Here is a 57079-nt window from a genome sequence, read left to right on the forward strand (position 1 = left end):
TTATTAATCCCCAGATGCACAAACTTTACGGCACCGACGCCATGGGCGTAACGGCCGAAAACCTCGCTGATATGTACCAAATCAGTCGCGAAGACCAAGACTTATTTGCGTATAATTCGCAGAAAAAAGCCTTTGCGGCCCAGCAAAGTGGAATTTTGAATGAAGAAATTGTGGCGGTAGAATGGGCCGACAAAAAAGGAAATGTGACGGTTTTTGACAAAGATGAGTTCATCAAAGGAAACTCAACCCTTGAAAAATTAGCCCAACTGAAACCCGCATTCAAGAAAGAGGACGGAACCGTGACCGCAGGTAACTCCTCGGGACTCAACGACGGGGCGGCGGCCATGTTTATTGCTTCAGAAGAGGCAATAAAGCGTTTTGATTTAAGACCTAAGGCCCGTATTGTCAGCTCTGCGGTAGTGGGCGTTGAGCCGCGTATTATGGGCATCGGCCCGCTGCCTGCTTCGCAGAAAGCCCTTCAAAAAGCGGGTTTGACCCTTGCCGAAATGGACGTGATTGAGTTTAACGAAGCCTTTGCGGCCCAGTGTCTGGCCGTTACCCGGAATCTAGGACTCGCCGACGATGACCCAAGAATCAACCCTAACGGCGGAGCCATTGCTTTAGGCCACCCGCTGGGTATGTCGGGCACGCGAATCATCCATGCGGCGGTCAATCAATTGATAAGAACCCAAAAACGCTACGCGCTCGTGTCGATGTGCGTAGGCGTAGGCATGGGCTACGCCGTGATTGTAGAGCGAGTATAATGTTAACGTCGGCGAGGTTCAGATGTATCAGCATTCAACCTCGCCAACGTACTCGGCTCTTGATTTTAACGTCGGCGAGGTTCAGGTGTATTAGTATTCAACCTCGCCGACGTTCTCGACTCTTGATTTTAACGTCGGCGAGGTTCAGGTGTATTAGCATTCAACCTCGCCGACGTACTCGACTCTTGATTTTAACGTCGGCGAGGTTCAGGTGTATCAGCATTCAACCTCGCCGACGTACTCGGCTCATGATTTTAACGTCGGCGAGGTTCGGGTGTATTAGTATTCAACCTCGCCGACGTTATTAAACCTCCACAACGTCCAATTCTTCCGTCACAATTGGCGTATCGGTCGTCATGATTCTTTTGCGGTGTTGCGTTCCCCAATCTTTCATCTCCATCAGTACTTTCTTCAACGAATGGCCATAGGGAGCCATTTCGTACTCAACGGTTACTGGGACGGTATCATACACCGTCCGTTTTACCAATTGGTTGATTTCCAGTTCTCTCAATTCTTTGGATAACATCCGGGGAGTGATATGAGGAATCGAACGTTCTAGTTCCTTAAATCGCTTTTTCCCTTCCATCAAAGCGCCTAAAATCGGTAGCTTCCATTTACCGCTGAGGATGTCCAAACAATCCCGTATGGGTATTACAAAGGCCGAACATTCTGTTTTGTTAAGCATACTGTTTATTGGATTTATAGAGAGATGCTATACCAAAGTATATCGGTATACTTTGGTATAGTGGTTACTTTTATATAGCAAAGGTAACTACCTTTGGCCAATCAAAAAATAATTTTAGTCAAAAAACTTATTAACATGATTTTAGTAACAGCAGCGACTGGACATTTAGGAAAAGGAGTGATTGATTTTCTGCTCAAAGTCGTGCCAGCGCATCAAATTGCGGCTTTGGTGCGCGACCCCGCCAAAGCAGAAGAACTGACAGCCAAAGGAATAGCGATTCGTAAGGGGGATTATTTTGATGCTACATCGCTCGTAAAAGCATTCGAAGGTATTGATACATTATTGCTGATTTCGTCGGGCTCATTGGAAGATAGAGTAGGGCAGCATGTCAATGCCATCAATGCAGCTAAAGAGGCGGGGGTTAAACATTTAATTTACACCAGTGCTTTGAAAACCTCTTATCAAACCAAATTTATTCCGGGCGTCGACCACATCAAAACGGAAGAGTATCTGAAATCGTCGGGAATTCCGTACACGATTTTTAGAAATACCTTTTACGCCGAAGTAGTACCGATGTTGGTGGGGAATGCGCTCTAAACGGGTCAATGGTTTTATCCTGCGGCTGAAGCAAAAGCAAACTTTGTGCTGCGCGCCGATATTGCCGAAGCCTTGGCCAATGTGCTTGTGGCTCCCGAAAAGCACCTTAACCAAACCTACGAAATTACCTCTGCTAAGTCGTATTCGTTTACTGAACTGGCGGAGCAATTAAGCGACGTAACGGGAAAAACCATCACATATACTGCTATTTCGACCGAGTCTTTCAAGGCAGGATTGGTGCAGGCGGGTGTTCCGGAGGCGTTTATTCCGATGATAGTGAGTATCAGCGAAGCGCTGAAAGACGGAGAAATGGACGTGACCGATGCATCGTTGGAACGGCTTCTCGGACGTAAGCCAACCGCTTTGAGTTTGTTTTTTCAAGCTAATTATACTGCTTGATATGCCGTTTGGAGGATTATTTAATTTTTTTCTCATTCTCTCATAAAACCCTCATTCACAATGAAAATCGCCCTCTGGATTATTCAGGTATTACTTGCCCTGATGTTTGCCTTTGCTGGATTTACCAAAATGACGACCCCCATTAGCAAGCTGGCCCCCCAAATGCCTTGGGTGAATGATTTTTCAGAAAGCATGGTGCGGTTTGTGGGAGCGGTAGAGCTTTTAGGAGCGATTGGTTTAGTGCTCCCTGCGCTTTTAAGAATAAAACCACTCCTGACGCCATTGGCGGCGCTAGGCTTGGCCGTTACGATGCTTTTTGCGGCGATTTATCACCTAACTAAAGCCGAATATCAGGGCATTGGCATCAACGCAGTTTTGGGTGGCTTGGCGTTGTTTGTCGCGTGGGGACGGTATAAAAAAGAACCTATTTGGGCGAAATAATGCCCTTTGATTGGCTTATATTGGGTGTTGATTGAGCTTTTTAAGTACATGCCAAACCGAGAAGTGTTACTCGGCCTGGCGCTTTTTTGATGTATTAAAGTGTTTTTTCGATAGAGTATCAGGAACATAATTGCGAATGTCGGTGTTTTTTTTTCATGGATATACTCTACCGTTACCTTCGGCCTCACTGGAAACTTATTTTTGTAGCCCTCTCGCTGGCAGCAGTCAATCAAATTTTTTCACTGCTCGATCCCTACATTTACCGCTTGGTCATTGACCGTTACGCCACTAATTTTAAGCGCTTTACCGAAAATGAATACATTTTGGGTACGCTAAAATTTGTTGGGTTGGCCATTGGCGCGGCAATGGTGTCGCGTATTGCCAAGAACTTTCAGGATTATTTTATCAGCGTCATCACCCAGCGCGTCGGTACTAAAATATACACCGATGGTATCAAACACTCGTTGGCGTTGCCGTATCAGGTTTTTGAGGACCAACGCAGCGGACAGACCCTCGGCGTGCTTCAAAAAGTGAAAACCGACACCGAGCGCATGATTACGTCGGTGGTCAACGTGGTGTTTCAATCCTTGATTGGGATTACGTTTGTGATTATTTATGCTTGGACTATTTATTGGCCAATAGCTCCCGTTTACTTCCTAACCATCCCCGTGATTGCGTGGTTGAGTTCGGTGTTGAGCAAAAGAATCAAAAAAATTCAGACCAAAATCGTGGCCGAAACCACCGCATTGGCGGGCAGTACCACCGAGTCGCTGCGCAACATTGAATTGGTCAAAAGCCTCGGATTGACCGATCAGGAAATCAAACGCCTGAACGGAAATACCGAGAAGATTCTTGGATTAGAACTACGTAAAGTGAAGTTTGTCAGAACCTTAGGTTTTGTGCAAGGGACCACCATCAACTTCCTGCGGAGTTGTATAGTGGCGCTCATGCTGTGGCTTATTTTTAAGGAAGTGCTGACCATCGGCCAATATTTCTCGTTGTTGCTTTACTCCTTTTTTATCTTTGGCCCGTTGCAGGAGCTTGGTAATGTCATACAGTTATACCGCGAGGCAGAGGTTTCGCTCAACAACTTTCGGGATATTATGAGCAAACCCAAGGAAGCCAAACCCGCTAACCCCGTGGCGTTGACTCGGATTGAAAATGTCGTTTTCAAGAATGTTGTTTTCAAACACCTGACCGCCGCGCGCGCAGCTTTATTAAACGTCAATTTTGAGGTGAAAAAGGGGGAAACCATTGCTTTTGCTGGGCCGTCGGGGAGTGGAAAAACGACCCTGATTAAGTTGTTAGTGGGTTTGTATGACCCCGAAGAAGGAAGTATTGCGTACAACGGCATTGATAGCCGTCAGATAGACAAGGATGAACTGCGGGAGCAAATTGGTTTTGTGGCGCAAGACGCCCAGTTGTTTTCGGGAACCATTCGCGAAAATCTCCTCTTTGTAAAACCCACCGCCACCGACGAAGAATGCCTCGACGTACTCAAAAAAGCGGCAGCTTACTCATTGATTAACCGGGCCGACAATGGCTTGGATACGGTCATTGGCGAAGGAGGAATGAAAGTGTCGGGTGGAGAGAAACAACGTTTATCCATTGCCCGTGCGCTGCTGCGAACCCCAAATCTGCTGATATTCGACGAAGCCACTTCGGCGCTTGACTCATTGACGGAAGAAGAAATAACGCAGACCATTCGCGAGATTTCCAACAACGAGCAACACATTACGGTGCTGATTGCGCACCGACTGAGCACCATTATGCACGCCGACCGGATTGTGGTATTGGAGAAGGGTAAAATAGTTGAGTCAGGAAACCACGAGGATTTACTGACTCAAAAGGGCTTGTATTACGCCATGTGGCGGCAGCAGGTTGGTGAAAGTGAAACCGTTACCAACGCGTAAAATTATTTCTTGCCAGTAATGGTTACGAGCAACTTGCTGTCAGGGTCAACAAAAGAAAGACTTAATACGCTGTTGCTATAGGTGCCAATTTTGGTGGTTCCGCTGTAGGCTTCGATTTCGCCAGTGGCAGCTTTCTTCAGGGTAGCTTCGCCGAGGCTGGTTTTATCTTCGGTTACTTTGCCCGCTTTATCGGTATCGATAAAAGTGATGGAAGCGGTTGCTTTGTCATCGGCTACCTTGGCGATTTCAATTTTGCCAGAGGATTTAACCCCAGTACTTGGATCGGTATAAGGGTAATCGATGCCCAAAGGGCCCAACGACACTTTGGTAAGTGTATAGGTTCCAGCTACTTGGTCACCCATTGCTGGTTCGGGTTCTTCTTTTTTGCTGCATGATATAATCACAAAAGCCATCAAAATGACTAGCAGAGCGGATGAAAAACGAGGGTGTTTCATAAGTAAAGGGGAAAATTAAGTTGGAAAATAAGTTTGGCGGATATGTACCAATCCGCTACAAATGTAATTAAATGAAAAATACTAAGTTGGTAACTTTACACAAAATGAATGTCCTGTTTTATTAAACGGTTGAGGATTTGATTTTTTGACAGCCTCTTTGTAGTATTGTAGGGCCGCATCACCAAATCAAATTATTCCTAAACAATGTTTAACCGACGCCAATTTCTAGGTTCGCTCGGCACTGCTGCTGGTGCCTTGACCCTTCCACCTTTTTTAGCCCCTGCCGAAGCCCAAAACTTTGAAACGCTCAACCGCCAGGTAGCGCATCTTTCACCGTTGGAAGCTGCCCAAAATGAAGACTTTTGGGCTTTTGTAAAGACCGAATATACCGTTTCCCCCAATTTGTTGAATCTCAACAACGGGGGCGTGTGCCCGCAGCCGCGCTCAGTGCAGGATGCCCACATTCGTTTTTATCAATACTGCAACGAAGCCCCCAGCTACTACATGTGGCGGATTTTGGACCAAGGCCGTGAGTCGCTGCGGAGCAAATTGGCAGATTTGGCGGGTTGCTCTGCCGAGGAGGTAGCCATCAACCGCAACGCCACCGAAGGACTGAATACGGTCATTTTTGGCTTGGATTTAAAGCCCGGCGACGAGGTGGTATTGACCAAACAAGATTATCCCAACATGATAAATGCCTGGAAACAGCGCGAAAAACGGGATGGTATCAAGCTGGTTTGGATAAATCTCGACCTGCCGCAGGAAAACGATGCGTATTTTGTGGACAAATACGTCAGCGCGTTTACGTCACGTACCAAAGTGGTACACGTTACGCACATGATCAACTGGATTGGCCAGACCGTTCCCGTTCGTAAAATTGCCGATGAAGCCCACAAACGCGGCATTGAAGTCATTGCCGATGGCGCCCATACGTTTGCCTTATTGGATTTTAAAATTCCTGATTTAGGCTGCGATTACTACGCCACCAGTCTCCACAAATGGCTGGGTGCGCCGTTTGGCAGTGGGTTGATGTACGTCAAAAAAGACAAAATTTCAAAAGTATGGGCGCTATTGTCCAACAACGAACCCGATGGACCCGATATTCGCAAATTTGAAAGTTTAGGAACGCGCTCGTTTGCCTCCGAAATGGCCATTGGAACGGCGGTTGACTTTCAATTATCACTCGGCGCGGCCCGTAAACAGGCCCGGGCGCACTATCTTCAGCGGTACTGGACAGATAAAGCCCGTCAAATACCGGGGGTGAAAATCCATACTTCGCCCAATCCCAATTATGCCTGTGCCATTGCGCTGGTTTCGGTTGAGGGCTTAAAAACCTCCGAAGTGGATAGCCAGTTGTACAATAAATTCAAAATTCACACTACGGGTATCGAATGGGAAAACATCAAAGGGGTACGCGTCACTCCTCACGTATATCATACTCCGAAAGACCTTGACCGTTTGGTGAATGGATTGGACGAGATTGCTTCCGCGTCCAGAAGGAAGAGCTAATTAATTTGTCAAACAAATAGTGCTTCTATTGCGTGGGTAAGTCTCAAAAAAAATGGGGCTTACCCTTTTTTTTGAGATAAATTTTTGATGGATTGAATTGTCCTCTTTCTATTTACCGATTGGCTAAAATTTGTATATTAGGGATATTTTTCAGTTGCTTAAATTTGATTAATTTTTTCAGGCTTTTTCAATTGATTTACAACGATTAAACGTCCCTTTTCTACGTTTGAATACATACTTCCTACGCTTCCCTTTGTTTCATTTTTTCGTTGGGCTTTCAGGGGGAATCTTTGTGATAATGCTGACCCAATCCAATTAAAATTCATTTCGTTCCTCTTTTAATAACCTAACACTAAAAAACATGAATCCATTTTACATCATTTTGTCGGTTGCCGCACTTCTGCTGATTGGGGGCATTGCCATCTACAACGGCCTTGTCAGTGGACGGGCCTTGGTCGATGAGGCCTGGAGTGGAATATCAGTGCAGTTGAAGCGCCGTTTTGACCTGATTCCTAACTTGGTGACCACCGTAAAAGGCTACGCCAAACACGAAAGTGAAACCCTTGAAAAAGTAATTCAGTTGCGAAATGCGGCCGTTTATGCCTCCCCGCTCGACGTAAGCGCTCAGGCACAGGCCAGCGCGGCCCTGTCGCAAGGGCTGCGGTCGGTATTTGCTCTTGCCGAAAACTATCCCGATTTGAAAGCAAACCAAAATTTTGCCGATTTACAGGCCGCCGTAGAAAAAATAGAGGATGATTTACAAAACAGCCGACGCTATTACAATGCCACCGTGCGCGATTACAACACAAAATGCGATTCATTTCCGTCTAATCTGGTGGCGGGACTTTTTCATTTTACCAAAAAAACGTTCTTTGAGCTAACGAATCCTGAAGAGTCGCAAAATGTAAAAATCTCCTTTTAATCAGCGTTGTTCAATCATGTTATCCTTTAAAAAAAGATATTTTTTCTTTCTGGTTTTGTGGAGCGTTTGCTTTCAGGTGTGCGGGCAGGGTTTTGTGATTAAACACTTCGACATTGATTTGACCGTTCGGGCAAACGGCGCGCTTAACATCAAAGAAACCATCGACGTATTTTTTACCGAAGCCAAACACGGTATCTATAAAGACATTCCGACGCGTTACAACATTGAATTTCAGACGGGCCTTGAAAGTGCAACTTACAAATTGCTGCACAACAACATGCTTGTCATGCCAATTCGCAATATTCGGGTACAGCCAGCTACATATTTGCTTGAACCAGAAGAGAATTATTTAAGGATAAAAATCGGCGATGAAAATAAAAAAGTAGAAGGTTCGCAGCGTTATATAATTGAATATGAGGTTGATAATATTGCAGCCTATTATAGTGAACACGTAGAAATTAACTGGAATTTGATTGGGGATCAGTGGAATGCACGCATTGAAAAAGCAACCTATACCGTGCATTTGCCTCAGCCCCAATCTACGTATAATCCCGTTTTGTTTGCCACTTTTACGGGCGCTTCGGGGAGTACCTCCAACGCGTCCCAATCACAATGGGTTGATAACCAAACGCTCAAGGGGGCGATAACACAACCCCTCGAATTGAATCAAGCATGGACCCTGAACTTGAGGTTCCCGAAAGACAACATTCGCTACGAAGCGGGTGACGTGTCCTTTCTCGCCAAAAAATTCTTTCTCAAACATTACGATACCCATTATACGATTCAGAAGGATGGTTCGACCGAAGTAAGCATCAAAGCCGACCTGAAATTTGTCAACACCGTCAATAGTTTGTGGATTCCGATTGATAATTTTGTTGCGGAAAGAGCCTTTGGTATGTCGGGGCGGTGGCTACACAACCATACGTACTATACGATTGAAAATGTGCGGTGGCAAGGGGCCGTTCAGGACAAAGAGGAGCCTTTCAAAATACATTTTAACGACGTGAAAGCGGGGGATGAGCGGAAGGTTGAATTGCGCTACACCCTCAAAGGCAACGTGGCCGATGATGCCCAAAATGGGGGGTATTCTCGGGTCTTTTTCAGGCACAAAAATTACTTTTTGAACGAACCTATTCTTGCTTCCAAAACGCTGATTACGTTGCCCGTTTCAGCGGCAGAAGCCAAGTGGCTGGCCAACGAGTCGTCGGATTTCAATTCGGAGTGGCTCACTTCCCGTACCGATGGCCAAAACATTATTATTGAATCTATAAAGCCTATTTCGTCCGATGATTATTTTTATCAGCCTGCCGTGAGTGTTCCTTCTGGGGCATTGGCGTTTTCATCAGACGTGGCTTGGAAGCGTGGTTGGACCAATAATCAATGGATTTTTTATTCTCTCCTTCCGCTCATTTTTGTGTTTTGGTTTTGGTACAATAAAGGCCGCGACAAGCCCATTACGATAGTACCGCAGTACTATCCACCCCCAAACATGACCCCTGCCGAAGCGGGTGTTTTGATTGATGATAAATTGCACGACCACGATATTATTTCCTTGATTCCCTACTGGGCGTCGCAGGGGTTGATTAAAATTGAAGAAATAGAAACGGTTGTGCTGCTTGGCTTCTTGAAAAATACAGACTACAAATTGACCCGTCTAAACTTCCTGCCTGAGACGGCCACTTCCTTCGAAAAGCGCTTGTTTGACGGACTTTTCAGCGGACAAAATTCGGTCTTGCTCTCTTCGTTGCGGCTTACTTTTTACAAAACAATGGAGAAAGTCACCGAATTGCTCAAGTATAAAATTGAGGCAAATCGCCACTACGAAGGCAGCGGAATTGACGCGGGCAAAGCCATGAAAATTGGTGGCTATGTGTTGTTTGGGCTTTGTGTGTTGTTTACTTTTTCGTTCGAAGGAATACCAGAAATTGGGTTTGTATCTGTAGAAACGGGCGCTGGAGCGCTGGTTCTTGGGCTGGTGATGGTGGTGCTCAGCCGAAAAATGCCCAAAAAATCGCTTTTGGGGGTGGAGATGTACCGTCAATTGGCGGGGTATCGAATGTTTATGCAAACCGTAGAACTGCCTCGCCTTCAGCAACTCATCCGCGAAGACCCGCATTATTTTGATAAGACCTTACCCTACGCGATGGTGTTTAATTTGACCGACAATTGGTCCCAAAAATTTGAGGCGCTCAATGTTCCCCCGCCCAGTTGGTATTCCTCCAACGTCAATGGATTTACGACCTCACAGTTTGCCCGTCGTTTTCAGGATGCTTCCCAAACCATGAGCAATACCCTCACGAGCGCTCCTTCCAAGAGTGGTAGTAGCGGGGGTGGTGGCAGTAGCGGTGGCGGTTTTGGCGGCGGTGGCGGCGGCAGTTGGTAAGGTGGTATATGGCCAAATGAGCGTTGCGCGGCATTTTAACTGACTTTTTTTATTTTCTTTTCTCTGTAACAAATCCCGCTTTCTGCGACTTATTGTAAAAAAATGAGTGCATGAACGAAGCAGAATTTCTGGAGGTGTTGCGTGCTAACCAAGGTATTTTGGTGAAAGTGTGCACCATGTACTGTTCGGATTTCGAAGCGCAGCGGGACCTGTATCAGGAAATTGTTCTTCAATTGTGGCGGTCTTTCCCTAATTTTAGGAAGCAGGCCAAACTCAGCACTTGGATGTATCAGGTGGCGCTCAATACCGCCATCACGGATTACCGACGCAGTCGCAAACATGGGCAGCGCGTTGAGCTTTCAGAACAGTTTACGCAAATTCCAGAGACTTCTTCTACGGTGGAGAGGCAAGAAAAATTGCAGTGGCTTTACCGAGCCGTAGAGACGCTTTCGGACGCCGAAAAAGCCATAGTAATGCTTTATTTGGATGAAAAAAGTTATGACGAGATTGCGGAAATTGTGGGGATTACGCCCGGAAATGTGCGGGTAAAAATGCACCGAATTCAGGAAAAATTACGCAAACTCAAAACCGACTGAACTATGGAATGGGAAGAGTTGAAAAATACATGGAAAGAGGTTACGGATGCTGAAAACCAGCGCTTTGAGGTCTCAGAAAAAGCGCTGGCACAACTCATCAATCAGCGTTCACGCAGCCTGACGGATAAGATGCTGAGAAGTTTTTACGGAGAGATTCTGATGGTGGCGCTGTGCTTTCTGTTGGTAGCGTTTGTGCCCTTTCCTTGGTATTTTAGGGTAGCAAGCTTACTGATAATGACATTGTTTTTGCTTCCTTTTTTCAAGCCTTTTTTGAAGTTTTATCGTTTTCTGAAAAATTTTCACCAACGACCGATTGAGGATTTGCACCGTACCCTTCAGGGGCAGATAACAATGTTGCGGGATTACCTTCGTTGGTACCGACGAATCAATTTGATGCTGACCCCCGTGGCGGCTTTTGGTGTTATTTGGGGAGTCATGTATGTATTTGTGGAAGAAAAAATTATCCCTGAACGCTCAAATTTTGTTTTATTAGTCACCTTTGTGGTGTCGGTAGCCTACGCTTTGACCTCCATTCCGTTCGTGAATTGGTACGTTAAACGCTTGTATGGGCAATATTTAGAACGGCTTGAGGTTTGTTTGAGAGAGTTGGAAGAAAAAAATAACCAAGATTTGTAACATTCAGATTGTACTTGCGACTTATCTCCCAAACTAACAACTCAAACAGCATGGAATGGACAAGAAAAAATGCTAAAACCTTTGAACTCACCGATAATGGTCAGGTTTTGGGAAAGCTTCATCATGAACCTAAAGTCACTACTTGGGAAGCAGCGGGTAAATTTTATCACTTTAAACTCAAAAACAGTTGGAAACAACAGTACCAGTTGATTGGGCTTGGGCCTGACGGCAAAATTTTGGGGGATATGCGTCCTAAAAATTGGTACGGTTCCTCTTCCATTATTTCATTGGAGGGGGCTCAGTATCACCTTACCTTTACCAATAATCCCTTAGCCGCCGTTCAGTTGTTGGATGAAAAAAAACAACTCTTGGTGCAGGCTCGTTTGGTGACGGTCGAAGGGCGCGTTCAAACGGAATTTAGCATGGATGAGGCGTTTAAATCTACTCCCTACGCTTTTTGGCTGGCGGGTATCGTCTGGCACTATTTTTATCCGATAGCCCAAAGCGAGGGTGGCGACATTGACGCGGGCACATTTATTTTATTGGCAACTGCTTAACAAACCCATACATTAACAACCATGAAAACAATTCAATTTCTCGTATTTTGTTTTTTCGTACAGTGGGGTTACGCCCAAGAGAAATCCCTTTTGTGGGAGGTGTCTGGCAATGGCCTGACCAAGCCGTCGTACGTTTACGGAACCATCCACATGATTTGTCCCAATGATTATTTTATGACCGATTCGACCAAGTCGGCCTTTCAAAAGGCGGAGCAAGTCTACCTCGAACTCGATATGGATGACCCAACCCTGATGTCGAAGATGATGCAGCTGATGATGCTCACCAACGGAAAGAAAATGAAAGACTATCTCAAGCCCGAGGAGTATACGCTACTAAGCGACTATTTTAAAGCTAAAATGGGGGCAAACCTTGACCAAATGGGTGGGATGAAGCCATTTGCGCTTATGTCGATGCTGTACACAACCCTGCTGAGTTGCCAGCCCCAATCCTACGAATTGGTGTTTACCCAGATGGCTTCCAGTGCCAAAAAAGAGGTGCTGGGACTTGAAACTGTTGAACTTCAGATGGGCGTTTTTGACCAAATTCCCTATGAAAAACAGGCGGGATTGTTGGCGGATATGGTTCGAAAAAAAGATGAATCCACAAAAGAATTTGGCGATATGGTGACGCTCTACAAAAAGCAGGATTTGGAAGGGCTGCTAAAATTGATGGACAACAGCGAATGGGATTTTAATGGTTACGAAGACATTTTATTGGCCAACCGAAATACGGCTTGGGTACCCATCATGGAAAAGGCCATGAAGTCAAAATCCACTTTTTTTGCGGTAGGTGCAGGACATTTGGGAGGAGCAAAAGGCGTATTGCAACTGCTTAAAAAACAGGGGTATACCGTAAAAGCCGTGCTGTAATTTTAGGTTTAATAATGGCGGAAACGTCTTTTTTTAACCTAAGCAGATATACCTCCAGCGGTGAAAATGCGTTTTATTTGTCGTTAAGTAGCACTGCGTAGCTAGGCGGTTTCGCACCTATTTATTATTAATATCTCGCAAATAAACGAAAGAAGAATGAACACAATCAAATCAATGGTGCTTGTTGCGTTGGGGTTAATGGCTGTGGTGGTAAGGGCGCAAACTCCCGATGAAGTTGTGAATGGTTATTTAAATCAAACGGGTGGCAAAGACAAACTATCGACCATTAAATCCCTTCGAATGGAAGGGAAAATCAAAATGCAGTCGGTGGAAATTCCCGTAACAATACTTCAGGAAAAAGGTGGAAAACTAAAAATGGTGACGGTTGTCAACGGAGTCGAGTTTGTTCAGATGGCGTATGATGGAAAAACCGCGTGGTCGACCAATGCCGTAACCAAACTTCCCGAAATCATGTCAGAGGAGGATGCTTATAATGTCCAGCAAGAAACGGATGCCGATTTTCCCAATCCTTTTTTAGATTATAAGTCAAAAGGCTATACTGCAGAGGTGCAAGGGCGAGAAAAAGTGGGTAACGTAGATTGTATCAAGCTCAAACTAACCAAAAAGGCGCTCAAACGAAATAAGAAAGTAGAAGAAAACAGCATGATTTATTACTTTGACGCCCAAAATTTCAACCTTTTAATGTCGCGAGGTTTGATTAATAATGGGCCTGTAAGGGGCATTCCGCAGGAAATCATGTACAATAACTTCCAAAAAGTAGATGGAATAATGTTTCCTTTTGAAATGCGTTATCGAATAAGTGGACAAGAAGGGCAGACGATTATCATCGAGAAAATAGCCATCAATCCTGTGTTGGATAACAAAGTGTTTGTTTTTCCAGAAGGGAAATAAATAGGGAGATGGCTATATTTTTTGTAGCCATGCCGCCAAATCCATCATCCATGCCACACCTACGTGTACGATGATACCACCCCAAATACTGCGTGATTCCAGCGCAATCACGCCCAGGATATAACCGCCAAAAATGGAACCGATGGTTTCGCCGAGGGGCTTGCCAAAATGCAGCGAAGCATAACATACTACCATCGGAATGATGGCACCTCTGCCTAATAAATGGGCCATTCCGATAACCATAAATCCCCTGAACATCAGCTCGGTAGATACAAAGTCAAACGCATACAACAGCTCATAAAGCAAGGTCGTAACCCAGCGCGACACGCCGAAATATTCGTCGGCGTTAGAGTCAAAATAAGTGGGATAGGAGCGTAAAAAATCAGGTTGAAAAGAGGCCCACGCAATCAGTGGAAGCATCAACGAAACCAGTATAAAGTAAGGCTTTAACTTAGTCCATTTGGGTTGAAGTCCGTAAAAATGATGGCGCTGATTATCGACAAAATAATAAAATAGAGCCAATGGTAGAAAAACGGTCAACGCCGAAGATACATTGGTGAAGCAATGAAACAAATAGCTGTATACCGCGCCATCAAAGAGCGTACGACTCAGGGAATTGTACCCGTAAAAACCGCCGTCAAGCCCCAAAACGGCCAAAATGAATACGCTATAGAGCCAGAATCGGGGGTTTTTGACGCGCCACCATTCTTTGGTAAAACCCAAGTAAATAAATAAACCGCCGTAGTAGGCAAAACAGTAGAGCAGAAAATACCAGACAATACGCAGTGGATTGCCCCGGTAGCTATCAATGATGCCGCGTTCGAGATTGACCGAGTAATTGAACGTTATAAACAATACTAAAAACAGGGCAAGGGTTCCGTAAAGATTCCAACGGAAGTCTTGCCGCAGGTGTTTGCGAAGCGCGTCCCAAATTGGTTTCATCTTAGCTCTTTCTGCCCGCTTCTACGGCATTGCGTACGCTTCCGTGGTCTTCTAGCAGCGCCTGCGCTTCTTCCGAAGTAAGGTGAGGTAGCTCTTCTCTAACCATCCGGATGGCCCGTTGCACCAACTTATAGTTGGTCATTTGCATATCGACCATTTTATTTCCTTTCACGCGCCCCAGCTGAATCATCACCGAGGTTGAAATCATGTTCAACGCTAATTTTTGGGCGGTTCCCGATTTCATGCGTGTACTTCCCGTGACAAACTCTGGGCCTACGACAATTTCGACGGGATACTCTGCGGCGGCGGCTACCGCCGAACCTGAATTGCAGACAATGCACCCCGTCAGAATACCAGATTCGCGGGCTTTCTGCAATCCTCCAATCACGTAAGGGGTTCGACCTGAGGCCGCAATGCCTACCAGTGAGTCCAATTTATCAATTTCATAAGCTTTAAGGTCAATCCATGCCTGTTCGGGGTCATCCTCTGCGTTTTCAACCGCCCGCCGAATGGCCTGGTCGCCTCCGGCCATCAGCCCGATGACCAAATCAAAAGGAACACCATAAGTAGGCGGACATTCAGATGCATCTACTACCCCTAATCTACCGCTTGTGCCTGCCCCAATGTAGAAGAGACGCCCTCCCTGTTTCATCCGAATCACAATTTGTTCGACCAAAGCCTCAATCTGCGGAATGGCCATTTCGACGGCGTAGGGGACGGTTTTGTCTTCGTTATTGATGTTGATGAGCAGTTCCCGAACACTCATTTGGTCAAGATTTTCGTATCGGGAAGTAGATTCAGTCGTAGAAGTTGATAGCATAGTCTTTTTAGGTAATGCGTAGGATGAAATAAAGGCAACAACACACTTATTCTAATTCGGCCAAAACGGTAATTCCGCCCTTCGTTTTATCTTCTAAATTGACAAGTATTTTGGCGTTTAAGGGTAAGTAAAGGTCTACCCGTGAGCCAAATTTGATAAAGCCCATTTCGGAGCCTTGGGTTACTTGTTGCCCTTCTTTTACGTACCAGACTATTCGTTTGGCCAATGCGCCGGCAATTTGCCTGAAAAGTACTTCTACGCCGTTGGGAGCTTTGATAACGGTGGTGGTGCGCTCGTTTTCGGTACTGGATTTTGGATGCCAAGCCACTAAGTATTTGCCAGGATGGTACTTAAAATAACTGACAACCCCCGCGATGGGATTCCAGTTGATGTGTACATTGATGGGTGACATAAAAATCGACACCTGACGGCGTGGCCCTTTGAAATATTCGGTTTCAATTACCTCTTCAATGACGACCACTTTTCCATCACACGGCGCAATGACGTGTTTTGAGTTGATAGAAAAAACGCGGGCTGGTTTTCGAAAAAACTGAAGGATGATAAAGAAAAAGATAAGGGAAGCGACCAGCCAAGCCGTGGTCAACCAATCCAACTCTCCCCAGAAATAGCGAACCAATCCGTTGGTTATCAATACAAAAAGAGCCGCTAATCCGATGCTGGCTGTGCCTTCTTTATGAATAGTCATGTTTAAGTATAGGTAAAATAAAAAATGCGAGGGATAGGTTTAAGCCTTTCACCTCGCAAAAATAACAATCTTCTCTCTACTCGCTACTCACAGCGCATTACTTTATTAGTAACCACCACGGAATTTGTAAGTGCTGGCCACTTTGTCGATGGCCACAATGTAAGCCGCCAAGCGCATATTTACTTTGTATTTTTGAGAGGTAGCGTATACATTTTCAAAGGCATCCTTCATGATACGGTCTGAGCGGCGGTTGATGCGTTCCAAATTCCATTTGTAGCCGATGCGGTTTTGAACCCATTCAAAGTACGAAACCGTTACCCCGCCCGCGTTGGCCAGAATGTCGGGCACAACCATGATTCCCTTGCTGTTGATGATGGCGTCGGCGCTGGCTGAAGTGGGGCCGTTGGCACCTTCCACAATCATTTTTGCCTGAATATCGGCGGCATTCTCGTGGGTAATCACATCTTCTTTGGCGGCTGGAACGAGCACGTCCACGGGGAGAGAAAGTAACTCTTCGTTGGTGATTTTTTCGGCTCCGGTGTACCCTTCCAACATTCCTCCGTTGGCATTTCGGTAAGCCATAGCGGCTTCAATGTCGATTCCGTTGGAATTATAATACCCTCCCGAAATATCACTGATGGCCTGCACACTTACGCCGCGTTCGTGGAGGAGAGCTGCTGCGTACATACCCACGTTGCCGAATCCCTGAATGGCGGCAGTAGCACGGTACGGATTGATACGCATTTTTTCCATGGCCGAAAGTGCCGAAACGGTTACGCCTCGTCCGGTAGCTTCGGTTCGGCCGAGCGAGCCGCCCAATACCAGCGGTTTGCCCGTTACAACTCCCTGTACGGTCATGCCTTTGGCCTTGGAGTATTCGTCCATCAACCAAGCCATTTCGCGCGGGCCAGTGCCCATGTCGGGAGCGGGAATGTCTTCGTCAGGACCGAATACGTTGAGCATAGCGGTGGTATAAGCGCGCATCAGCCGCTCAATCTCTCCCGCCGACATTTCGCGTGGGTTGCAGGCAATTCCGCCTTTTGCTCCCCCGTAAGGAATGTCAACCACGGCGCATTTCCACGTCATCCAAGCGGCTAAAGCCCTGATTTCGTCAATATTTACCCCCATGTCGAATCGAATTCCGCCTTTGGAAGGCCCCAGAATGGTAGAGTGAATAACGCGATACCCTTCAAAAACCTTGATTTGGCCGTTGTCCATCGTCACGGGTAGGCCCACGACCACTTGTTTTCGAGGCATTTTAAGGATATGGTACATTTCGTCGCTGATACCCAATAATTCGGCTGCTTTGTCAAAGCGCGACATCATAGACTCCAGTGGATTCTCCTTATCTTTTATCGGAGCTGGCTCAATGTAAGTCATCATTGTTTGTAAATTCTGATTGTTTGGAATATTCATTTGTTGATAAAAAAACACTCCCTGTTGGCTGCGCTAAGAGGGGGAGTTTTCAGTTGCAAACTTAACAGGATTAAAACGAAAAAGGTAGAAATATAGTTTTGTCTTGGTATTGTGCAATTTATAAGAGAAGAAGGTTGTATTAACTATCTAACTGTGTGGCGAATAGTGTAGGGGGAAGGCCACTATTTTCCAAATAATCCATGGTATTTAGCAGGATTTGTAGAATCAAAAAAAAATACCTTTTTATTAAACGGTAACATTAAATGGTTTGTAGGAAAAGAATAAAACGTATTTTTGCGCCTTAATCAACTTCCGCCGTTAAGTTTTTACCCCAAACCGGAATTTTATATGACTGTACAGGAAGACAAAAAACGTTACTCTGAAGAAGAGCTGAAAGAGTTCGAAGGTATCATCAACCAAAAACTAGAAGCAGCGCGCAATGAATTGGCGTACATCAAAGACACATTGAGCCGTAAAAATGACAGCGGAACCGACAACACGGGTGCCGCGACCAAATTGATGGAAGATGTGGATACGAGCGAACGCGAACAAATGAGCCAATCGGCGGCGCGCCTGCAAAAATTCATTACTCAACTTGAAAATGCCCTTGTGCGTATCAAAAATGGCACTTACGGTATTTGCATTGACACAGGTAAGTTGATTCCAAAAGAGCGTTTGCGGGCGGTACCACATACCCAGCAGACGATTGAAGCAAAACTGCGTCGTAAGTAGGTATACATCTACTAAAAGGCGGCAAAATCCAATTTCTTGTTTCTAAAAAGCAAGAACGTGGTTTTGTCGCCTTTTTATTTTCGATTTATGGCCTTTTAGGACTCTTTTTTACCCTCCTGCTTGCTGGCTCGGTTGGCGTTTTTAATTTGGGCTTCTAGCACATCCCACATCTCGGGCGTGACTTCGTGGAGAAAATTAAATTGGCCGCCGTTGAGCACTTCGCCGCCGTCGAGCGTAATCACCTCACCCGTCATGTAGGCCGAAAAGTCAGACATCAGATAAGCGGCCAAATTAGCCAATTCCTGATGCTCTCCCGTGCGATGCAACGGAATACGGTTTTCAAAGGCAAACTTTTCAGCCAATTCTTTCGGAAACAAACGGTCCCAAGCGCCTTTGGTCGGAAACGGCCCCGGGGCAATGGCGTTGAGACGAATACCGTACTTGCCCCACTCATAGGCCAGCGATTTGGTCATGGCAAGGGCACCTGCTTTGGCCATGGCCGAAGGAACTACCCAGCCCGAACCCGTCCAAGCGTAGGTAGTGGAGATGTTGAGGATTGTGCCTTTGATTTGATTATCAATCCAATACTTACCGATGGCGAGGGTAAAATAATACGTGCCGCGCAGTACAATATCAACGACCGTGTCGATGGCTTTGTATGAAAGGCGCTCGGTAGGACTGATAAAATTTCCGGCGGAGTTATTGACCAAACCATGCACCGCGCCAAAACGCGCAATGGCCGCTTCAATGACGGCTTCTATTTGTTCGGGTTTGCGTACGTCACACTCGGCAGGTAGCACTTGTCCGCCCGTGGCTTCGGTTAGCTCTTGGGCGGTTGCTTCCAAAACGGCCAAACGGCGGCTACATATTACGACGTTGGCCCCCAATTCGAGAAAATATTTGGCCATGGATTTACCAAGGCCTGTGCCGCCGCCCGTTACGATGATGGTTTTGCCCGCAAGCGACCCGTCGCGCAGCATGGGTTGAGAAAAATTCATTGGTTCAGGAGTTTTGAATGACGATTTAATAAAATTTGAAGTGCTGATTTCTTAATTTCCTACCTCATACTTCCTACTTCTGATTTCTTATCTTCTGGGGCCTTTCACCGAAACGCGGCATCGCGTTTTTGCATTTTGGCTTGAAAGGCTTCCGTGAGGTCGTCAGAGAGGAGCATGGCGGCATTCCAAGTGGCCATGTACTCCAATCCATCGGCCACGGAGTGGTCGCGGCTGTGGTTCAGGATGGCTTTGGTGCCCCTAATGGAAAGCGGAGATTTGGCGGCAATGACCTGAGCAATGTTCATGACTTCGGCCAACATGCTGTCGGCATCCACAAAACTACGATTGGTCAGGCCGATTCGCTCGGCTTCTTTGCCCGATACGTTTCGTCCTGTGTAGGCCATTTCGCGCGCAATACCCGGCGGGATAATTTTAGGCAATCGCTGCAAAGTTCCCAAATCGGCTACCATGCCCATGTCGATTTCTTTGATGGTAAAAAAAGCGTCATGGGTGCAGTAGCGCATGTCGCACGCACTGACAATGTCTACTCCGCCGCCGATGCACCCACCGTGGATGGCCGCCAAAACGGGCTTGCTGCATTGCTCAATGGCATTGATGGGGGCTTGTAAATCAAGCACTTGTCGGCGAAGTTTCTCGCGCTTCCGCCCTTCGCATTTTTGCGCTGATTGGGCCACTTGCATCAATAATTCCAAATCAATACCCGCGCAAAAATGTCGGCCGTTGCCCCTTAAAATGATTGCTCTGACGTCCTCATTTTCGTCTAGTTCCTCAAAAATAGCCTTCATTTCTTGCCAGGCTTTTTGGTTGAGGGCATTGGCGCGTTCGGGGCGGTTAAAAACCACTTGTGCAACGTAATTTTCGATGGCCAGGGAAAATGTTTCAAAAGACATGAATCGTTTTTTTTATTACGTTCTGAAAATAAATTTGCTGATGGTTGTGTAATTTATTCTGCTTGCATACTAATTGCAAACCTACACAACTAATTTTTGTTTCAAAAAGAAATGGTGTAAAATTGTGTTTAACCAATGAAAATAGAAATTTTTTTGAGAAAACGGGCCGATGGAAAACGGATAAACGAAAAAAGGAGTTACGAATAACAAAGGTGCTGACCTGACGCACGGTACTTGCTGGACTTAACATATTAATGCCCAAAAATCTATGAATTTCGAAACACTTGCCATTCAGAGTACCCAATTTCATGACGCCAACGCGAGCGCGGTCGTGCCCCCCATTTATCTTTCTACGACCTTTGAGCGGGAGCCTGACAGCAGTATTCCGCACGGGCATATTTACACCCGGGCCAGCAATCCCAACCGGAATGCCTTGGAAAAGGCCTATGCCGCGCTGGAAGGTGGACAGGTAGGAATGGCGTTTGCGTCGGGACAGGCCGCGACGACCACCTTGTTTCAATGCTTGCTTCCGGGCGACCACGTCATCATTCCCGACGATGCGTATTATGGCACGCCCGCGTTGTTGCAGGATGTACTGAGTTTGTGGGGGCTTCAATTTTTGAAGGTCGATATGAGCGACTTAGCGGCGGTAGAAGGGGCATTTCAGCCCAATACGAAGTTGGTTTGGATGGAGACGCCCTCCAATCCTTTATTAAAAATTACGGATATAAAGGCAGTAGCTGAACTGGCACGGGCCAAAGGGGCCTATTCTGCCTGCGACAATACGTGGGCGACTTCGGTGTTGCAACGCCCGCTTGATTTGGGGTGTGATGTGTCGATGCATTCGGCTACGAAGTATTTTGGTGGTCATAGCGATTTGTTGAGTGGGGCTTTGATTTTTAAGGACAATGGTGCGTTGGCCGAAAAAGCCCGGATGATTCAGGCCTTGGGTGGGGCGGTACCGTCGCCTTTTGATTGTTGGCTGATTGTCCGGGGCATTAAAACCTTGGCACTTCGGGTGCGGCAGCAATCAGAAAATGCTGCTAAACTGGCTCATTATTTGAGCAACCATCCCAAATTAGAAGCCGTTCATTATCCTTTTTTGGAAAGCCACGCTGGATACGATGTAGCCAAGCGTCAGATGGCATCGGGTGGGGGGATGTTGTCGATTCAGGTAAAAGGCGGCGCAGAAGAAGCCTTGGCCGTTAAGAGCAAAGTAAAGGTATTTATCCGGGCCACGAGCTTGGGAGGCGTAGAAAGTTTGATTGAACACCGGGCCACGGCCGAGGGTGTTCATTCGGTTAGTCCGAAGAATTTGCTGCGTATTTCGGTCGGATTAGAGCATGTTGATGATTTAATTGCGGATTTAGCCCAGGCGCTTGGGTAAATATAAGTATTTGAGAATCAAAATATTGCTGTGTTTACGGTCTTTAAGCGAAGTTTTTTTACATTATTTTGTTAATTTTTTTGGTAAAAAGACTTGACAAACCACGAAAAACAGCTACCTTTGCAGTCCCAAAACAATGGTTCTGGGAAGTTTTAGAGAGATGGCAGAGTGGTCGAATGCGGCGGTCTTGAAAACCGTTGACTGTTACAGGTCCGGGGGTTCGAATCCCTCTCTCTCTGCAAGGTATAACGATAAACCCCATGTAAATCAAGTATTTACATGGGGTTTTCTCTTTTCTAATGAAACATTAGTGAAACACTATATCAATACTTTACATATCAGTATGTTGTTAGTTAGTCTCACGGGATCTGTTTGCAGGTCAATACAAACCTTCTGAACCCTACCATTCTCTGTAAAGACCTTTTTCACCTTTGCTACTTCGCAATTGTGGCATGGTTGCTCAATGACACCATATCCGCCCCATGACCGATTTAAAACCAAAATATTGTCATTAAGACAAATATCGTCTTTTGACCAGTTCCATGATAATTTTTGACTACTGTAAACCATAGCTTTTATTGATTTTTGAATTTTACAACCTATATTTTTTGGCTACTTTGACTTTCTCGCCATTTATACATTCTGTTAAATGGATATACTGTGCCAGTGTATGGCTCATCAAAAAAACGATTACTGTCTTGTCTGTACTGAACCAACCTTTCGTTTTGTAACCATTCATCGTAGCCAATAACTACTTGACCTGATTTTGGCTGAGTTGCTGAATCTCTCGGGAATTTTATTTCTTTATACATAATTAAAAAGCCTTACAGTAAGCTATAACAAATGCCCACTAAAAAGGGCTTTTGTTATAGCTTAGAAACAACTTTGACCCAACTAACAGGGATAACCATCGTGTAAATTATCTTGCTTATCTGTATAAAAAGAGCCCGATACGCTGTGTATTGAACTATCGCAAGTAATTTCCTCCCAATTTGAAACACCTAAATCTTCCATCGTCCTTTCTGTTCTTTTTAGAAATTCATTGGCTAATTCTTCTGTTTCAAACCCTTCGTGGTTTGGGCATCTATAAACACGCCCCAACACTTCACCTGACTGATGTAAGGCAAGGTAACCCCAAGCGCCTTCGTCTTGTAAATCGCTTGTGCATATTGGACATTCCATTTTGTTTAGTTTTTAAATTAAAATCTTGGTTACTATTTGAATACACATGACAAAACACTATTCTAATTGATTCTCTAATTCTTCCAACTCTTCAACTAGTTCATTGCCCCAATTTCGCAAACCTTCATTAGAATTTCTGAGTTCTTCCAGTTTGTCATCAAACATCCAAATGTCATGGTCAATTTGACTAACATGGTACATAATATCAGATTTGATGTCTTCGTTTTCTGAATGCTCAATTTGTCTAGCGAGACTTTCAATGTTTTTAATTGATGATTGGATTGACTTAACTCTTTTCAATAATTCGTCTATATCGGGGCAGGTATGCCGCACTGGCGCTTTTCTGGATGCCATGAGATTTTAAAGGTTTAATGAGTGCTATTTAAAACCCAACCGACTTAACCGGCTCTGTACTCTTTTTCACAAAAGCGTCATACCAAAAAGTGTAAACTACTCCTCGGGGGTAGTGCTCCATTGTGATCGTTTCTTCAGTGTAAGAAGTAGACCATTTAAGGCCAAACATTGCCACAATCAATTCTCTGGCCTGATTTTCAGTTTTGGCATTCACTTGAACGATGCCGCGATAATTCCATTCATCACCATTGGGTAATTCATGAGTGTGGGCCTGACCCAGCGTAAAAAAGTATTTTTTCATCTCAATAAATGGTTTGTGGGGCGGTCGCCCGCCCCGTGAAGGATTAATTAAGAAGGGATAAGTCAAGTTTAACGGAAGGGATTTTGGCGGGTTGGGCAGCAAGCTTGATGGCTTGATTCATCGTATCACCGTCATAGCCCCACAAAAGTCCCGTCATGCGGTGTTCGGGTGTTTTGTAGCTTTTGCAATTGTTGAAAAAGCCCGTAACACCGTTGTAAGCCCACCAAGCCGACATTTCACCCGCTTCCGATTGTCCCACACCGTTGTAACAATAATCAACGACACTGGCAATGATGTTTGATTTGCGGGTGCTGAGCACTTCTTTTTGTGCTTCACGGTTTTTGAGTCGGATAATTTCTTCTTGTTCCAAAAACAAATTGGCCAAATAGCTGCTGAATTGATTTTGGCTCATTCTGATTTGAGCAAGGTGGTTATAACCTTCATTGGCACATTGTTGATTGGCTTCAATCACACCGAGCACTTTCAATGCTTGATTGGTATTGGCTTTGACGTTGGTAGTGTGTTTGATGGATATTTTGTTCTGGCAGTTTTTCAAAGCAAGCTGCAATGTATTGTTGCACACAACACGAACAGTGGTAAAAAAGGCTTGTACAGCCATTAAACCGTCATGGCCATTGCATAACACAATGTATTGATAACTTTCATCATGGCCGTTGACGATGATGGGCTTTTTGACTTTCGCACAAACAAATACCTTTGCACCACCTGACAATGCCCCGGCTGTTTCAATTTCCAAATCACCTTTTTCCACTACTTCATCCAAAAAGCCCAATGCATCATGGTTTTGAAGGATGGTGTAATTTTTGCCGACATAATCACCGAGGATGCGGTCATTATCAGTGCGGTAAGTGAAAAATGATTTGTCTGAAACAATTTCAACGCCCGAAGGGGTGCGGTGAATGTTTGGCGCTTTTTCGACGGTAAAATCAAGTCCGCCATAAGTCAAAGCATCATTGACAGTTAAAGCATTTTGAAAGATGGTGCCAAGGCCATGCCAAGCCTTTTGGCGATACGACACAAAGTCGCCGTTTTGTTCAATTAAAGAAGCCATTTTCTTAACGATTAATTTATTGTATTGATTTATTATTAATACAAAATTAATAATATTATTAATATTTACAAATAATTATTAATTATTTCTTTTTAATTAAAAACAAAACCGCTTTTTTTATCAACTCAAACAACTGTAAATCATGCAAATACGCATCAATGAAGGCTTGTTAAGCCTCCCAACCCTCAAAATGAGTGATTTACTCCCTGCCCAAGGAGAACTAAAAACACTTTCCCCCACAAATTATGAACGCCTCAAAGAATCAATCCTGCAAAAAGGCTTTTGTTTCCCCATGTTCGTCTGGCCTTTTGAAGGTCAAAACCACATTTTGGACGGTCATCAACGTCAAATTGTTTTTGAAAAAGAGGGATGGGCTGAAACGCCCGTACCGTGTGTTTTGGTTCAGGCCGATTCGTGGGACGATGCCAAACAAAAGCTGTTATTGTGTACATCCCAATACGGCACCATTACCCCTGAAGGATTGCGTGATTTCGTGGATGGTATGGATTGGGATTGGGTTGACAATTTTATCAATTTTGATGCAATACCCATTTTGGATTTTAGCGACCTTAAAGACCCTGATAATTATGATCTGAAAGAGCCAGAATACCAAAAAGAGCAAAAACAAAAAGCCGCCAACACCTGTAAATGCCCCAACTGTGGACATGAATTCGTTACTGAAAAATAACTCCTTTGGTCTTATCAAAGACCCAAAGAAAATTTACAAGCCTGCCTCAGACCTGTTTTTTGTCCCCTTCGTCTCAAAACGGTTGTTTGCGCCCAATACTATCCCTCATTTTTACATGTGGGACACTCACTTTACCCCACTTAATTCTAAAGAAGGGTACTTGAACCTGCTTAAACGCGTCAACGAGGCGGGCGTAAAATACATTTGCCAGACTGATTTTTCAGTCTGGCACTTTCAAACTGCCCAACAAAAAGACTGGGCCGTGAAGAAAAACACTGAATGTTATTTGTTGGACCTTCAACATAATGTCCAACCTTTCTTTAATTTCAACGTCGTCATTGAAGAATATTACGATTTCTACCTTCAACACTACCCTAAAAACCTCGGGGCCATTCTCATCGACTTCAATCATTCTCCCCAATCTGAGGGCATCACCCTGGCCGAGTACGTCAAACGCGAAACGCGCTCAATGAAATTTCTCGTTGACAACTTCGATTTTGAACTGTGTTTCGTGTTTTCTGGCAAAAAACAAATCCCTACGCCTTGGAATCCATTCTTTAACCTCATCAAACAAAAGGCACGGATTGTGTCCATGCCTACCGAAATGGCGGTGCTTCACGCCATGAAAAAGAAGTATTATAAATGATGTAGGGTCTACTACAGAAAAAGGGGGAACAATCCCGTAAATATCCCATTCAGAAGGCTTCAGATACCGTTTGATAACTATTTTATGGAATTGACGTAGAAAAAATGAATGTTTGTCTTTAACCATCATAAAAAACGCCCATGATAAGTTTGGCGACACGATGGGCGTATGATTAACCTCAAAAAAGACAAACATAATGATTACTTTACACAGGATTATCATTCACGAACTTAAAAAAGAACAGGGCAAAACCGAAGCAACACTAGATTTGTCGGATGATTTGACACCACAGACAGCCGATTCTTATCAAATGCTAGTGGAACTTGAAAAACGTTACTCAACGCTCTCCCAAACCTATGCTGTTTTTGAGCAAAATCCTATAACTAATTTTCCAGTGTATTGTAGAGAATATGTGTCAATATGTGACAATAATAGTTTTATAGAATACTCAAAAAAGTCAGCAAAAATATTAGAAGGAATAGTAAAAAAAATATACAATGCAAAAGGTGGATACTTGATTTTTGTTGAATATGAAAATCGAGATAGACATTTAGCTATATTTTTAGTGCGGAATAAAAAGGGACGTGCATTATCTAAGGATAATAAATCTGGAACTTTTATTCTTAATGATTCAATCTATGTTGATGTTGACAACCTTTCAATGGCAGGTAGAATAAATACTTCTTTATTTAATTCTGATTCTTTGACACCTAATACAAGGTATATTACATTTATAAATAAAAGAAATGAAGATTCTGATTTTTTTTTAAATTGGTTTTGTGCAACAGATAAACATAGTAATAAAGAAGATACTAGAATATTTAGAGAAATAATTGGAAATATTGATTTGCCTAGTTCTGAAAATGGCCAAAGAGATATGGATAGAGATACTTTTATAAAAGGAGTTTTAAATATAATACATAGTACTCCAAATAAAATAGTTGATTTGAGAAGTATTGGAGAAGTATTTTATGGTGATAGAGAGCGCTTAATAGAATATGCAAACTCCCAAGAAAAGATAATTAATCATGAGTTTAAGCCAGATACCCAAGAGTTGAAACGGCTAGTAGTGCTAAGGGCAAATGCTGATAAGATAAAACTTGATTTTCCTTTAGATTACTTAAGGAAAAATCTTGTTACTTTGAACGAAGAAGAAGGGCAAATTGTTATAAAATCAACAGCGCTCCTGAATAAAATTATTTCAGAAAAAAGGTCATTTGAAAGTAAAATTGATGAATAATGTAATCAATAAAATTGCACTTTTGTCAGAAATGGCACACGCATCTTTAGATCTTCCAACTATAGATGTGGGTGTAATGGTTGTAAATATTGAAAAAAATAAATTCAGTTATTTTGTAGATAAATTAACTGAATTCGATTGTAAATTTATAAAATTAGGTTCTAATAAAATTGAAATTGATTTAGATTTTTTAATAGATGAAAATGGCGTATTTGTCGATTTGAATGATTTCTATCAGAATGTAAATTTGTCCCCAGATATTTTAAGAAAAAATTTTTATATACTTATATATCTAGATAGTTTTTTTGGATATAATCAAGGCGTAGGTACCTCATATTTGGGTGAAATAGAGGTTTTTGACAATTATCTTCAAACAAACACACTTGCGTACATCAACCTTCGTAATAGACTTAAAAAAGAGGATTTTGCAGATTATGAAAATTTTGCCTCTGAAGAGATTATTTTCTATACGGGTACTAAAGGTGTTTTAAAACTAAGAATACCTTCTATTCCTATTTTTCTTGATACTTCCATAGATTATAGTAAATACGTAAATGAAATTATTGACAAAATGAATAGTAAAGATTTTACGATTCATTTTAAAAACGTACTTTTTTCATTAGAAAAAAAAAGTGCCAATTCTCAGATTGAAGTCTTTTATCTTAATATTTCTTCATTGCTTCAAGAAGCAAATAATAACTATGAACTACAGTTAAAGAACTTTTCTTTTGAAAAATTTAAAAACGATTTATTGAAAGAAAAAGAAAAATACTTTGCATCACTAAGGGAGATATTAGGTAAGATACTGACTCAAATATTAGGAGTCCCGATTTCAATAGCGGCTTCGACGTTTGCCAGTTATAAAATTGACAATATATACATTCTATATCTTGTTTTACTTTCGTTTTTGATTTATATTATTTTTGCAATATATTTTCAGACAATTTATTATAGCGATGTACTAGAAGTTGAGAAAGCATTTAATAAAGATTTTGCCAAAATTGCTTCTGATTCAGGATTGCCTGAATTAGAAGTAAATAGTAGTAGAGATAGTATAAAAAGGCGAATTAAGGTAATAAAGAATTCAATTATAATATTTATTGCTTCTGTTGTTACTCTTGGACTTCTTTTTGTCTTCTATATGATGTTTCAGATAAAGCAAGGAGACTTTAGCCCTAAAAATGACAAAGTACCACGGCATTTTACTTCCCTATTGAAGAAATAATTCCTAAATTCATCCCATTAGTACCTTCCCGCTCAAACACCCCTAAAAGCGCCTAAAAAGTAACTTCGGAGGAAAGGATGAAAACTGTCAACCTTACGGTTAAACCCACTTAAAGCCCTCCATAATTTCGTGTTTGATGGCCGACTTAAAGGCAGTTTGAGTGGTTTTGACGACTCAATCTTCGGTCATGTGCTGTGTAGCATATTCAAAATTTGGCCATATAGTATCCCTTTCAGAAGGCTTCAGATACCGCTTGATAACTTTTTTGTGAATTTGACGTAGGAAATATGAATGTTTGTCTTTGTTGGGCATAAAACACAAAAGGTGCATCAAAGCTAACTAAATGACGGTTATCCTTCATCTTTGGAGGTATATACGTACAAAAGTTGCGTATATGCAGATGCAGGGTTTTTTTATAAAAATTAAATCTCTGTCAATCAACGCTTTAATGTTGAAAATAAATTGCTTGCTTGTCATTAAAATAGCTAGATGAGTTACAAAATCTAAGTTTTGGCTCTCATAAAACCTAAAAAGGCTTGTATTATTTGGGGGTTACGAACACTCTGCCATTTTTATGAGAAAGCCCTGTAGGTTGATTAAAACGAAACATTACACTTATAAATCTAGACTTGATTTTATTAAATTGAATAGATTCCACACACGTTATGATTCCTCCACACAAATCCACTACCTCGCCATTGCATTTATTAGGTTATGGTTTTCTATTCTATATTACAGCAGAGTCTTTGCTTCTATTTATTGATTATTTGGGCAATGATGACTCTTCCACTCTAGGGGTTCAAAATCAAGAATTATTATTTTATCTTAAAACTGGCATTATTATTTTCTTTCTTTTAATACTTTTTAAGAAGAACCCCAAACGTAACACCCAGAATCTTGTACTAAGTTTAGTTTCAATCACAATAATGCTGTTTATTGTAGAAATAGTTTGTCGGCTTGTTTTAACAATTAAACACTCAAAAGAAGTTGTAGAAGTGACCAACGTAAATTCTGGTCAGGAAAACTGCGTTCAATCTGGCCCTGATTATACCAATGTTTACAATACAAACCCCAATTTAGGAATCATCCCCAAACCTTCTAATGTATTCAATTGGATAAAAAAATGTGGGGCCGATCATTATATTTTCAATGTACGCTTTGCAACTGATAAATATTCACGTCGTATAACCCCAGACAGTCCTAAAGGAGCAAGTAAGTATGCTCTGTTTTTCGGTTGCTCTTTCACTTTCGGAGATGGACTAAACGATAATCAAACACTACCTTATTTTTTTCAGTCACTTAATCAGCAATATAAATCTTACAATTATGCTTTTAATTCATATACAACCACACATATGCTAGCCCATTTAAATCGAACTTCTTTCTCTCAAGAAATACAAGAGAAAGAAGGAGTCGCATTCTATATTTTTTATACTGGACATTTAGAGAGAAATATTCCTTCACTGAGTTGGGGCCGTTCTTGGGATGGAAATTACCTTGTTTACGATAAGAATAGTTTAGAAAAAACAGGCATAATTAAACAAAAAGAGCCAATCAAATACTGGCTTTTCAATAAGGCAAATAACCTAGCCTTTTTGAAACTTTTTCAAATCAATTACCCCTTAAGAATAACAAAGGAAAATTTAGCAAAAACGGCAGACATCATTGAAGATGCCTACCGAGTCTATACCGAAAAATTTGCGAATAAAAACTTTATTGTACTGGTTTACCCTGGTTCTCAATTACCGACTTTGGTAAAACAACGTCTTCATAATCTGCAAATAAGAATCCTTAATTATGAAGATTTATTTACCCTCAAACAATCAGAATTTTGGATTAAGGGAGATGGACACCCCAATGAAAAAGCAAATCGTAGAGTTGCTCAAGAAATTATCGCAGATTTAAAAGTAAGTTCCAACCTTTATTGACGGGGCTTTCTCATAAAAATGGCAGAGTGTTCGTAACCCCCAAATAATACAAGCCTTTTTAGGTTTTATGAGAGCCAAAACTTAGATTTTGTAACTCATCTAGCTATTTTAATGACAAACAAGCAATTTAGGTTCAATATTAAATTGTTGATTTACAGTGATTTAATTTTTATGAGAAAACCATGCATGACAGAACTAACCCCCGGGAAGTTTAAAGCCAATTGGCTCATCTGGTGGACTTTTCTCCCATTTCTCAACCATTAATAAAAATTGAAGAAAGAATTCAAATATTCTTTCATTGGTCAATTCGATGGGCTTTAAATAACCAATCTCAACATATTGCTCTTTATTTTCCACCAAACCGTCTATTTTGGGCTTAGAGACAATAACCCTTACTTCACCATTGTGAATTAAACCAAAAGCCAGATAGCCCAAATCTTTTATTAGCAACCTACTGCCATTTTCATTATCTATTGTGATGTCACTACTCTCACTACCCAAAGAATAAATTACCGTTTCAATATTTCTACCAGTTTTAGAAATCGAGTAATCCACTTTAAAAGGCAGTTCATTGTTTAGCATATCAACCATAGTTTCCAAACTCGGTTTTGCAACATATTCCCAATCTTGCCGATTGTTAACTATCTCTTTTCTAGCCTTTAAAATTTGAAAACCTGCCTGTTTTATCCTACTAAAATTCATCTTATTGATTATTTCGTTTGGTGAAAAATACAAAAAAACACTGTACATACATGCACAGTGTTTAAAAAATCAAATAACCAATTGTACTGAAATAACCTACCTTATGATGTATGGCGGTGTTTTGCCCTGCATTGTACCTTTAAAGGTTGAATTTTGAGAGCCCGTTGTTACTGCTTGTAAGCCATAATACGAATAACTAGCGTGCCCGGGCGGCAATCGAAAAGTAACAATGGCATTGCCGTTATAAATTGTAAAACTGTCTAGTTTTGCCATTTTCGTGGGCGAATCCCCACCGACAAAATAAAGCTTCCCTGCGGGCGCTCCCGAATTCTTTATAATCTCACCCGTTACATGGAAAGCGTCCGTTCCTCCTACAAACTGCCCATAAATCAATACCGTTGTGGCATTTGAGGCCACCGCCGAATCCACCAAAGCGGCTGTCTTCAATGTAATCGGCCCTCGATTGGTGCTGTTGGGCGTTACCACTTGACCAAAACCCACTGTTGCGATTAGCAACCCAAACCCTAAAGCAATAATCTGTTTCATTTGTTAATTGTTAAAAAGTGAAAAATTAAATAAAAAGGAAATGCTATTAAAGAGCCCAATACAAGGAGAATCGCCAAAACCTCCATATAGGCCAAAAGTGTTTGCCACCATTTGCGAACAACAACAGGTACTTGCTGTCCTGCTTCACGACGACAATGGAAGGGGTCGATACGGTGAAGCAGATAGGCGAGTAATCTGCCCAAAATGCGAAGTTCGCCCTGTATCTGCCCGTACCCTGTTACCTCGCTGAGCGTTTCGCCTTTTCTCCCGTACCGCCTCTTCGCCATTGATGTAATCAGTAGCAGATTCCAAGCTGGCCCGAATAGCACATTGGCCGCTACGTCGATATAATAGGCTGTTAATGCCATGCGCTCGCCCGATCCCTTCATATCTAATACAAGACTTAGGAGCATCAATAGCGGAGACAGCGATAGAGTAAGGGCGGTGGCGACAATAAACAGGATAAAGCCTTCCATTTCAGATACTTATGTTTGCGGCTTGAATAAATAAATTGTCTACTTCTTCGGATGAAAGCTGAAATACCTGCTGAAAAGCTCCCACGGTAGCTGATTCTCGTTTCACGGTGGTTCCCGAATACCAAGCCTCCTTTGCTACCGTTCTGTCTGGCTCGGGCAGGGAATTAAGAAAATCTTCAATTCCCTGCGACATATCTGCAAGAGTGGTCACCGCCCGCAGTCGCCAAGCGGCTACTTCTTCGGGTACGGCGGTATTTGTATACGAGCGCAATTCTTGCGAATACTCCCAGTACGTGCGACCGTTTTCGTCGGTCTTTTCTTCTACTTCCGTGTTCACGAAGTAGGTCCCATTGCCTAAATCCTGCTCGGATTCGGGATAATGATATGATTGTGCTTTCATAATTGCTTAGATTAAGGAATGTAACATAGACGAGCGCCAATCGTGTTGTCCGCGTACGACGCCTGAAAATATAATTGGCAGGCTGCTGGCCCCATCGCTCCGCCTAGCGTTGCCGCCCCTCCAACAATCGGTACGCGAATACTTACGCCACTACCCGGTATGGTTGTATAGAAATAATCGGCAAAAAAAGTCGTCGAAGAACTTCCAGCCCCACCCACAACAGAACCAAAAATATCTCCAGAGTTGCCATGCACGATTTCGCGGATATAGTTTTCTGCCCGCGCCAATAATCCGCGTAAAGTGTGATTCGTTAGCGTGTCGCCAAAATCGGCAGGATTGGACGCAACATATAATTGTGATTGGTCGCCAGATGCTACCGACTGCACATTCACATTCACTCCGTCCAACCATTTCCAGAGATGCCCAAACGGGTTTTCTATACCACGATAGCGCGGCACAGATACCGTAAGCGTGCCGTACTCGGCGGGCATAACATAGTTAACTGTACCCGTAAAATTGCCAATTGAATTGGTTTGCCCACATGGAATAAAGGGGTTAGAACTATTCCATGTTGTCCATGTTGCGCCGCTCAGGGTCGTAACTCCGTCCCCCAAGCCGCCCTGACGGTAGCCTTCGGCGGTAAGCGTTGCATTGTAGGCAAGCTGCGTGTTGAAGTTGGCGTACTCAATCGCACGAAGCCAAAAAAGCGATATGTACGCATCCATTGTCGTAATATTCCACTTCGTGCCAGCGGCCCGGTTACGCGCATAGGTTCGGAAGTTGGTACGCGTGATATTTGTGGCAGGTCTACCAAGCAATGTCCGCGTTTCTGCATCCCATGCTGAAGTGTTATTGCCACCTCGGTAGTCCGTTGTGGTGTTCACAACACTAGCAAGTTTCAATACACTGCGCTGTACAGCTCCTTCATACGCGCCTATGTATCTGGATGGCACAAGTGTGAAGCCAGGCAGAGCAAATTCGGAAATCATTGCCCTGCGTTTCGTCCCTTCGGTCTCAAACCTTGCGTAGTGTGCAGGTATTTCCACCATCACCATACCGTCGGCTCCATCTAAAACAGCGGCGGTTCCGTTCGCCTTTTTTGTCCAATCATTGGGATTAAGGTAGTAGTTCACTACCCCCGCATCAGAAAGCAAACATCCGCGCATTTTGGACTGAATTGGCAGACCTCGAACTGCGCCCAGTGATGCAACGTGCAGGTTTAGGTTGCCGATACGGGTACAAGCAGACGAAGAAACAGCAGTATCCCATTCAATTCCATACCATTGATTTGCCAACCCCACGCTTGCGGCCGAGGATGCAATTACAGCGCTTGCGGCTGCGGCATCAGCAAAAGGCGATGCACCTGCGGCACCTGCGGCATTGGCAGCAACGGTCAGGTCTGCGGTTATGGGTCCTAATGCTTCGGCCCTTAAAACTTCAAATGTTTCTGCCATATTATAAGAAAGTTATGTTTAAGCTCGGATAAATTGACGGGCCTTCTTCGACCTCTACGTTGCTGCCCACTGCAAGGGTTATAGTAGTGTCGGTGTATTCAATAAGTGTAAGGAAGTTTCGTTCAATTGTGTAGTCAACAAGTAAATTTGCCACCTCTCTAGCATCTTGCGCTGTGATTGCCTTGCTGTAATTGTCCGCAAATTTTGTATTAATCTGTTGGCGCACAATCGCCTCGTTGAGTGTTGGCATAGCTATAAGAAGGTTATATTAAGACTTGGATAGACGCTGGGGCCTTCTTCAATCTGCACACTTCCACCGATACCCATTGTGATAGTTGCATCTGTAAAGGACACAAGCGTAAGGATATTTCCAGCGGCGGCAACAGCAATGTCTTTGGCGGCATTAGCGGCGACGACATCCAACCCCGTCGCTTCTCGGTCAGCTGCTGTCGCTTCACGGTCTAATCCCGTAGCAACTCTGTCTTCTCCCGTTGCAACGCGGTCTTCTCCAGTAGCAATACGGTCTAGCCCCGTAGCAACTCGGTCTTCTCCTGTCGCAATTCTATCCAACCCCGTAGCTATACAGTCGGCAGCGGTTGCGATTCGGTCTAATCCCGTAGCGACTACATCCTCTCCTGTTGCAACGCGGTCTTCTCCTGTCGCAATACGGTCGGCAGCGGTTGCTTCGGCATCATTAGCGGCACTTTGTGCGAACCCTTCGGCGGCGTCGCGTGCGGCCTCAGCTTCAATAGCCGCAGTTAGGCGAATAAAATTACCCGCAAATTCGCTGACAGTTGGTGTTTCCTCTACGAAGAACAGGTTAATTATGTGACGGTAGTTACTGCCAAAAACTGGGCTTGAGCCTGATATTTTAGCAGTCGCTGGAATGACTCTATATTCATATTCAAGAGACTTTTGAGCTCCTAAGAGGGTAGTATGTACTTCTGCTTCCCACGTACCCTCTCCCGCTTTTCCGAGTGTCATTGTATTGGAAAACTCGAAATAGTAATTGTTGTCATCAATACGGATGATAGTATTGTCTTCGGTAGAAAACTTCGCAAGTAGCGCCATAGAGTTCTTTGCACGGAACTCTATGGATAGCAAATTCAATTCGTCCCCATTTGGAATTGTTATTACAATTCCGGCCCTGAAGCTAGTTGCCTCTTTGAATTGTATCATTGTTGTGCTTTTACAAATGGAATATATTGGGTCTTTCCGTTGACTCTTATGGCTCGCAACACTTGCCTTCGATTAGCTCTAATTGTGGGGTCAACGTAGCTTACATGAACCCAAGCGGGATTTTGCTTGTCTCCGTATTCCCAAATAAGCTGGTCGAACTTTAGATTTTCCAAAATCCAGTAGAACAGTTGAGCGTTCGTAATTGATGTTCCGTCAGCATCAAGGTCAATCGCTTCCCCTTTGACGTGTTGAGAATTAGCAGAACCACCAATGATTCTATTGAGTACATTGGAGCGAAAAAACGATGCAAATGGAATGGAAAAGCCAAAATGGTCTGAAACAACGGTATGAATCATTTCCCCGACAAGTTTCATTGCGCGCATTTCGCGAGTACCAGGCTTATTGACGATACCGCGACGAATCGCAGTATCGCTCCATACCGCCTTTGCATAGGTGATGTACTTACTTATCGCCTCCATTTCTTGATGAATCCTTTTTCTTTGACCTGAACCTATCCAAAACTGTATCTCCTACAGCATCGCCAACATCATCAGCTTTCTCCTCAATACTGCGGAAAAACTTAGTTGTGCCGCGAAGAATAATTACACCGAGAGAACCAAGTAGGAAGTACACCGCGTGAATGTCGAGCCAAGGCCGAGTAGGGGAGAGCCATTCAAAAACCGAAGTTGATAGAGACAGCGAAAAGGCGAAGCCGATACCAGTGTTAACCCAAAAGCTACTGGTTGAAACTGTTTTTGACAAATTGGCACCAGATGCGCTACCCGAAGCCGCCGCCATCATTTTGACCAGAAACACCGTACAAACAGACCCTACAAAACCCAAGACTACGTTGAAGGTCGGAATTCCTTCAAAAATCTTTAAAATGCCATACAGGCCGTAAATTGTTAATTGCATTGCAATACTCATTTTAATGGGGTTGGTTGATTTTAAAAAGACACTTTCCGTTTTCATAGTAGGGTAATGATTACAGGTTGTACCGGATAAAGCCCACCGCCAAACCAAAAGCTGTACCGCCGACACCATATAAAACAGGCCTCCAAAAAAGCTGACGTTTGATTTTTTTAATCCGCTTGACCACCTTTTTGTAATCCCATTCCTCCAAGCCAACAACTTCCAAAATGGCGGCACGCTCAATGTTTGACCCCTTTCGTTCGTCGGTCAGTACTTTTTTAGTTTTTTCGTACTGACTTTTCAAATCAGGGTAGTCATTCAGGATTTTTAGGGCGCTGTCTATCTCCGCCTGCGTTCCCTCGATTGTGGCGAAGGTTGAATCCATTTTTGGCATTGACTGACTGAAGCACACTGTCACGTTTATTGTCAGAAAAAGGAATAGCAGTGTTGTTGTTCGCTTCACGAACCACTTGTAAGGAATCAATGTCGGCTTCATTGGCTTTAATGTCGTTTTGAATTTTTTCGTATTCATTCAGTTTGCAGCTTCTTAGAGCCAATGAAATTGATAGCGCGGCCCCAATCAAAATGCAGCACCCCACGATGTAGTGTATCTTTTTCATAGCACTTCAAAATATAATTCATTGCCTTTCACTGATCGTGTAATCTGCATTCCATCCACAATGACGGTGAATGAGCAAGGCTCAAAAGCCTCAGCGGTAGTGTCTTGATAGAGCAAAACACGCTTTCCAGTGTTAGGATTTCGCCAAACCTGCGCCCAAGGCTGTTGGTATTTGTAAGCCCGCGCAAACTCTCCAGTATCGTTTTTGTGAACAGGAACCGATTCAACCCCCGACCGCTTGAAGCTGACGAAGTTAAAGGCTTCCCGCACCTGTGAGCCGTCACAAACGTTTTGCAGGTGATTGGCAAATACTTCGTGAGCTTGAACCATTGCCGACACGCTGAGCGCGTCTTTACCAATATAATCCCCGCCCGTGGTCGGACAGGGTGGATTGTCGGGGCCTTTGTAGGTGGATACGTAGTGGCCACCCGCTTTTTCAGAGTAGCAAGAAAGACGCTCATTGATTTTTGACCACCGAAGCAAGTTGCCCGGGTTGTAACTCGTACCAAAAATCCAATACTGAGTGTAGACAACACGAGGATTGCACAGGTAGGTTATGATTGCATCACGAACCAAATTATGGGCGAATTGCACCCGGTTATCTTGAACGTTTATGTAACCTTGACCGAATTTGAACCGCGTCATGGGCGTTCTTTTGGCATCCGAAGGCTGGTCTTCATACGGCCAAATAAACGCCAGTAGTTTGTTTGATTTTGGCGTAATGAGCGTTTGAACGTTAACCACATCCAAGAACCGCAAATACCACATAGAAGGTGATACCCAACGGGACGCTGGCTGATTTATATCCGAGGAAATTGTTATTGAATTGTAACCAAACCCTACTTGAGTGATTGGCTCAGCCGCAAGGTTTACGTTTGTGATTTCAGACGGGTTTTCATGCAGCGCAATGTAAGTGTCGAGAGAATTACCCCAACTATCATTGCTGTAACCATCCAGTTCAAAGGATTTTCCGCGAAAACTAAACTGATTCCCCTTGCCAATCCATGAATAGAAATACTTTCCATGACGGTCAAAAATGCGCTTGGATAGCTTTTGCATGGTAGTTCGAAAACTTCCCGCGTCATAATCCCACCGCCAACCGTCTTTTTCAGGGTCGGAAGGTTCAAAATCCACCGCAAAGTATTTTTTACCGTTCGACATTGCCGCCAACATATCGGCCGCTTTGTCAATTTCGCTGTCATTAAGTTGAGTGATACCCTTGCCTAGTTGGTCGGTGAGCCGCTTTACGTCGCCAGCGTAAATGAGTTGATAGGCCTTTTCTCCAAGCGCCCATGAAATGTTTCTAAGCTGCTCTTCAGATTCGTTTTCGGGGCGAGACTCACAACCGTAAAGTTTTCCATTCAGCACAAATTTTGGTGTTCTCGACAATGAAAGACCGTCCGAAACGCCTACGCCTTTGGCCCAAAGAGGCTGAGTGTATTTCAAATTTGGCCGCGTTCCATCCTCCACGTAAAAAGTACACTCGTAGCTTTTAGCGTATTTCACATCCTGCCTGCCAGAATACTGCGTAGAAGTAAGCCATCCACTGGTGTTGATGTTGTCTACGTCGGCGATAAATTTGACAATATGAATCCATTGCCCCGCAGGAATAGGCTGATTAGATAGCTGTTTTGCCGATAAGCGATTGACAGACCCATTGATTGCGTAACGAGCTGCATAAGGCGCCCTTCCATTGTCTTTTAGGTATATTTTTTCGTCAACGCCACGCTCAACCTTCAAGTCGATTTCTGATAACTTCGCACCTGTATCGTCGTAATTGAAATACACAATTTCGGGCGTGGTAGTTGTGTTTTCGTCAGGGTTGGAGTGTTCTTTTGGCGGCTCAATGACCCCGTTGCCAACAACGTAAAACTTCTTTTCTGCCTTCCCATTACAGCCAGTAGAAGTAATTTTCAAATTGTATTCACCTGGCACTACGCCCGTCAAGTCAATTTCAAATACGGATGAATTAGGAGGGAAGGTAGCCGCTTTGTTTGCGACATTCCAAGTCAAGGGACTGACATTGCAAGCATCGAACCTTACTTCGTAATTAGAGCCCTGCTTTTTGGTGACGGATAAAATCTCAAAATCAGGCTTCCCGCATCCGCAATCTGGCAAATTGGGCTTTGGAGTTTCTGGTTCAGACTGTTTGCCAACGGTGATGGTGTATTTACCATTGGGTAAAATGACTTTTTGGCCATTACCTTCAATAACAACTTGCCCAAAAGATATTGTTGAAATGAGCCACAAGGCCCAAAGTAGATGTTTCATACAAAAGGTTTGAAAAGTAGGGGTGAGAATTCACCCCTACCGTGGATTATACTCCCGCAGCGATCGTCAATTCAAATCCGAAGATTCCTGTAACATCTTTCAAAATGTTACCAGATACAGATGTAAAGAAGCCAGTTGGCCGTTTGTAAATGCCATACAACAAAGAAGGAGTGATGTCCAACACGGGATAACGCTTATTGTCAGTCGTTTCCTCAGCGGTGAAATCAAAATCCATTTCAAAGGTGTCATTGCCATTGCCCGCAATGCTTGAGTCCAAAGCCGATTGCTCGATACGAACAGCCATGTTACCGTAGTAAGTATCAGCATACTCACCATTTTTCACAAAGCCATCAGGACCATGCTCAGGCAAAGCACAAAGGCCCATTGCGCCAGAATCAAAGGCAATGATTTTGTTGGCACCGTAAATAGTGTCAATTTCAGGGTCATAATACCAAAGCACCGGAAGCAATGCGTAAGCTTTCGCCAAATCCACACCCGCTGCGTTGATGGCCATGATACCCTGTTTTGCCATGTATTTGGAGAGACGGCTTCCACCAATCACAATCAAACGACCCTTCAATTGGTTGGTCAACATCGTTTGTTGAAAGGCTTCCAAAAGGTTTTCCGTTGCCTTACCATCAGAAGTGAAGGCCTCAACCGGTACACAAGGAGCGGCGGCGGTTGGCGTATTTGCATCAGGATAAGCGGCATTTTTGCCAATACCTGCAATGGCCGAAGTCAAAGTCGTCGAGTTGACGGGCTTTAACACCGTCTCGTCAATCGTACGGTAAATTTCCAAACCAAGTTTGGCCATCATATCACCATACTTTGCGCCACCTGCACCACCATACACCTCCACCTTGTTACTTACAATGTCCTGCATGTATTTCAATGCATCTGGCTCCGATGGCACATCCTTCACCGAGTAATTCAAGGTGTATTCACGACGCAAATTGAAGTCAACAGTGATGTTTGAACTGCCCTGAATGGCGGTACCAGTCGTTTTAGAACGGGTGTTACGGCCAGTGGCCGCATAAGCAGGCATGTAGTTGGTTACCACACTCCAATAAGGCAAACCAGAACCAGTATCAAACTTTTTCGTCGTACGGTTACCCGTTTTTGACTCCATCGCCTTTACGGGGTTGATTTCGTCAATCACGGGTTTAACCGATGGGTCCCGTAACGCCTTCAACGTGCCGTGCAAACCAAATTTGTACGTATTATTTACAATGTGCATGATGGCTACGTATACCAACCGACCTGCACTAAAATTAATGTCCTTCGCCATTTTCTTTGTGTCGTTAGATTCTCTTTCGCAATTCCTTTCCCTTCGTGTCTAATGACACCGTACTTTTTTCGCGGGATTAAAGCCCCGCCGCTCTTTGACGGTTTTTCTCCAGCGTCGAATCTTTTGAAGTGTTAGGACCTTTCCGTTCAACTTCTAAATCATCTTTGCCACCACCGTCCGATTTTGCGCCCCAATCCTCAAATTCTTTGTAAAAAATATCAGGCAGGTGTTCAATCGTCATTTTTTCGGTGCTTCCTTCCAGAAGGACGATTTCTTCGGGAGCCGATTCTTTACGCAATTCACCACTTTCGTGGTCAAAAACCCATCCCCGTTTTTTCATCAACTTTTCTACACGAGAACCGAAGTCGTCTTTTACGTATGGGTCTTGCAACTTTTGTTTTGACATTTTAGGCACTGATGATGCAAATACATCCGCCAGTGTTTTTGCCTGCAATGCGGAATTTACTTTGCCAAACACTTGATCGTATTGAGATTTGCTGACAAAATCCCCCGATTTGATTTGAGCCTGTAAAGCGGTAAGCTCATCTCTGTACGCTTTGGCATCTTTTCCATCACCCCCCGCGCGCTCCGAAAGAAACTTGGTCAGCACTTTCAGTTTTTTGTAAGTGGTATCCGCTTTGGTGTATTCATCTTTGTTTTTTTCGTCCAACAAAGCTTCATACGGCTTCAACTCACTGTCTACGGGGTCGAGAAACTCACTTTTTAACTCACCTCTCAATGAATCCTTGAATGCTTTTTTGAGCCCAGGATGCTCCTTTGCTTCTGCAAGAGTTACGAAGGTTTCAGACAAGGTTTTGTTTTCCGAGTCATCAAGGTCTTCGGTGAGGTCATTGAGTTTCTCAATGATTGAATTGTGTTTTTCGGCATTAAATGCCCCTGCTTTTTCGAGCTGTTTCTTGAAGAATGCTCCGAGTTTTTGTCCCATTTTGGTACGTAAAATAACAATATTAAGTAATTTATTAATCTGTTTCCTTCAAAAAAGATTTCGATTCTTATTCTACGACAGAATCATCCTCAATTTCTTCAATGATATACCCATCTTCGTGGTCAGAATCTTTGACGTATTTGCCCAAAAGGATGATGCCCTGCAAACGGTCTAATTCACTCGCCACACACTCTTCCCAATAACGCTTGGTTACCGCCTGCTTGTTGCCATTGGTATTTTGAATGACCAACATGTCTTTGTGGGTCAATTCCGAAAACTTCTGCACTTTCTTTTCCTCTGCTGTTTCCATTGTGATTGTGGTTATGACAGTGTCGATTTTGTTTTCTTCACTGCCGGGTTGATTGATTATTTCAATTGCTTTCGTTTCAGTCTCGCCCGAATCGGTTGTTTCGGTCGCGGTTTCCTCCGAATCGGTTGTCTCCGAGGTTGGCACTTCATTGTCCGTTGTCTCGCCCGAATCGGTTGGTTCGGTCGCAGTTTCGGAAGTAATGGGCGATACAGCGGATTTTTCGGCCGCTCTTTGCGCTCTTTGTTCTTTGGTTAAGCCTGCCATAGTGTTATTTCTTGGTTAAATGAATGATTATGCTGCTTTTTGACTCACTTGCCCACCCAATTTGATATACATTTCTTTGGAAATCGGCACGATTCGATGTCGGCAATTATATCCACCTACGTACATCGTAATGCTGAATTTTGAAGTACCAGGTATTTTGCCTTTCCAATCCAACGACGCCCAACTTTGCACTTCTTTTTTTGTAAAAGGCTTCCCCATTCGGGCGTTGCAAAAATCCCTACTGGTATCAATTCTGGTACCCATGTAATAATAATATTGCACATCCAGTTCTTTGGTCACTTCCTCAGTATACGCTCTGCTGTATTGGTACAGCGTATCTGAAGTATAGGTCGTCAGGTATTTGACGGGTTGGCCGTTTGCGCCCAAAGTTTTCTTTAACGCTTCACGAAAAATCGTTTTTGTGGATTTTGAATACACATGATATTGCAAGGTTTTGACAATTTCACCCACCATTCCATTTTGTAAACCTTCCCCCAAAAGAGACTCTTTGACCTTAGCCAAAGATGCTGTAAACAAGTCCGTTACTCTTTTTATTTGCTCAGGCGATTTGAAGGTTTTTTGAAAATAATCCCCCAACTTCGTAATCGTTTCACCGAGTTTACTGACCAAATTATTGACCAACAATCCGTAACCAGAAGTTTGTAAAATGTATGGCAATCGGGTTTGAGCGGCCAACAAAACATTCAAGTTTTCAGAAAAGCTAAGTGTGTTATCAAATTGGTCTACGTATTCATACAGGCCTTCTAAAACCACCGCATTCACCGCAATGATTCTTTTTTTAAGGTTTTCCAGCCATTTAGATAGCTGCTCTTCCCATGCCTGTAATTCTTCCAACTCTTCCATTATACCTGCTCAGCGTTTTTGATGTCAACTGGCGTGTCCAATGTTATAGGTATACCCATGCTTGATGGAATATCGGCGGTGTATTTCTCGTTCAATTGCATCAATATCAACCTTCTATCCTGTAAACTGCGATTGTAGAAATCAGGATAAAGCAATTCAGCTTCATCCAATAAGCTGTTGAATTGCAATGAAAAAATAAATTGCTTGACCAACGCTTTGTGGCTCTCACTGCCAATTACCGCCACTTGACTTGCCAAACCAAACTGAAACACCTTTTCCGTGGTCTGCATTTCTCGGTATGGGTCCAATTCCATACGCGTTTTGTACCGCTTATATTCTTTGGACTCTTTACCCGTTTGATATTCCAGATACCGAGCCTGAACAATGCCCGTCACGATTGAATCATACTTGTTTTGCAAGGCTTCATTCAATTCCATTCTCGTATCTTCCAAGCCCGAAAGCATGAACCGAGAAGGCGTCATCACCGCCGGCAATTGTTGCTCATCATAACCCATCAGCCCGTACAAATACGACGCTTGCGTGTTGTACCCCCATTGAAACATGGTGCAAAGGTGTTTAGCCAAAACAATGGAGTCTTTGTAAAACTCTTCACGATCAACTTCCTTGCTTTTCCCACTTTCCACCAATGGCGTACGGTTGTGAAATTGCATGTGTACATCCGCGTAAGCTTCTTCAGTTTTACGTTTGTATTCGGCAACCAGCTCCCGAACTGACTCAATCGGGCGGGGGATGAATCCACCAGGTACTGGTGGTACACTGCCCGAAGCGTTGTCGGTGAACCCTTCTTTTTTGGGCATTGAATACAAAATGAAATCAAGCGCCGAGCCGCCAATGTCAAAGCCAGTTCCCTGACAATTCGGGCAAGTGTCGTGACCAATGATTTCATGTTGTTTGTTGCGAACGGGTACTTTGCCTTTGTTACATTCTTCATGTTGACATACCCGAGTGGCCACGCGGTATTCCTGAGAATTGACATGGTAGTTGAACTCTACTTGAATGTCACTGTAACGAGCCTGCGCATCTTTGATATGCTCCAAAGCATTGGTGACTGTTGAAGCAAACAACTCTTCCCCTTTGCCGTTTTGCTTCAATCTTTTCATGCCGATTTTGCGCGCAGGCATCCCTTTGCAATGATGCATGAAGGGTTGAAAAATCAACAATTCCGTAGAATCAACCGCATATTCACGCGAAAGCCCCCAAATTTCAAAGGTGCTTTTCAGCGCTCTGTCACGGCTCGCTCGTGAAGTTTCTTTAACAACCGTGAAGCTTTCGTGGTCAAAAAAATACAACAACAGGCCATTGTTTTCCATTTTGCTCGTTTCCATGTTTTTGACCATTACTTCCTTCATCGACCGCAATACACAGTATTTGCCTTTTCTAAACTGAAGTACGTTTTCACAAGGTATCAATTCAGCTTTCGGCAAATATGGCTCTGAGTCAGAAGCGGGGATAGTCTCGGGCACAAATACCAAAACGCTGTTTGGGTCATCCACAAACTCCGTTTTGACGAAGTCAAAAAACCAATCTTGAAAATTTAACTTTTCATTGAAATTGCCTTTATCAAACTCCATCAACTTTTTGGCCTGCTTGCCCTGTGGCCACACCACGCTAAAATCATCACTTTCAGGAATGTAATCCAACCGCCCAATCTGTTTGTCCCGAAACCCCTTGAAAGTGTTGCGGTAAATCTTGGAGCGGTACGTTTTTTGGTCCTTTTTCTCACGCGGACGATTCACATTCAAGTAATCGGGGTATTCATCACCGAAAACTTTCGCAATATCCTCCTTGATTTCTTTGGAGGCTTCATAATACTCATGGCACATATCACGCGGCAATTTGCCGTCGATGGTTATGCGCTCCAAGACCGTTTTGATTTGCGAAAGTTGTAACATAATCACGAAAAGCGGGCAGGTGGTTAGCCTGCCCTTATTGGGGTAAATTAAGCTGATGCGATGATTTTGAAGCAGTAATAGCCAAACACACCCACTTCATTTTCAAAAACGTGAGTGAAACGGTGAGTACCGGCCGACAATGCCGTGAATGAAATTAAACCCGTAGATGGGTTCACACTGCCCGTGACGCCCACTGGAAAGGCTTCATTGTCATTGTAGTACAAATAATGCTTACCGCATCCTTTGGCCTCTACCACATCAGCCGTAAAGCCACACGTACCAGCCGCAGTTCGGTTGAATGTGATGCAATCCCCCGCGCAACCCGCTTGCTGAGTAAGGTTTACGAGCGCTGAAGGCGTGTCGAAGGTATACACCATTGTCTCAGACTCTAAATCCTCCAGATTGATACCAAACGCTGGTACCAATTCACCATTCAAATCATTGTAAGAAATGGCGAAAGAGCCCGAAATCGTGCGCTCACGCTCTCCCGTGATAGTGTGTCCGATGGCTTCAAAAATGGGGCGATTGGTTTCAAAATCAATCTTTTCTACTGAGCTGTCCGTAAACAAATAAATGTCACGACCCCGCGCATTACGACGTAAATCATTGAAGAAAGGAATGTTTCTGAAAAAATGTTTGAAGGTAAATTCGGGCATTACTTGGATTTCACCCGTTGGTTTGGCCTTGAATGCCGTACCGTAAACATCACCTTCGGTTACTTCCGTGGGCTTGGGCCGTGTTCCGTTGATGGTTCCGTTGCCAAAAAAATGAGCGCCACCCTGAAACGCCAAATCACGCAGCAACGATGCAATGTTACCCGCTGTTACTACCGTTGGCGCGCCTCCATCTGGCGTGTATGAACCGCCGATGCCCGGAAACTTGCCTTTATTGACAAGTACCATGGCAATAAATTTGCTTGAAGGTGCTTTGACCTTCAAAGATTGCCGAAGCGCAACGGCTTCCACATCACTTACTAAATAATCTGTCAACATACCGCTCTCCTCTGCCGTTTAAAATGTAATATTAATAAATTTATTAATCTAATTCCCAAGTATATGTCTCAGGCAAAGCCTTTGTGAGCTTCACATGAGCCACACCGTTAATAACCACGCCACTCGTTTTTTCACCATTGAATGTTCCCGAAACGGTTTTCATGCCTTTCGGACATTCAAACACAAAGGTGTCATTGTTGGCAATGTGTAAAAAAATGGGCTTTTTGACCGCTTTTCCCTCCTCAGCAGGTGCTTCAATTGTTTTTGGTTCCATGTTATATTAAGATAAAACTGCTTGAAATGTCTTAAAATCACCCGGTGTAGCTTTTCTGCGAACCGTCACAGTGTAAGTGCCCGGGCCTTGGGGAACACCGTACCCACGTTGCCATCTATTGGCGCCCTTGAAACTCATGTCCACATAAGGGCCCACCGTGACTCCGTCAATTTTCATCTCCAACGCAAACGCGCTATCCGCAAAAACTTCAATGCCCAACAAAGCACCTGCCCAACTGAAAGTGTAACTCTCGTTGCTTATCTCGCTAGTTGGCGCGGGAGGCGTCGGAACCGTTACAGTGTAGGTTTTTTCACAAAAACGAAGTGCATTGTTGGTGTCCGTTACCCGAATCGTTTTAACACCACCCGCGAAATATGTTTTTGAATGAATGTTACTGGCCGCATCGGTATCAAATTTGATGTTGTACCCCAATGAACAATTCTTGACGTTATCAACCGTCAAAACAGAACTTCCTGTAGCATTGATTTTTTCGGTCAAATCAAAGCCGATTTCGGTCAATTTCTCAATACCGCTGTTTGGGAAAACGGGCGTATGGTTGATGGATGCAGGGTCATACAATGCAGGCAATTCAATACCCGTTTCTTCGGTATATTCAGCCGCCGTCATGGTATCTTCGCCCACCTGAACCGTGTCAGGCAACTTCCATCCTGTTGGCAAATCCGCAGCGGGTCCCACTTGACTCGCACCGCCCACTTTCTCGCCAAAAGTAATCACACAAGCAAAAATAGCCTCATTTTCAACCAATGGCCGATTCAATGTCACCGTTGCTTCATTGGCCGTTAACGTGGCGTTACCAAGTTCGTTAAAACCACCATACTCCCCAAAAATGGCCTCATAAACACGAACCACCGTACCATTTGCCTGAACAGCCTGAACCTGCACCTGAGTACTACCCGCAAATGCCCCTCCGATAATGTATGCAAGTTGCTCGAATGCCATGTTAAAAAGTGCTTAATGCTGCTCTTTTCCAGCCAGCAGATGTTTTGATATAGATGTAGTTATCATCCCAAACTATGTTGCCTGTATTACCATCTGTTGCCGCAGTTGCCGAAGGGGTAGCGGATTTTCTGGCACGTATTTGATTAAAGCCGTCAGTTCCGTCTACGTCGATTCTTGATGTAGGTGTGTCTACGTTAACACCAACGTTTCCATTAGAATTGACACTCATCAGTCTATTCCAACCTACACCAGTAGTAAAACCCCAAAATGTAGCTGCGCTGCCGTCTTCGTTAAGTTGCCAATTGTAAGCTCTATTGTTAGCTGTGTTGGCAAAATAGAGATGATTATTGATAGAATTAGAACCATCCCGAAACACCTGAACGCCGAGACCATCTCTAATACCTACTGTTCCTGCAACTTCAAGTTTGAAACTAGGACTAGGAACGTTAATACCCACATTCCCTGCATTCGTAAGTACCATCTGAGTCGTGAAATTCGAGCCATCCGCCAAGAGTGCCGCGCCCGTGTGTTTGCCCCACCTGTAAGAATAAGGGCCATAGTCGACTCTGCTGTAAACGGGTCCAATGATATTGCTACCTGCCACGCCTTCTGTCCCATAGCCCATTACATACTCGTTGCCCTGAAATGCAACCCCACGCGCCGCAACAGCACCACTACCCAATACTGGTAGGTTGAGATAAGAAGAAAGGGTTGCTGTGCCATCAAGCAGGGTAGTGCCCACGACATTTAGTTTTGCGGTAGGCGAAGTAGTACCAATTCCCACATCACCGCCATCGGTTGCAAGAAAAGTATTGGCCTTTGTTCGAGTCCAACCTTCCACATCTAGTTTATACCCTATATAAGCCGTACTTCCAATCACTACACCAGTATTAACCAAAGTCGCCAGATAAGTGCTCGAATCCGAACGCATCGTCCCCGCTACATCTAGCATATAAGTAGGCGACGTGCGACGAATGCCGACGCGCCCCGAACTGGTAGCAAAATACGCATTTGTAGTGCCCCTTAAATCTCCAGTTACATCCAATTTATAAACGGGCGAAGTATTACCAATCCCGACTCGGTTAGCGGCAATTGTGGCCAAGTATACCGATGAGTCAGCCCGAAAAGAGCGCGCCACATCAAGGCCGTACACGGGCGTAGTTCGCCCAATGCCTACCAACCCATTCACTTTTATCACCATCCGTGTGGTAGGATAGTTGGCGGCTGGGTCGGTGGCGAAGGTAAAATCTTTTGCCCATGAGTATGATGGTACAAATGTGCCAAGCGTATCCGTGGTCACTATATACCCAGCTTGAAAAAGTGTTCTATTGCCTAAAGCACGAACTTCTAACCCGCCATTATAACTTAAACGTGCAAATTCTTCTCCAGAATCTTGGAGCCTAAAAACGTGAATATAGTTTTCATAGTGGTTGGTAAAATTGCTGCCTCCTAACTTTAATCCAACTTTACCATTTCTGCGATAAAGCCGAGTTTCGGTAGCGGTTGTATCTGCAATTATTGTATTACCAACTCTGAATTGGCTAGCTGATAAAGTGCCCAGTATTTGAAGTGGATACACAGGATTTATCCCTAATCCGACATTGTTTGAAGCAACTCTAAAAGGCGAATTGGCTATTTTACCTGTGGTCTTAAAAAAAGGTATGTAATTAACCGTTGCTAATGAATCACTCACAACACCATTTGAACCATTGGTAATCAATGTGACTATTTGCCCCAAAACAGGCCGTAACATCGCGGCTGTGATTTGTTTGTTGGCATTTGTTGGGATATTGCTGGCAATGGAGGCGCGTACTATGGACTCATTTATGATTTGCCCATATCCAAAAAATGGCAGAAAAACTGCCATGATTAAAAAATTACGAATTAAAGTCATTGTTAAAGTCATCATTGAAATCAGTCGATTCAAAATATTCATCCACATAGCTAATCACCTCCGCTGTTTGACCTTCCAACTCCTGAATATAATTTACGGACAAAGCGGCCACTTTCTCACATTGAATTTCTAGCGTTTGACCGCTTTCCACTCTCATCAATTTCGCAAACCTGACAAGTGACCGCTTTGGCACCACACCGCTCCACAATTCATAACCACCTGGTGCAATCCGTAATTTTCTTTCGTCTCCGTCATTGTAGACAATTAGACAGTATTCCGCAGCGGGCAAAACGTTTTTACCTTCCTGCAATTCAGGCTCGAAAGTATTGTTTTTCAAAATAATAGTTAAGCCATGAGAAAACCCATGTAACAACACTGTACCGTAAGCGGTTGGCTTTGAGTCTATTCCGAAGTATGTTGTTTTGTTAGAGCGTTCACGCTGCACAACCAAGTTAGATTTGGCTTGCTTCTTTCTTGACAATTCAGACACGATGGTTTCTGCATATTCGCCTTCTGAAAAATAGGATTCATCATTAATCCAAACGTAGGTATGTTTCAACCACGCGGCCAATGTTTCGTGAAAATTGGCATCTTCCGCGTGGGTGATAAGCTGGGTAGTCTCTTCAATAGTGGTGTTGGCGCGTCGGTACCCACCATCAAGAAGTTTCGTTCGGTTTTCTGATGAACGTTGTAAAGGTGTGCGCAGGTAAACGGGCAAACGCATGATTTGAGTGGTTCTTTCAAAATATTCATAATCCATCGCCTCAAATTCATCTGCCACTTCAACGATGTTAGTTTCATCGGAGTCCAATACCACATCAATCAAATTACTGTAGCCCAAAACCACATCTCGTTTCCAATCTGCCAATTGAATGCAGTAAGTTTTGTCGGCATCCAAATCAAAATCAATCTCCAAAAACAATTGATTTGACCTTAATACTCTGGGTTGTTGCACAATCACGATGTCGGCAATGTCTTCATCAGTGTACTTATTGCCCTTCACAGCATACCCGTTAAGCTCTCCACCCTCTTTGATTTCTACATAATCCACCGCCGAGGTAAGGCCCAAAGCAATGCCGACCGTATTGGCGGTATCAGCACTGGTAGCAATGTATACTTCATCACCCAATACGTATTTATTGCCTTTAGTTACATCACTGCCAATCACGATGCGGTATTTGTCTTTGTTCTCGGCCGCAATGGTTTGTAAGTCGGTCAATGATAAAGATGGCTCATTTAAATTCTCTATTTTCTCATTGCCCACAATGGCCGCCCAGGTTGGTACGGTTCCCGCCGTCACCTCATAATACCCCGAAACCGCCACCAATGCCGCCTTGATGGTGGAAGCCGTGTCCGTGGCCAGTGCGGTTTTTGAAACCAAAGGTTTGCCGCTGGCTTGAATTTGATACGTGTTTCCTGTCCGAACACTACTGCCCACCGTCACAATGTACCGGTCTTTGCTAGAAACGGTATCAAAGTATGTGAGTTCTAAAGTGGGACGGTTAGTATTGGTGACGTATCGAAAACCCTTCGTGGTTTTGATCGAGATGATTTCTGATTCATCAATGATGAACCTTTCATTGTCACCAATCAACGCTTTTTTCACCGATTCAGCCGTGTCGCCCTCGCCAACTTCGTATCGTGCATCATTCAACTCGAAAATATTGCCTTCCTCCACGTTTTCAATGACAACATTCCAGCTATTTCGGGCGGGATAATTCACCGTACCCGCAAAAACCACAAACAAAGAAGGGTTATTGGTGTTTTGAGTAGCCACATCACCGATGCCGAGCGAGAATTCTTCATCCACAAATCTGAAATTATCATTCATAAATGCCCGAATCGTCAGTAGCGTCCCACGACGGTATACAAACACTTTCGTGTATTGATACCCTTCATAAAACTCTTTGATTTTGACCGCGTATTCCTCAGCGGTCGCGGCGGTTACATTCACGGTATCCAACACAACCGCCCCATTTGCCCGGGTCAGCGCAAATTGTTTGTAATTTTCGGCCGTGGATATACCGTTGATTTTGATGGTAAACTCTACATACAATTCACAAAACTGATTTCTGACCACCGCCCGCTTGGTAGTATCCGTGAATGTCCCATCCCAAACCCCACAATCCATGTCACATGAAAGAATTCTCGCTTCCACAAATCGGGGCTCGACGCCTCTCAAAATAGATTTGTGTATCAACAAACGCCAAAAATCCCCCTTTTGAGCCTCCCATGTTTTTATTTTGCTCAGGGGATGGTATAAGTTTTTGATTTTTGCCTCAGCATCATCCGTGACCCACTGTAAAAAATTGACGAATCTTTTCATGCAAACATTATTTTGACAAGGTCCTTAAATTTAATGTCGGTTTCCAGTGCGGTACCGTTGATTAATTCAATGCTACACCCACCATTGGAGAGCGGATAAAAACCGATAATGGCTGATTTGCGCAGGTAAGAAGCGCGGAACTCGTTTTCGCGGTCTTCATCAACCTTAATGCCCATTTCTTTTAATTTGATAGCCTCTTCGCTATTGCAAAGAATCGGCACCATGATAAAATCATTCATATTTTTAGCTCTAAACCCTCAATGATTGTATTGAAATCTGACCCACTGCCCGCCGCCCCAGGCCTGTATGAAGCGTTGTTGATAAACACCTTAACTTTCCTGTTACGGGCGTAAAAAGTGATGGTGTCACTGAGTATGACCCATTGCCTTGAAGTTAAATTACCCTGTAATTTGACTGCTCGTCCAGTGAACTGCTTTGAAGTGTATTGTATGCTTTGGGCTAAATTATTGGGGCGTCCGCTGGTTTTTGTTAAAATAACATTGGAAGCTGACCACCTACCTCCCCAATTTTTCAACTGTTGATGGGTATCAATGGGAAAAGCATAGGTGGATTTGACAAAAATTTGCTCATCATTTTCCTCGTCTTTGTCCGAGCGGTCGCCACCCACCTCAAATTGTTTTCTTCTTACCGCTTCCATCAACTTTTCACTGGCACACAATGTTGTGCATTCCAAATCTAAAATGTTGTCTATTTTGGTCAGCCCCGTTGAATAATCTTCATTGCCGTAAATTTCCTCATTGCCCGTTGGGGTATAAGATTGCCATTTTTTAAAGCCCACTCGAACCCTAGAAACCAACAAAGATGATGGCCCAAACTCATAATAATTGACATCTTGCATCAACACGCCATCATCCAGATTGTCAATGTAAGCATCACGGGAAACGATTATGATTTCATTTTCTGAAACCCGGTTAATCATCAAATTAAACAACTTGTTCAAATCATCCCATATAGCCCCAAAGCTTACTTTTAAATCCTGTTTGACCCCTCTCAGATTATAGCCATTGGTTATCCACATGCTTTCAAGTGGCACAAAATCATTTTTAATCACCAAGTTGGGCGCAATTTTGGCGGCAATGGCACGAAGTGCGTCAATGGCGTAAAACCCCTTTACGGTGGATGAAGGAACGGTGTTGTCTGGGTTAATGCATAAATAAGAATCATCTTGGTAATTGAATTCATAGTCAAAACTCGAACCCGAATAGTTGATTTTGATGAACACCTGCCCGTTTTGCGGTACCGTTATTTCTTTTTCAATGGCGTAAGTCACGGAGGTTAGCGTTGAACCCAACACCACATCTACAATAGGGTAGGAGGTTGTGCCCACTCCTGAAATGACATACAACATGATTTGGCCCGATAAAGCCGACGAACTGCGATGTTCAATGCTCAAACGAGCTGTGACATATACCCTTTTTTCATCACCAGTACTGTTGACCCACACAGGTTGTTCCTTCAAAATATCATTGACGCTTTGGGGCGTTCCCGTGGCATCCGCTTTACTCGATGCCGCTTTCCAAGCTGGAAAATGCGTTGGGTTTTGGGAGGTTATTGTTTTCCTTGCCACCCTTGCCAAATCAGGATTGATGGTGTGCGTTACCGCCTGAGCCAAATTAATTGGCTTCAATTCAAATTCAGTAGTAGGAGTGATGCTTACAACCGTATCAGCCTGCAAATCCAATGTTTCAACATCCCCACTGTCCCGAAGCGTTACACTCCAACCATCGGGTTTGTCCCGAAAATTGGACATGTTGATTTCAGAATCAATCAATTTAGAGCCATCATTGTCCTCCAATTGAAACTTCACGCTGGCATCAACACTGTATTTTTCATAAGCTGAACTCAAAATGGCAATCGCTACTGGTTCAATAATCTGTATTTCCCCAATGCCTCTGGCTTTGCCGACATTTTTTACCCGCCCAATGTTTACCCGCAATTGCCCGCCAAATCGGTTTGAGCGTGGTTTTTCCAAATATAAACCCGCCATTCCCTGCGGTTCATCAATTGGAACGTTGTCCAAATATTTCCTCATGCGTCAATAGATTTGCCTGTTTGTTCTTCAAATTCCTGCTCTAGCGTGTCACGTACACCAATGATTCTTTCAATTTGCAATGCGCGCGCGTGTTCGGGCTGATGCAGGTACAACGTGACGGTGTTCAGCGCTTGAAATATTCTTTTGGCCTGTGCTTTTGAAATTACGACACATTCACGTTCGACTTGTTTTGCCTGTTGAATCTGTTTTGTGCGCACATACACAGATTTTAACATTTGTTCGGGAGTGGGGATTTTAGCTTTTCTAGCCATAGAAGCTTTAATCTATAATGATATATTAATAAATTGCTTAATATTCTCAAAAATACACATTTCCTAATAGGAATTAAACTTAGAACAATACAAGTAGGTTTTAGGATGCTAAAAGTTTATAATACATTAGAAAAACAGAGGAAATGGCTTAGATTTAAGATGCTGTTTAATAATCCCAAAACCAAATTTTGAAGCAATGAAATCTATCTTAACACTTGGATTCTTTTTCTCATTAATTATTGCTGCTAATGCCCAAACCGTCAATGGTGTACCCTTGAGAGATTCAAAATTGGAGTATATCCAGTTTGTAGAGTACCAAAAGCCAATGAAGGACTCCAAAAGGGTAATTTTCTATGATTTTGGTAAAAATAGGATAGATGCTCTCGACAAAGATGAAAACGGCAATTCAATTGAAGATATTAAGGCTATTGATGCGCTGAATTTATTGGCAAAACATGGCTACGAATTTGTTCAAACCTATACGGTCTTTAGAAATGGTGAAACTGCACAGTGTTATTTGATGAAGAAAAAACATAGTAAGGAGGAAAAGTAAATGATTAACATATGTGCGGTGCAAAAACGTACTGCACAATAAACCTCAATAATACATCTCCCTAGCTGTGTCGCATACCTTCAATGACCGCTTGAAAACTATTTGATGGGAGTGCGTAGAAAAATCAATAAAAAACCTTTTAATCTTACTTTTAGGATTGCAAAGTGTTCATATTAATTTTTTTTATTAATTTGGAAGAAGTATATATCTACATTAGGAACTAAGATAATAATCCCATAAGAAATTGAAAAAGTACAATAAATTTATAGGTGTAGATATTTTTAGTGGTGCTGGGGGAATGAGTATGGGGGCTAGTATGGCGGGAATAAACGTCAAAATTGCTATAGAAAATAATAAACATGCAGCTGAAACCTTTGCTCTAAATCACCCTAATTCTAAAGTCATTGTTGAAGATATCTCTAAAATATCTTCAAATGAAATAATTAATGATGTGCCATTTATACTTTTTGGTGGACCTCCGTGCCAAGGTTTTTCAAATTCAAATACCAGAACTAAAAATGTTGAAAATCCAAATAATTTATTATTTGAACAATATCTGCGATTTGTTAAAGAGTTAAATCCCGAATGGGTAGTTTTTGAGAATGTTGAAGGTTTTAAATATTTTGAAAAAGGGTTTTTAGTAGACGAATTAGAGAGAAGATTAGACTACCTTGGTTACAGTACCAAATCAAGCATATTATGGGCTTCTGATTATGGTGTTCCACAGAATAGAAATCGCTTTTTTTTAGTTGCTAACAGAAAAAATATAGAGTTTGAATTTCCTCAAATTCATTTTAAGAAAATAAGTGTTTATGAAGCAATTTATGATCTACCAACGCTTGTAAATGGAGATAGTTTTGATGAGTTGCCATATAAAACCAAGATATTAAATTCTTATACAAGAATAATGAGAAAAAACAGCGAAAAATCCTTTCAAAATTATGTCTCAAAAAACAAGGAATATGTAATAGAAAGATATAAACACATTGGACAAGGGCAGAATTGGAGCGCCATACCATCTCAACTTATGGGGAATTATAAAACAATTCAAAATACGCATAGTGGGATTTATAAAAGATTAGTAGCTGATAAACCATCAGTTGTAATCGCAAATTATAGAAAAAATATGTTAATTCATCCATTCGAGAACAGAGGCCTATCAGTAAGAGAGGCGGCAAGATTGCAAAGTTTTCCAGATAACTTCTTATTTAAAGGTTCACTAATGCATATCCAACAGCAAATCGGAAATGCAGTGCCGCCATTACTTGCTAAAGCAATTTTTGAACAAATAATCAAGCTCTCAAATAAAAATTAAAAAATGAATATTCAAACAGAATTTTTAAAGTTTAAAACAGAGAAGCATGAATTTCCACATGGAAAGGATTATACTAAAATATATGAAGATTTTAAAGAAGATTTTGATAAAAATGTACACCCTGAAGTTAAAACTAAAATTTTAGAGATAGAAAAAGAAGGCTATTACAATGACCATGGTGTTGACCATATTGCTATGGTCATTGAAAGAGTGTCTAGAATTATGGAATGTATGGACCCTAAATTTACATTTGACATTAAAACAAAAAACTATATAACTCCATATGAGCTTTTTATTTTATTAATGGCTATTCAACTTCATGACACAGGACATTTAATAGCAAGTAGAGCTGAACATGCAAAAGCAGCAAAAGAGTTATTAGCAAAATTTGATAGAAATAATAAACTTAGCACTGCTGAGAAAACATTGATAGGAAATATTGCACAAGCTCATGGTGGCAAAAATGACCCAATTGATAAACTTTATCAGACAATGCATTTAAGCCATCAAACTATAAGGCCCCAGTTGCTTGCTGCATTTCTAAGATTGGGTGATGAACTTGCAGAAGATGAAACTAGAGCTTCAAAGTTTTTATTAGAAATAGATAAGATTTTACCAACAAGCATTATATATCATTTATACTCTGCTAGTTTAAACAGTTTACAACTAAACGGAAGGGAAATTTCTTTGATTTTTTATATTACAGATACTTACTTAGAAAACGAATATAAAGTAAAAAAGGGCAATAATATAATAGACCAATATTTAATAAATGAAATATATGACAGAACTCAAAAGACCCTTTTGGAATCGCTTTATTGTTCAAGATATTTGCCAGATGAATGTAGATTTACAAAAGTGAAAGTAAAAATAAACTTGGTAAAAGAAAAAGATCATGATGAAATAGCTCCACCTATTGCATATGAGTTGAAAGAGAATGGCTATCCTTTGTTAGGAAGTAGCGATATTTACAGTATTTGTGATACATTATGGATTAGTAGTGTTAAAATAGATGGGGAATATATATCTAAAATAATAAAAAAAAAGAATGAAAAATCCATTTGAAGTGAGCACGCCTGAAGGTATATCTGCAGAGGACGTTCATGAGTTATTTGTTGATGTATTTACTGACTTTTATCAGGTTCCAAAATTTGGGCACACATTTCTAAATGGTCCACGAGGCTCTGGCAAAAGTATGATGTTCAGATTTATGATGCCTGACTGCCAAAAAATTAAAAATAAATGCAAACTTTCTGATTTAGATTATTTTTCTTTATATGCACCAATAAAATTAACAGAGCTTAATAATCACGAAATTGGTGCTTTAAATACGAACTCAGCAGTTTTTATAAATGAACATTTACTTACAAATTTTATTACAATAAAATGTTTTAAAAGTTTACAAGAATTCGAGAGCGAAATAGATCAATATTTTGACTTATTTAATGAATTTTATAAATCAATATTCTTATGGTACATAGATATTTCAGGCTTCGATATATCGCAGTACAATACAAATTTTAAAAATTCTAAAGACTGTCTTAACTGTATAATTAGAATATTAGAGAAAATATACAGAGATTGTCTTATATATTGTAAACGGTCATTGTTTGTAGATATTTCTTATTATGGTCCGCTATTTAGTTATCTGGATTTTTTATACCCTATTTTATTAGAATTAAAAAAACTTCCATTCTTACCACAAAATAAACCGCTCTTTATCTTAATTGATGATGCAGGCTATTTAAATGAAATGCAAACGCAAATATTAAATACTTGGGTTTCATATAGAACTTCGCATGAAGTAAGCTTAAAGATTTCAACTCAATTAGACTACAAAAGTTTTAAAACTACAACTAATAAGACAATTGATTCACCCCATGACTATTCGCAAGTAAACATTGCCACGATTTATACAACCTCACAAAATAATTATTATAAAAGAATTAATGATATTGTAAAAAAACGCTTAAAAACCTATCTTAAAAAAGAAATAGACCCATTTGCTTTCTTTCCAAATGATGAAAAACAATTAAATGAAATTAACGAAATAAAAAATAAATTAAGAGTTGAGAACTATAGTGCTTCTAAAAAATATGCGGCTGGTGA

General features: G+C 42.8%; 60 protein-coding genes, 1 tRNA gene and 1 pseudogene (2 of these 62 cut by a window edge). 24 read left to right on the forward strand and 38 right to left on the reverse strand.

What is annotated here, in order from left to right:
* Positions 1–764, forward strand: the 3' portion of a protein-coding gene (gene pcaF / locus NCI00_RS20120; RefSeq protein ID WP_253530562.1) for a 3-oxoadipyl-CoA thiolase. The gene continues 445 nt to the left of window position 1, outside the view; 764 of the gene's 1209 nt are visible here — the last part of the coding sequence; its start codon lies beyond the left edge, outside the window; the stop codon is at positions 762–764.
* 304 nt (positions 765–1068) lie between these two features.
* On the opposite strand, the gene NCI00_RS20125 is transcribed toward pcaF, so the two are convergent.
* Complete coding sequence (locus NCI00_RS20125) at positions 1069–1449, reverse strand: winged helix-turn-helix transcriptional regulator (RefSeq protein WP_253530565.1); 381 nt, start codon at positions 1447–1449, stop codon at positions 1069–1071.
* Between the two features lie 135 nt (positions 1450–1584).
* Between NCI00_RS20125 and NCI00_RS29630 the strand changes: the two are divergent.
* From NCI00_RS29630 to NCI00_RS20145, 3 genes and pseudogenes are all read left to right on the forward strand, one after another.
* Positions 1585–2445 (forward strand): annotated as a pseudogene (locus tag NCI00_RS29630) (SDR family oxidoreductase).
* Between the two features lie 60 nt (positions 2446–2505).
* Positions 2506–2886: a DoxX family protein gene (locus tag NCI00_RS20140; RefSeq protein WP_253530574.1), complete on the forward strand. Its 381-nt coding sequence runs from the start codon at positions 2506–2508 to the stop codon at positions 2884–2886.
* A gap of 155 nt (positions 2887–3041) precedes the next feature.
* Positions 3042–4799 carry an ABC transporter ATP-binding protein gene (locus NCI00_RS20145; protein WP_166559015.1) on the forward strand — a complete coding sequence of 586 codons (1758 nt, stop codon included), beginning with the start codon at positions 3042–3044 and terminating at the stop codon, positions 4797–4799.
* 2 nt (positions 4800–4801) lie between these two features.
* On the opposite strand, the gene NCI00_RS20150 is transcribed toward NCI00_RS20145, so the two are convergent.
* Positions 4802–5254, reverse strand: coding sequence for a hypothetical protein (locus NCI00_RS20150; RefSeq protein WP_253530576.1), 453 nt, complete (start codon positions 5252–5254; stop codon positions 4802–4804).
* Positions 5255–5458: 204 nt separating this feature from the next.
* Between NCI00_RS20150 and NCI00_RS20155 the strand changes: the two genes are divergently transcribed.
* A complete protein-coding gene (locus NCI00_RS20155) occupies positions 5459–6763 on the forward strand; it encodes an aminotransferase class V-fold PLP-dependent enzyme (RefSeq protein ID WP_253530578.1) in 1305 nt (434 codons plus the stop codon).
* Between the two features lie 158 nt (positions 6764–6921).
* Here the strand turns inward: NCI00_RS20155 and NCI00_RS20160 are convergent, their stop codons facing one another.
* Positions 6922–7089, reverse strand: coding sequence for a hypothetical protein (locus NCI00_RS20160; protein WP_253530580.1), 168 nt, complete (start codon positions 7087–7089; stop codon positions 6922–6924).
* Between the two features lie 35 nt (positions 7090–7124).
* Here NCI00_RS20160 and NCI00_RS20165 point away from each other — a divergent pair, with 35 nt between their 5' ends.
* From NCI00_RS20165 to NCI00_RS20195, 7 genes are all read left to right on the forward strand, one after another.
* A complete protein-coding gene (locus NCI00_RS20165; protein WP_114464435.1) occupies positions 7125–7685 on the forward strand; it encodes a LemA family protein in 561 nt (186 codons plus the stop codon).
* 16 nt (positions 7686–7701) lie between these two features.
* A complete protein-coding gene (locus NCI00_RS20170; protein WP_253530583.1) occupies positions 7702–10068 on the forward strand; it encodes a DUF2207 domain-containing protein in 2367 nt (788 codons plus the stop codon).
* 110 nt (positions 10069–10178) lie between these two features.
* Positions 10179–10664, forward strand: a complete 486-nt coding sequence (locus NCI00_RS20175) for an RNA polymerase sigma factor (protein ID WP_253530586.1) — start codon at positions 10179–10181, stop codon at positions 10662–10664.
* 3 nt (positions 10665–10667) lie between these two features.
* Positions 10668–11300 carry a DUF8845 family protein gene (locus NCI00_RS20180; RefSeq protein ID WP_253530588.1) on the forward strand — a complete coding sequence of 211 codons (633 nt, stop codon included), beginning with the start codon at positions 10668–10670 and terminating at the stop codon, positions 11298–11300.
* A 50-nt stretch (positions 11301–11350) separates the two neighbouring features.
* Positions 11351–11857, forward strand: a complete 507-nt coding sequence (locus NCI00_RS20185; protein ID WP_253530590.1) for a hypothetical protein — start codon at positions 11351–11353, stop codon at positions 11855–11857.
* Positions 11858–11878: 21 nt separating this feature from the next.
* Positions 11879–12727, forward strand: a complete 849-nt coding sequence (locus tag NCI00_RS20190; protein ID WP_253530592.1) for a TraB/GumN family protein — start codon at positions 11879–11881, stop codon at positions 12725–12727.
* A gap of 156 nt (positions 12728–12883) precedes the next feature.
* Positions 12884–13639, forward strand: a complete 756-nt coding sequence (locus NCI00_RS20195; protein WP_253530594.1) for an outer membrane lipoprotein-sorting protein — start codon at positions 12884–12886, stop codon at positions 13637–13639.
* 12 nt (positions 13640–13651) lie between these two features.
* Here the strand turns inward: NCI00_RS20195 and NCI00_RS20200 are convergent, their stop codons facing one another.
* The 4 genes from NCI00_RS20200 to NCI00_RS20215 form a co-directional block, all read right to left on the reverse strand.
* Entirely contained in the window at positions 13652–14581 is a 930-nt protein-coding gene (locus tag NCI00_RS20200) for a CPBP family intramembrane glutamic endopeptidase (protein ID WP_253530596.1), read from the reverse strand.
* Position 14582: 1 nt separating this feature from the next.
* Positions 14583–15401: an N-acetylmuramic acid 6-phosphate etherase gene (gene murQ, locus NCI00_RS20205; protein ID WP_253530598.1), complete on the reverse strand. Its 819-nt coding sequence runs from the start codon at positions 15399–15401 to the stop codon at positions 14583–14585.
* Between the two features lie 46 nt (positions 15402–15447).
* Positions 15448–16107 carry a phosphatidylserine decarboxylase family protein gene (locus NCI00_RS20210; RefSeq protein ID WP_253530600.1) on the reverse strand — a complete coding sequence of 220 codons (660 nt, stop codon included), beginning with the start codon at positions 16105–16107 and terminating at the stop codon, positions 15448–15450.
* 105 nt (positions 16108–16212) lie between these two features.
* The gene (locus NCI00_RS20215; RefSeq protein WP_166559122.1) at positions 16213–17487 is read right to left on the reverse strand and encodes a Glu/Leu/Phe/Val family dehydrogenase; all 1275 of its coding nucleotides are present in this window, start codon (positions 17485–17487) and stop codon (positions 16213–16215) included.
* Positions 17488–17871: 384 nt separating this feature from the next.
* Here NCI00_RS20215 and NCI00_RS20220 point away from each other — a divergent pair, with 384 nt between their 5' ends.
* Positions 17872–18255: a TraR/DksA family transcriptional regulator gene (locus NCI00_RS20220; protein WP_166559024.1), complete on the forward strand. Its 384-nt coding sequence runs from the start codon at positions 17872–17874 to the stop codon at positions 18253–18255.
* A gap of 95 nt (positions 18256–18350) precedes the next feature.
* Here NCI00_RS20220 and NCI00_RS20225 read toward each other — a convergent pair whose 3' ends face one another.
* Both NCI00_RS20225 and NCI00_RS20230 read right to left on the reverse strand, forming a co-directional pair.
* Positions 18351–19253, reverse strand: a complete 903-nt coding sequence (locus NCI00_RS20225) for an SDR family oxidoreductase (RefSeq protein ID WP_253530604.1) — start codon at positions 19251–19253, stop codon at positions 18351–18353.
* 104 nt (positions 19254–19357) lie between these two features.
* Positions 19358–20164 (reverse strand): crotonase/enoyl-CoA hydratase family protein, encoded by an 807-nt coding sequence (locus NCI00_RS20230; protein WP_253530607.1) that lies wholly within the window; start codon positions 20162–20164, stop codon positions 19358–19360.
* Positions 20165–20432: 268 nt separating this feature from the next.
* Here NCI00_RS20230 and NCI00_RS20235 point away from each other — a divergent pair, with 268 nt between their 5' ends.
* Positions 20433–21551 carry a trans-sulfuration enzyme family protein gene (locus tag NCI00_RS20235; RefSeq protein WP_253530610.1) on the forward strand — a complete coding sequence of 373 codons (1119 nt, stop codon included), beginning with the start codon at positions 20433–20435 and terminating at the stop codon, positions 21549–21551.
* Between the two features lie 154 nt (positions 21552–21705).
* A tRNA-Ser gene (locus tag NCI00_RS20240) sits at positions 21706–21790 on the forward strand.
* Between the two features lie 655 nt (positions 21791–22445).
* Here the strand turns inward: NCI00_RS20240 and NCI00_RS20245 are convergent.
* Genes NCI00_RS20245 through NCI00_RS20260 form a run of 4 tightly spaced genes read right to left on the reverse strand, consistent with a single transcriptional unit; the run spans position 22446 to position 24460 of the window.
* Positions 22446–22733, reverse strand: a complete 288-nt coding sequence (locus NCI00_RS20245; RefSeq protein ID WP_253530613.1) for a hypothetical protein — start codon at positions 22731–22733, stop codon at positions 22446–22448.
* A gap of 57 nt (positions 22734–22790) precedes the next feature.
* Positions 22791–23087 (reverse strand): hypothetical protein, encoded by a 297-nt coding sequence (locus NCI00_RS20250; RefSeq protein WP_253530616.1) that lies wholly within the window; start codon positions 23085–23087, stop codon positions 22791–22793.
* Between the two features lie 28 nt (positions 23088–23115).
* The gene (locus NCI00_RS20255; protein WP_253530619.1) at positions 23116–23388 is read right to left on the reverse strand and encodes a hypothetical protein; all 273 of its coding nucleotides are present in this window, start codon (positions 23386–23388) and stop codon (positions 23116–23118) included.
* A gap of 43 nt (positions 23389–23431) precedes the next feature.
* Positions 23432–24460, reverse strand: coding sequence for a TIGR03299 family phage/plasmid-derived protein (locus tag NCI00_RS20260; protein ID WP_253530622.1), 1029 nt, complete (start codon positions 24458–24460; stop codon positions 23432–23434).
* A gap of 142 nt (positions 24461–24602) precedes the next feature.
* Between NCI00_RS20260 and NCI00_RS20265 the strand changes: the two genes are divergently transcribed.
* From NCI00_RS20265 to NCI00_RS20285, 5 genes are all read left to right on the forward strand, one after another.
* Positions 24603–25148 carry a ParB N-terminal domain-containing protein gene (locus tag NCI00_RS20265; protein WP_253530625.1) on the forward strand — a complete coding sequence of 182 codons (546 nt, stop codon included), beginning with the start codon at positions 24603–24605 and terminating at the stop codon, positions 25146–25148.
* Complete coding sequence (locus NCI00_RS20270) at positions 25126–25794, forward strand: hypothetical protein (RefSeq protein WP_253530627.1); 669 nt, start codon at positions 25126–25128, stop codon at positions 25792–25794. Before NCI00_RS20265 ends, NCI00_RS20270 begins: the two co-directional genes overlap by 23 nt.
* 196 nt (positions 25795–25990) lie before the next feature.
* Positions 25991–27034: a nucleoid-associated protein gene (locus NCI00_RS20275; protein ID WP_253530628.1), complete on the forward strand. Its 1044-nt coding sequence runs from the start codon at positions 25991–25993 to the stop codon at positions 27032–27034.
* Positions 27027–28259, forward strand: coding sequence for a hypothetical protein (locus NCI00_RS20280; RefSeq protein ID WP_253530629.1), 1233 nt, complete (start codon positions 27027–27029; stop codon positions 28257–28259). The genes NCI00_RS20275 and NCI00_RS20280 overlap by 8 nt, the downstream gene beginning before the upstream one ends.
* 665 nt (positions 28260–28924) lie before the next feature.
* Entirely contained in the window at positions 28925–30187 is a 1263-nt protein-coding gene (locus NCI00_RS20285) for a hypothetical protein (RefSeq protein WP_253530630.1), read from the forward strand.
* A 195-nt stretch (positions 30188–30382) separates the two neighbouring features.
* Here the strand turns inward: NCI00_RS20285 and NCI00_RS20290 are convergent, their stop codons facing one another.
* The 25 genes from NCI00_RS20290 to NCI00_RS20410 form a co-directional block, all read right to left on the reverse strand.
* The gene (locus NCI00_RS20290) at positions 30383–30937 is read right to left on the reverse strand and encodes a hypothetical protein (RefSeq protein WP_253530631.1); all 555 of its coding nucleotides are present in this window, start codon (positions 30935–30937) and stop codon (positions 30383–30385) included.
* A 48-nt stretch (positions 30938–30985) separates the two neighbouring features.
* Complete coding sequence (locus NCI00_RS20295) at positions 30986–31435, reverse strand: hypothetical protein (protein WP_253530632.1); 450 nt, start codon at positions 31433–31435, stop codon at positions 30986–30988.
* Positions 31432–31911 (reverse strand): hypothetical protein, encoded by a 480-nt coding sequence (locus NCI00_RS20300; RefSeq protein WP_253530633.1) that lies wholly within the window; start codon positions 31909–31911, stop codon positions 31432–31434. The genes NCI00_RS20295 and NCI00_RS20300 overlap by 4 nt, the downstream gene beginning before the upstream one ends.
* Position 31912: 1 nt before the next feature.
* Positions 31913–32311 (reverse strand): hypothetical protein, encoded by a 399-nt coding sequence (locus NCI00_RS20305; RefSeq protein WP_253530635.1) that lies wholly within the window; start codon positions 32309–32311, stop codon positions 31913–31915.
* 11 nt (positions 32312–32322) lie between these two features.
* Entirely contained in the window at positions 32323–33765 is a 1443-nt protein-coding gene (locus tag NCI00_RS20310) for a hypothetical protein (RefSeq protein ID WP_253530637.1), read from the reverse strand.
* Between the two features lies 1 nt (position 33766).
* Positions 33767–34015, reverse strand: coding sequence for a hypothetical protein (locus NCI00_RS20315; RefSeq protein ID WP_253530639.1), 249 nt, complete (start codon positions 34013–34015; stop codon positions 33767–33769).
* A gap of 2 nt (positions 34016–34017) precedes the next feature.
* The gene (locus tag NCI00_RS20320) at positions 34018–34836 is read right to left on the reverse strand and encodes a hypothetical protein (protein ID WP_253530641.1); all 819 of its coding nucleotides are present in this window, start codon (positions 34834–34836) and stop codon (positions 34018–34020) included.
* A 104-nt stretch (positions 34837–34940) separates the two neighbouring features.
* Positions 34941–35423, reverse strand: coding sequence for a D-Ala-D-Ala carboxypeptidase family metallohydrolase (locus NCI00_RS20325; RefSeq protein ID WP_253530643.1), 483 nt, complete (start codon positions 35421–35423; stop codon positions 34941–34943).
* Positions 35407–35916, reverse strand: coding sequence for a hypothetical protein (locus NCI00_RS20330; protein WP_253530644.1), 510 nt, complete (start codon positions 35914–35916; stop codon positions 35407–35409). Before NCI00_RS20330 ends, NCI00_RS20325 begins: the two co-directional genes overlap by 17 nt.
* A 13-nt stretch (positions 35917–35929) precedes the next feature.
* Entirely contained in the window at positions 35930–36241 is a 312-nt protein-coding gene (locus NCI00_RS20335; protein WP_253530645.1) for a hypothetical protein, read from the reverse strand.
* Positions 36171–36476: a hypothetical protein gene (locus NCI00_RS20340; RefSeq protein ID WP_253530646.1), complete on the reverse strand. Its 306-nt coding sequence runs from the start codon at positions 36474–36476 to the stop codon at positions 36171–36173. Before NCI00_RS20340 ends, NCI00_RS20335 begins: the two co-directional genes overlap by 71 nt.
* Positions 36473–38746 (reverse strand): hypothetical protein, encoded by a 2274-nt coding sequence (locus tag NCI00_RS20345; protein WP_253530647.1) that lies wholly within the window; start codon positions 38744–38746, stop codon positions 36473–36475. The genes NCI00_RS20340 and NCI00_RS20345 overlap by 4 nt, the downstream gene beginning before the upstream one ends.
* Positions 38747–38792: 46 nt before the next feature.
* Positions 38793–40034, reverse strand: a complete 1242-nt coding sequence (locus tag NCI00_RS20350; RefSeq protein WP_253530648.1) for a hypothetical protein — start codon at positions 40032–40034, stop codon at positions 38793–38795.
* Positions 40035–40110: 76 nt separating this feature from the next.
* Complete coding sequence (locus NCI00_RS20355; RefSeq protein WP_253530649.1) at positions 40111–40980, reverse strand: hypothetical protein; 870 nt, start codon at positions 40978–40980, stop codon at positions 40111–40113.
* A 67-nt stretch (positions 40981–41047) separates the two neighbouring features.
* Positions 41048–41554: a hypothetical protein gene (locus NCI00_RS20360; RefSeq protein WP_253530651.1), complete on the reverse strand. Its 507-nt coding sequence runs from the start codon at positions 41552–41554 to the stop codon at positions 41048–41050.
* Positions 41555–41581: 27 nt separating this feature from the next.
* Positions 41582–42418 (reverse strand): hypothetical protein, encoded by an 837-nt coding sequence (locus NCI00_RS20365; RefSeq protein WP_253530653.1) that lies wholly within the window; start codon positions 42416–42418, stop codon positions 41582–41584.
* Entirely contained in the window at positions 42418–44331 is a 1914-nt protein-coding gene (locus tag NCI00_RS20370) for a hypothetical protein (protein ID WP_253530654.1), read from the reverse strand. The genes NCI00_RS20365 and NCI00_RS20370 overlap by 1 nt, the downstream gene beginning before the upstream one ends.
* 47 nt (positions 44332–44378) lie before the next feature.
* Complete coding sequence (locus NCI00_RS20375) at positions 44379–45323, reverse strand: hypothetical protein (protein ID WP_253530655.1); 945 nt, start codon at positions 45321–45323, stop codon at positions 44379–44381.
* A 43-nt stretch (positions 45324–45366) separates the two neighbouring features.
* Positions 45367–45597: a hypothetical protein gene (locus NCI00_RS20380; protein ID WP_253530656.1), complete on the reverse strand. Its 231-nt coding sequence runs from the start codon at positions 45595–45597 to the stop codon at positions 45367–45369.
* Positions 45598–45603: 6 nt separating this feature from the next.
* Positions 45604–46557, reverse strand: coding sequence for a hypothetical protein (locus tag NCI00_RS20385; protein ID WP_253530657.1), 954 nt, complete (start codon positions 46555–46557; stop codon positions 45604–45606).
* 1 nt (position 46558) lies between these two features.
* A complete protein-coding gene (locus NCI00_RS20390; RefSeq protein WP_253530658.1) occupies positions 46559–48424 on the reverse strand; it encodes a hypothetical protein in 1866 nt (621 codons plus the stop codon).
* A gap of 10 nt (positions 48425–48434) precedes the next feature.
* Entirely contained in the window at positions 48435–50777 is a 2343-nt protein-coding gene (locus NCI00_RS20395; protein WP_253530659.1) for a hypothetical protein, read from the reverse strand.
* On the reverse strand, positions 50774–51016 hold the full coding sequence (locus NCI00_RS20400; RefSeq protein ID WP_253530660.1) for a hypothetical protein: 243 nt from the start codon (positions 51014–51016) through the stop codon (positions 50774–50776). The genes NCI00_RS20395 and NCI00_RS20400 overlap by 4 nt, the downstream gene beginning before the upstream one ends.
* Positions 51013–52830 (reverse strand): hypothetical protein, encoded by a 1818-nt coding sequence (locus tag NCI00_RS20405; RefSeq protein ID WP_253530664.1) that lies wholly within the window; start codon positions 52828–52830, stop codon positions 51013–51015. Before NCI00_RS20405 ends, NCI00_RS20400 begins: the two co-directional genes overlap by 4 nt.
* Positions 52827–53102, reverse strand: coding sequence for a hypothetical protein (locus tag NCI00_RS20410; RefSeq protein ID WP_253530668.1), 276 nt, complete (start codon positions 53100–53102; stop codon positions 52827–52829). The genes NCI00_RS20405 and NCI00_RS20410 overlap by 4 nt, the downstream gene beginning before the upstream one ends.
* 196 nt (positions 53103–53298) lie before the next feature.
* On the opposite strand from NCI00_RS20410, the gene NCI00_RS20415 reads away from it, so the two are divergent.
* The 4 genes from NCI00_RS20415 to NCI00_RS20430 form a co-directional block, all read left to right on the forward strand.
* On the forward strand, positions 53299–53655 hold the full coding sequence (locus NCI00_RS20415) for a hypothetical protein (RefSeq protein ID WP_253530670.1): 357 nt from the start codon (positions 53299–53301) through the stop codon (positions 53653–53655).
* 244 nt (positions 53656–53899) lie between these two features.
* Positions 53900–54970, forward strand: coding sequence for a DNA cytosine methyltransferase (locus NCI00_RS20420; protein ID WP_253530672.1), 1071 nt, complete (start codon positions 53900–53902; stop codon positions 54968–54970).
* 3 nt (positions 54971–54973) lie between these two features.
* Positions 54974–56035: an HD domain-containing protein gene (locus NCI00_RS20425; protein ID WP_253530674.1), complete on the forward strand. Its 1062-nt coding sequence runs from the start codon at positions 54974–54976 to the stop codon at positions 56033–56035.
* Positions 56019–57079 carry the 5' portion of an ORC-CDC6 family AAA ATPase gene (locus tag NCI00_RS20430; protein ID WP_253530676.1) on the forward strand. It continues 715 nt past the right edge of the window, so the window shows 1061 of its 1776 coding nt (coding positions 1–1061); the start codon lies at positions 56019–56021; its stop codon lies off the right edge, out of view. The genes NCI00_RS20425 and NCI00_RS20430 overlap by 17 nt, the downstream gene beginning before the upstream one ends.

This window comes from Runella salmonicolor, assembly GCF_024158025.1.
GTDB classification, from domain to species: domain Bacteria; phylum Bacteroidota; class Bacteroidia; order Cytophagales; family Spirosomataceae; genus Runella; species Runella salmonicolor.

Excerpts from the sequence above, each read along its gene's own strand:
- NCI00_RS20280 (WP_253530629.1), top strand. The coding sequence starts at position 27,027 with ATGAATAATGTAATCAATAAAATTGCACTTTTGTCAGAAATGGCACAC.
- NCI00_RS20350 (WP_253530648.1), bottom strand. The coding sequence starts at position 40,034 with ATGGCGAAGGACATTAATTTTAGTGCAGGTCGGTTGGTATACGTAGCC.
- NCI00_RS20385 (WP_253530657.1), bottom strand. The coding sequence starts at position 46,557 with ATGGCATTCGAGCAACTTGCATACATTATCGGAGGGGCATTTGCGGGT.
- murQ (WP_253530598.1), bottom strand. The coding sequence starts at position 15,401 with ATGCTATCAACTTCTACGACTGAATCTACTTCCCGATACGAAAATCTT.
- NCI00_RS20395 (WP_253530659.1), bottom strand. The coding sequence starts at position 50,777 with ATGAAAAGATTCGTCAATTTTTTACAGTGGGTCACGGATGATGCTGAG.
- NCI00_RS20340 (WP_253530646.1), bottom strand. The coding sequence starts at position 36,476 with ATGAAAAAGATACACTACATCGTGGGGTGCTGCATTTTGATTGGGGCC.
- NCI00_RS20250 (WP_253530616.1), bottom strand. The coding sequence starts at position 23,087 with ATGGCATCCAGAAAAGCGCCAGTGCGGCATACCTGCCCCGATATAGAC.
- NCI00_RS20345 (WP_253530647.1), bottom strand. The coding sequence starts at position 38,746 with ATGAAACATCTACTTTGGGCCTTGTGGCTCATTTCAACAATATCTTTT.
- NCI00_RS20125 (WP_253530565.1), bottom strand. The coding sequence starts at position 1,449 with ATGCTTAACAAAACAGAATGTTCGGCCTTTGTAATACCCATACGGGAT.
- NCI00_RS20300 (WP_253530633.1), bottom strand. The coding sequence starts at position 31,911 with ATGGAAGGCTTTATCCTGTTTATTGTCGCCACCGCCCTTACTCTATCG.
- NCI00_RS20145 (WP_166559015.1), top strand. The coding sequence starts at position 3,042 with ATGGATATACTCTACCGTTACCTTCGGCCTCACTGGAAACTTATTTTT.
- NCI00_RS20320 (WP_253530641.1), bottom strand. The coding sequence starts at position 34,836 with ATGGCGCTACTTGCGAAGTTTTCTACCGAAGACAATACTATCATCCGT.
- NCI00_RS20190 (WP_253530592.1), top strand. The coding sequence starts at position 11,879 with ATGAAAACAATTCAATTTCTCGTATTTTGTTTTTTCGTACAGTGGGGT.
- NCI00_RS20220 (WP_166559024.1), top strand. The coding sequence starts at position 17,872 with ATGACTGTACAGGAAGACAAAAAACGTTACTCTGAAGAAGAGCTGAAA.
- NCI00_RS20230 (WP_253530607.1), bottom strand. The coding sequence starts at position 20,164 with ATGTCTTTTGAAACATTTTCCCTGGCCATCGAAAATTACGTTGCACAA.
- NCI00_RS20260 (WP_253530622.1), bottom strand. The coding sequence starts at position 24,460 with ATGGCTTCTTTAATTGAACAAAACGGCGACTTTGTGTCGTATCGCCAA.
- NCI00_RS20400 (WP_253530660.1), bottom strand. The coding sequence starts at position 51,016 with ATGAATGATTTTATCATGGTGCCGATTCTTTGCAATAGCGAAGAGGCT.
- NCI00_RS20165 (WP_114464435.1), top strand. The coding sequence starts at position 7,125 with ATGAATCCATTTTACATCATTTTGTCGGTTGCCGCACTTCTGCTGATT.
- NCI00_RS20415 (WP_253530670.1), top strand. The coding sequence starts at position 53,299 with ATGAAATCTATCTTAACACTTGGATTCTTTTTCTCATTAATTATTGCT.
- NCI00_RS20210 (WP_253530600.1), bottom strand. The coding sequence starts at position 16,107 with ATGACTATTCATAAAGAAGGCACAGCCAGCATCGGATTAGCGGCTCTT.
- NCI00_RS20170 (WP_253530583.1), top strand. The coding sequence starts at position 7,702 with ATGTTATCCTTTAAAAAAAGATATTTTTTCTTTCTGGTTTTGTGGAGC.
- NCI00_RS20425 (WP_253530674.1), top strand. The coding sequence starts at position 54,974 with ATGAATATTCAAACAGAATTTTTAAAGTTTAAAACAGAGAAGCATGAA.
- NCI00_RS20365 (WP_253530653.1), bottom strand. The coding sequence starts at position 42,418 with ATGGAAGAGTTGGAAGAATTACAGGCATGGGAAGAGCAGCTATCTAAA.
- NCI00_RS20195 (WP_253530594.1), top strand. The coding sequence starts at position 12,884 with ATGAACACAATCAAATCAATGGTGCTTGTTGCGTTGGGGTTAATGGCT.
- NCI00_RS20150 (WP_253530576.1), bottom strand. The coding sequence starts at position 5,254 with ATGAAACACCCTCGTTTTTCATCCGCTCTGCTAGTCATTTTGATGGCT.
- NCI00_RS20275 (WP_253530628.1), top strand. The coding sequence starts at position 25,991 with ATGATTACTTTACACAGGATTATCATTCACGAACTTAAAAAAGAACAG.
- NCI00_RS20290 (WP_253530631.1), bottom strand. The coding sequence starts at position 30,937 with ATGTACAGTGTTTTTTTGTATTTTTCACCAAACGAAATAATCAATAAG.
- NCI00_RS20265 (WP_253530625.1), top strand. The coding sequence starts at position 24,603 with ATGCAAATACGCATCAATGAAGGCTTGTTAAGCCTCCCAACCCTCAAA.
- NCI00_RS20255 (WP_253530619.1), bottom strand. The coding sequence starts at position 23,388 with ATGAAAAAATACTTTTTTACGCTGGGTCAGGCCCACACTCATGAATTA.
- NCI00_RS20180 (WP_253530588.1), top strand. The coding sequence starts at position 10,668 with ATGGAATGGGAAGAGTTGAAAAATACATGGAAAGAGGTTACGGATGCT.
- NCI00_RS20380 (WP_253530656.1), bottom strand. The coding sequence starts at position 45,597 with ATGGAACCAAAAACAATTGAAGCACCTGCTGAGGAGGGAAAAGCGGTC.
- NCI00_RS20215 (WP_166559122.1), bottom strand. The coding sequence starts at position 17,487 with ATGACTTACATTGAGCCAGCTCCGATAAAAGATAAGGAGAATCCACTG.
- NCI00_RS20235 (WP_253530610.1), top strand. The coding sequence starts at position 20,433 with ATGAATTTCGAAACACTTGCCATTCAGAGTACCCAATTTCATGACGCC.
- NCI00_RS20370 (WP_253530654.1), bottom strand. The coding sequence starts at position 44,331 with ATGTTACAACTTTCGCAAATCAAAACGGTCTTGGAGCGCATAACCATC.
- NCI00_RS20375 (WP_253530655.1), bottom strand. The coding sequence starts at position 45,323 with ATGTTGACAGATTATTTAGTAAGTGATGTGGAAGCCGTTGCGCTTCGG.
- NCI00_RS20175 (WP_253530586.1), top strand. The coding sequence starts at position 10,179 with ATGAACGAAGCAGAATTTCTGGAGGTGTTGCGTGCTAACCAAGGTATT.
- NCI00_RS20325 (WP_253530643.1), bottom strand. The coding sequence starts at position 35,423 with ATGGAGGCGATAAGTAAGTACATCACCTATGCAAAGGCGGTATGGAGC.
- NCI00_RS20155 (WP_253530578.1), top strand. The coding sequence starts at position 5,459 with ATGTTTAACCGACGCCAATTTCTAGGTTCGCTCGGCACTGCTGCTGGT.
- NCI00_RS20245 (WP_253530613.1), bottom strand. The coding sequence starts at position 22,733 with ATGGAATGTCCAATATGCACAAGCGATTTACAAGACGAAGGCGCTTGG.
- NCI00_RS20200 (WP_253530596.1), bottom strand. The coding sequence starts at position 14,581 with ATGAAACCAATTTGGGACGCGCTTCGCAAACACCTGCGGCAAGACTTC.
- NCI00_RS20360 (WP_253530651.1), bottom strand. The coding sequence starts at position 41,554 with ATGGCAGGCTTAACCAAAGAACAAAGAGCGCAAAGAGCGGCCGAAAAA.
- NCI00_RS20330 (WP_253530644.1), bottom strand. The coding sequence starts at position 35,916 with ATGAAAACGGAAAGTGTCTTTTTAAAATCAACCAACCCCATTAAAATG.
- NCI00_RS20390 (WP_253530658.1), bottom strand. The coding sequence starts at position 48,424 with ATGGCAGTTTTTCTGCCATTTTTTGGATATGGGCAAATCATAAATGAG.
- NCI00_RS20315 (WP_253530639.1), bottom strand. The coding sequence starts at position 34,015 with ATGCCAACACTCAACGAGGCGATTGTGCGCCAACAGATTAATACAAAA.
- NCI00_RS20305 (WP_253530635.1), bottom strand. The coding sequence starts at position 32,311 with ATGAAAGCACAATCATATCATTATCCCGAATCCGAGCAGGATTTAGGC.
- NCI00_RS20295 (WP_253530632.1), bottom strand. The coding sequence starts at position 31,435 with ATGAAACAGATTATTGCTTTAGGGTTTGGGTTGCTAATCGCAACAGTG.
- NCI00_RS20160 (WP_253530580.1), bottom strand. The coding sequence starts at position 7,089 with ATGAATTTTAATTGGATTGGGTCAGCATTATCACAAAGATTCCCCCTG.
- NCI00_RS20270 (WP_253530627.1), top strand. The coding sequence starts at position 25,126 with ATGAATTCGTTACTGAAAAATAACTCCTTTGGTCTTATCAAAGACCCA.
- NCI00_RS20310 (WP_253530637.1), bottom strand. The coding sequence starts at position 33,765 with ATGGCAGAAACATTTGAAGTTTTAAGGGCCGAAGCATTAGGACCCATA.
- NCI00_RS20335 (WP_253530645.1), bottom strand. The coding sequence starts at position 36,241 with ATGGATTCAACCTTCGCCACAATCGAGGGAACGCAGGCGGAGATAGAC.
- NCI00_RS20405 (WP_253530664.1), bottom strand. The coding sequence starts at position 52,830 with ATGAGGAAATATTTGGACAACGTTCCAATTGATGAACCGCAGGGAATG.
- NCI00_RS20225 (WP_253530604.1), bottom strand. The coding sequence starts at position 19,253 with ATGAATTTTTCTCAACCCATGCTGCGCGACGGGTCGCTTGCGGGCAAA.
- NCI00_RS20355 (WP_253530649.1), bottom strand. The coding sequence starts at position 40,980 with ATGGGACAAAAACTCGGAGCATTCTTCAAGAAACAGCTCGAAAAAGCA.
- NCI00_RS20140 (WP_253530574.1), top strand. The coding sequence starts at position 2,506 with ATGAAAATCGCCCTCTGGATTATTCAGGTATTACTTGCCCTGATGTTT.
- NCI00_RS20410 (WP_253530668.1), bottom strand. The coding sequence starts at position 53,102 with ATGGCTAGAAAAGCTAAAATCCCCACTCCCGAACAAATGTTAAAATCT.
- NCI00_RS20185 (WP_253530590.1), top strand. The coding sequence starts at position 11,351 with ATGGAATGGACAAGAAAAAATGCTAAAACCTTTGAACTCACCGATAAT.
- NCI00_RS20285 (WP_253530630.1), top strand. The coding sequence starts at position 28,925 with ATGATTCCTCCACACAAATCCACTACCTCGCCATTGCATTTATTAGGT.